General features: G+C 73.5%; 52 protein-coding genes, 1 tRNA gene, 1 pseudogene and 1 riboswitch (1 of these 55 running past the window's edge). Of the genes and pseudogenes, 32 read left to right on the top strand and 22 right to left on the bottom strand.

What is annotated here, in order from left to right; all coding sequences use genetic code 11:
• The first annotated feature begins 120 nt into the window (after positions 1 to 120).
• The 8 genes from ACTWP5_RS12355 (at position 121) to ACTWP5_RS12390 (ending at position 7,128) form a co-directional block, all read left to right on the top strand.
• The gene (locus tag ACTWP5_RS12355; RefSeq protein WP_443220919.1) at positions 121 to 1,410 is read left to right on the top strand and encodes an ROK family transcriptional regulator; all 1,290 of its coding nucleotides are present in this window, start codon (positions 121 to 123) and stop codon (positions 1,408 to 1,410) included.
• 64 nt (positions 1,411 to 1,474) lie between these two features.
• A riboswitch (FMN riboswitch) is annotated at positions 1,475 to 1,605 on the top strand.
• 452 nt (positions 1,606 to 2,057) lie between these two features.
• Positions 2,058 to 2,690: a riboflavin synthase gene (locus ACTWP5_RS12360; RefSeq protein ID WP_443220920.1), complete on the top strand. Its 633-nt coding sequence runs from the start codon at positions 2,058 to 2,060 to the stop codon at positions 2,688 to 2,690.
• Positions 2,687 to 3,367, top strand: coding sequence for a nicotinamide mononucleotide transporter family protein (locus ACTWP5_RS12365; protein WP_443220921.1), 681 nt, complete (start codon positions 2,687 to 2,689; stop codon positions 3,365 to 3,367). Before ACTWP5_RS12360 ends, ACTWP5_RS12365 begins: the two co-directional genes overlap by 4 nt.
• Positions 3,364 to 4,743, top strand: coding sequence for a bifunctional 3,4-dihydroxy-2-butanone-4-phosphate synthase/GTP cyclohydrolase II (locus ACTWP5_RS12370; RefSeq protein ID WP_443220922.1), 1,380 nt, complete (start codon positions 3,364 to 3,366; stop codon positions 4,741 to 4,743). Before ACTWP5_RS12365 ends, ACTWP5_RS12370 begins: the two co-directional genes overlap by 4 nt.
• 143 nt (positions 4,744 to 4,886) lie before the next feature.
• The gene (gene ribH, locus ACTWP5_RS12375) at positions 4,887 to 5,408 is read left to right on the top strand and encodes a 6,7-dimethyl-8-ribityllumazine synthase (RefSeq protein WP_443220923.1); all 522 of its coding nucleotides are present in this window, start codon (positions 4,887 to 4,889) and stop codon (positions 5,406 to 5,408) included.
• A gap of 8 nt (positions 5,409 to 5,416) precedes the next feature.
• Positions 5,417 to 5,689, top strand: a complete 273-nt coding sequence (locus ACTWP5_RS12380) for a phosphoribosyl-ATP diphosphatase (RefSeq protein ID WP_443220924.1) — start codon at positions 5,417 to 5,419, stop codon at positions 5,687 to 5,689.
• Positions 5,690 to 5,789: 100 nt separating this feature from the next.
• Positions 5,790 to 6,638, top strand: a complete 849-nt coding sequence (gene hisG, locus ACTWP5_RS12385; protein WP_443220925.1) for an ATP phosphoribosyltransferase — start codon at positions 5,790 to 5,792, stop codon at positions 6,636 to 6,638.
• On the top strand, positions 6,592 to 7,128 hold the full coding sequence (locus ACTWP5_RS12390) for a PH domain-containing protein (protein ID WP_443220926.1): 537 nt from the start codon (positions 6,592 to 6,594) through the stop codon (positions 7,126 to 7,128). The genes hisG and ACTWP5_RS12390 overlap by 47 nt, the downstream gene beginning before the upstream one ends.
• Before the next feature lie 51 nt (positions 7,129 to 7,179).
• Here ACTWP5_RS12390 and ACTWP5_RS12395 read toward each other — a convergent pair whose 3' ends face one another.
• Positions 7,180 to 9,150 carry an AAA family ATPase gene (locus ACTWP5_RS12395; RefSeq protein ID WP_443220927.1) on the bottom strand — a complete coding sequence of 657 codons (1,971 nt, stop codon included), beginning with the start codon at positions 9,148 to 9,150 and terminating at the stop codon, positions 7,180 to 7,182.
• Between the two features lie 51 nt (positions 9,151 to 9,201).
• On the bottom strand, positions 9,202 to 9,852 hold the full coding sequence (locus ACTWP5_RS12400; protein ID WP_443220928.1) for a uridine kinase family protein: 651 nt from the start codon (positions 9,850 to 9,852) through the stop codon (positions 9,202 to 9,204).
• Positions 9,853 to 9,976: 124 nt separating this feature from the next.
• Here ACTWP5_RS12400 and ACTWP5_RS12405 point away from each other — a divergent pair, with 124 nt between their 5' ends.
• From ACTWP5_RS12405 to ACTWP5_RS12415, 3 genes are all read left to right on the top strand, one after another.
• Complete coding sequence (locus ACTWP5_RS12405; RefSeq protein WP_443221058.1) at positions 9,977 to 11,380, top strand: peptidase C39 family protein; 1,404 nt, start codon at positions 9,977 to 9,979, stop codon at positions 11,378 to 11,380.
• 404 nt (positions 11,381 to 11,784) lie between these two features.
• Complete coding sequence (locus ACTWP5_RS12410) at positions 11,785 to 12,636, top strand: hypothetical protein (protein WP_443220929.1); 852 nt, start codon at positions 11,785 to 11,787, stop codon at positions 12,634 to 12,636.
• 176 nt (positions 12,637 to 12,812) lie between these two features.
• Positions 12,813 to 14,222 carry a CHAT domain-containing protein gene (locus tag ACTWP5_RS12415; protein ID WP_443220930.1) on the top strand — a complete coding sequence of 470 codons (1,410 nt, stop codon included), beginning with the start codon at positions 12,813 to 12,815 and terminating at the stop codon, positions 14,220 to 14,222.
• Between the two features lie 172 nt (positions 14,223 to 14,394).
• Here the strand turns inward: ACTWP5_RS12415 and ACTWP5_RS12420 are convergent, their stop codons facing one another.
• On the bottom strand, positions 14,395 to 15,033 hold the full coding sequence (locus ACTWP5_RS12420) for a TetR/AcrR family transcriptional regulator (protein WP_443220931.1): 639 nt from the start codon (positions 15,031 to 15,033) through the stop codon (positions 14,395 to 14,397).
• Positions 15,034 to 15,147: 114 nt separating this feature from the next.
• Here ACTWP5_RS12420 and ACTWP5_RS12425 point away from each other — a divergent pair, with 114 nt between their 5' ends.
• Positions 15,148 to 15,936 (top strand): SDR family NAD(P)-dependent oxidoreductase, encoded by a 789-nt coding sequence (locus tag ACTWP5_RS12425; RefSeq protein ID WP_443220932.1) that lies wholly within the window; start codon positions 15,148 to 15,150, stop codon positions 15,934 to 15,936.
• A gap of 271 nt (positions 15,937 to 16,207) precedes the next feature.
• Here the strand turns inward: ACTWP5_RS12425 and ACTWP5_RS12430 are convergent, their stop codons facing one another.
• Both ACTWP5_RS12430 and ACTWP5_RS12435 read right to left on the bottom strand, forming a co-directional pair.
• On the bottom strand, positions 16,208 to 16,975 hold the full coding sequence (locus tag ACTWP5_RS12430) for an SDR family NAD(P)-dependent oxidoreductase (RefSeq protein ID WP_443220933.1): 768 nt from the start codon (positions 16,973 to 16,975) through the stop codon (positions 16,208 to 16,210).
• A gap of 71 nt (positions 16,976 to 17,046) precedes the next feature.
• Positions 17,047 to 17,244: a hypothetical protein gene (locus ACTWP5_RS12435; protein WP_443220934.1), complete on the bottom strand. Its 198-nt coding sequence runs from the start codon at positions 17,242 to 17,244 to the stop codon at positions 17,047 to 17,049.
• Positions 17,245 to 17,403: 159 nt separating this feature from the next.
• On the opposite strand from ACTWP5_RS12435, the gene ACTWP5_RS12440 reads away from it, so the two are divergent.
• From ACTWP5_RS12440 to ACTWP5_RS12495, 12 genes and pseudogenes are all read left to right on the top strand, one after another.
• Positions 17,404 to 17,802 carry a nuclear transport factor 2 family protein gene (locus ACTWP5_RS12440; protein ID WP_443220935.1) on the top strand — a complete coding sequence of 133 codons (399 nt, stop codon included), beginning with the start codon at positions 17,404 to 17,406 and terminating at the stop codon, positions 17,800 to 17,802.
• A 4-nt stretch (positions 17,803 to 17,806) separates the two neighbouring features.
• The gene (locus ACTWP5_RS12445) at positions 17,807 to 18,802 is read left to right on the top strand and encodes an alpha/beta fold hydrolase (RefSeq protein WP_443220936.1); all 996 of its coding nucleotides are present in this window, start codon (positions 17,807 to 17,809) and stop codon (positions 18,800 to 18,802) included.
• 258 nt (positions 18,803 to 19,060) lie between these two features.
• A complete protein-coding gene (locus ACTWP5_RS12450; RefSeq protein ID WP_443220937.1) occupies positions 19,061 to 20,101 on the top strand; it encodes an LLM class flavin-dependent oxidoreductase in 1,041 nt (346 codons plus the stop codon).
• A gap of 232 nt (positions 20,102 to 20,333) precedes the next feature.
• The gene (locus ACTWP5_RS12455) at positions 20,334 to 20,828 is read left to right on the top strand and encodes a GNAT family N-acetyltransferase (RefSeq protein ID WP_443220938.1); all 495 of its coding nucleotides are present in this window, start codon (positions 20,334 to 20,336) and stop codon (positions 20,826 to 20,828) included.
• A 258-nt stretch (positions 20,829 to 21,086) separates the two neighbouring features.
• Positions 21,087 to 21,668: a helix-turn-helix domain-containing protein gene (locus ACTWP5_RS12460; protein ID WP_443220939.1), complete on the top strand. Its 582-nt coding sequence runs from the start codon at positions 21,087 to 21,089 to the stop codon at positions 21,666 to 21,668.
• Between the two features lie 525 nt (positions 21,669 to 22,193).
• A pseudogene (locus ACTWP5_RS12465) lies at positions 22,194 to 22,669 on the top strand (DUF1684 domain-containing protein).
• Between the two features lie 82 nt (positions 22,670 to 22,751).
• Complete coding sequence (locus ACTWP5_RS12470; RefSeq protein WP_443220940.1) at positions 22,752 to 23,294, top strand: dihydrofolate reductase family protein; 543 nt, start codon at positions 22,752 to 22,754, stop codon at positions 23,292 to 23,294.
• Between the two features lie 160 nt (positions 23,295 to 23,454).
• Complete coding sequence (locus tag ACTWP5_RS12475) at positions 23,455 to 24,507, top strand: Clp protease N-terminal domain-containing protein (RefSeq protein WP_443220941.1); 1,053 nt, start codon at positions 23,455 to 23,457, stop codon at positions 24,505 to 24,507.
• A 352-nt stretch (positions 24,508 to 24,859) separates the two neighbouring features.
• Positions 24,860 to 26,125, top strand: a complete 1,266-nt coding sequence (locus ACTWP5_RS12480; protein WP_443220942.1) for an FAD-dependent oxidoreductase — start codon at positions 24,860 to 24,862, stop codon at positions 26,123 to 26,125.
• 93 nt (positions 26,126 to 26,218) lie between these two features.
• On the top strand, positions 26,219 to 27,355 hold the full coding sequence (locus tag ACTWP5_RS12485) for a cupin domain-containing protein (protein ID WP_443220943.1): 1,137 nt from the start codon (positions 26,219 to 26,221) through the stop codon (positions 27,353 to 27,355).
• Positions 27,356 to 27,430: 75 nt separating this feature from the next.
• On the top strand, positions 27,431 to 28,315 hold the full coding sequence (locus ACTWP5_RS12490) for a fumarylacetoacetate hydrolase family protein (protein ID WP_443220944.1): 885 nt from the start codon (positions 27,431 to 27,433) through the stop codon (positions 28,313 to 28,315).
• An 82-nt stretch (positions 28,316 to 28,397) separates the two neighbouring features.
• A complete protein-coding gene (locus tag ACTWP5_RS12495) occupies positions 28,398 to 29,216 on the top strand; it encodes an IclR family transcriptional regulator (RefSeq protein WP_443220945.1) in 819 nt (272 codons plus the stop codon).
• 309 nt (positions 29,217 to 29,525) lie between these two features.
• On the opposite strand, the gene ACTWP5_RS12500 is transcribed toward ACTWP5_RS12495, so the two are convergent.
• The 8 genes from ACTWP5_RS12500 to ACTWP5_RS12535 form a co-directional block, all read right to left on the bottom strand.
• The gene (locus ACTWP5_RS12500; RefSeq protein ID WP_443220946.1) at positions 29,526 to 30,518 is read right to left on the bottom strand and encodes an ABC transporter substrate-binding protein; all 993 of its coding nucleotides are present in this window, start codon (positions 30,516 to 30,518) and stop codon (positions 29,526 to 29,528) included.
• Complete coding sequence (locus ACTWP5_RS12505) at positions 30,515 to 31,282, bottom strand: ABC transporter ATP-binding protein (protein ID WP_443220947.1); 768 nt, start codon at positions 31,280 to 31,282, stop codon at positions 30,515 to 30,517. The genes ACTWP5_RS12500 and ACTWP5_RS12505 overlap by 4 nt, the downstream gene beginning before the upstream one ends.
• Entirely contained in the window at positions 31,282 to 32,127 is an 846-nt protein-coding gene (locus ACTWP5_RS12510; protein WP_443220948.1) for an ABC transporter permease, read from the bottom strand. Before ACTWP5_RS12510 ends, ACTWP5_RS12505 begins: the two co-directional genes overlap by 1 nt.
• A complete protein-coding gene (locus tag ACTWP5_RS12515; protein ID WP_443220949.1) occupies positions 32,128 to 32,919 on the bottom strand; it encodes an ABC transporter permease in 792 nt (263 codons plus the stop codon). It abuts the gene before it with no gap.
• Positions 32,920 to 33,415: 496 nt separating this feature from the next.
• Positions 33,416 to 34,522 (bottom strand): sensor histidine kinase, encoded by a 1,107-nt coding sequence (locus ACTWP5_RS12520; RefSeq protein ID WP_443221059.1) that lies wholly within the window; start codon positions 34,520 to 34,522, stop codon positions 33,416 to 33,418.
• Between the two features lie 28 nt (positions 34,523 to 34,550).
• Positions 34,551 to 35,246 (bottom strand): response regulator transcription factor, encoded by a 696-nt coding sequence (locus ACTWP5_RS12525; protein WP_443220950.1) that lies wholly within the window; start codon positions 35,244 to 35,246, stop codon positions 34,551 to 34,553.
• A gap of 321 nt (positions 35,247 to 35,567) precedes the next feature.
• Positions 35,568 to 35,641, bottom strand: a tRNA-Met gene (locus ACTWP5_RS12530).
• A gap of 107 nt (positions 35,642 to 35,748) precedes the next feature.
• Positions 35,749 to 36,342: a TetR/AcrR family transcriptional regulator gene (locus tag ACTWP5_RS12535; protein WP_443220951.1), complete on the bottom strand. Its 594-nt coding sequence runs from the start codon at positions 36,340 to 36,342 to the stop codon at positions 35,749 to 35,751.
• A 132-nt stretch (positions 36,343 to 36,474) separates the two neighbouring features.
• On the opposite strand from ACTWP5_RS12535, the gene ACTWP5_RS12540 reads away from it, so the two are divergent.
• The gene (locus ACTWP5_RS12540; RefSeq protein WP_443220952.1) at positions 36,475 to 36,648 is read left to right on the top strand and encodes a hypothetical protein; all 174 of its coding nucleotides are present in this window, start codon (positions 36,475 to 36,477) and stop codon (positions 36,646 to 36,648) included.
• Positions 36,649 to 36,762: 114 nt separating this feature from the next.
• Complete coding sequence (locus tag ACTWP5_RS12545) at positions 36,763 to 38,607, top strand: ABC-F family ATP-binding cassette domain-containing protein (protein ID WP_443221060.1); 1,845 nt, start codon at positions 36,763 to 36,765, stop codon at positions 38,605 to 38,607.
• Here ACTWP5_RS12545 and ACTWP5_RS12550 read toward each other — a convergent pair.
• Positions 38,557 to 39,870, bottom strand: coding sequence for a hypothetical protein (locus ACTWP5_RS12550; protein WP_443220953.1), 1,314 nt, complete (start codon positions 39,868 to 39,870; stop codon positions 38,557 to 38,559). The genes ACTWP5_RS12545 and ACTWP5_RS12550 overlap by 51 nt on opposite strands.
• 159 nt (positions 39,871 to 40,029) lie before the next feature.
• The gene (locus ACTWP5_RS12555) at positions 40,030 to 40,833 is read right to left on the bottom strand and encodes a hypothetical protein (RefSeq protein ID WP_443220954.1); all 804 of its coding nucleotides are present in this window, start codon (positions 40,831 to 40,833) and stop codon (positions 40,030 to 40,032) included.
• Between the two features lie 394 nt (positions 40,834 to 41,227).
• Here ACTWP5_RS12555 and ACTWP5_RS12560 point away from each other — a divergent pair, with 394 nt between their 5' ends.
• A complete protein-coding gene (locus tag ACTWP5_RS12560; protein WP_443220955.1) occupies positions 41,228 to 41,446 on the top strand; it encodes a hypothetical protein in 219 nt (72 codons plus the stop codon).
• On the opposite strand, the gene ACTWP5_RS12565 is transcribed toward ACTWP5_RS12560, so the two are convergent.
• Positions 41,434 to 42,414 (bottom strand): threonine ammonia-lyase, encoded by a 981-nt coding sequence (locus tag ACTWP5_RS12565; RefSeq protein ID WP_443220956.1) that lies wholly within the window; start codon positions 42,412 to 42,414, stop codon positions 41,434 to 41,436. The two genes, ACTWP5_RS12560 and ACTWP5_RS12565, sit on opposite strands and share 13 nt — an antisense overlap.
• A 395-nt stretch (positions 42,415 to 42,809) precedes the next feature.
• On the opposite strand from ACTWP5_RS12565, the gene ACTWP5_RS12570 reads away from it, so the two are divergent.
• Positions 42,810 to 44,816: an amino acid transporter gene (locus ACTWP5_RS12570; RefSeq protein ID WP_443220957.1), complete on the top strand. Its 2,007-nt coding sequence runs from the start codon at positions 42,810 to 42,812 to the stop codon at positions 44,814 to 44,816.
• A 76-nt stretch (positions 44,817 to 44,892) separates the two neighbouring features.
• Here ACTWP5_RS12570 and ACTWP5_RS12575 read toward each other — a convergent pair whose 3' ends face one another.
• The 3 genes from ACTWP5_RS12575 to ACTWP5_RS12585 all read right to left on the bottom strand — a co-directional run bounded on the left by ACTWP5_RS12575 (position 44,893) and on the right by ACTWP5_RS12585 (position 49,192).
• A complete protein-coding gene (locus ACTWP5_RS12575) occupies positions 44,893 to 46,335 on the bottom strand; it encodes an amino acid permease (protein ID WP_443220958.1) in 1,443 nt (480 codons plus the stop codon).
• 112 nt (positions 46,336 to 46,447) lie between these two features.
• Positions 46,448 to 47,695, bottom strand: a complete 1,248-nt coding sequence (locus ACTWP5_RS12580) for an outer membrane protein assembly factor BamB family protein (RefSeq protein WP_443220959.1) — start codon at positions 47,693 to 47,695, stop codon at positions 46,448 to 46,450.
• 201 nt (positions 47,696 to 47,896) lie between these two features.
• Positions 47,897 to 49,192: a glycoside hydrolase family 18 protein gene (locus tag ACTWP5_RS12585; protein ID WP_443220960.1), complete on the bottom strand. Its 1,296-nt coding sequence runs from the start codon at positions 49,190 to 49,192 to the stop codon at positions 47,897 to 47,899.
• A gap of 292 nt (positions 49,193 to 49,484) precedes the next feature.
• Here ACTWP5_RS12585 and ACTWP5_RS12590 point away from each other — a divergent pair, with 292 nt between their 5' ends.
• Positions 49,485 to 49,976: a hypothetical protein gene (locus ACTWP5_RS12590; RefSeq protein WP_443220961.1), complete on the top strand. Its 492-nt coding sequence runs from the start codon at positions 49,485 to 49,487 to the stop codon at positions 49,974 to 49,976.
• A gap of 471 nt (positions 49,977 to 50,447) precedes the next feature.
• On the opposite strand, the gene ACTWP5_RS12595 is transcribed toward ACTWP5_RS12590, so the two are convergent.
• The 3 genes from ACTWP5_RS12595 to ACTWP5_RS12605 all read right to left on the bottom strand — a co-directional run bounded on the left by ACTWP5_RS12595 (position 50,448) and on the right by ACTWP5_RS12605 (position 52,120).
• Positions 50,448 to 51,185: an SAM-dependent methyltransferase gene (locus tag ACTWP5_RS12595; protein WP_443220962.1), complete on the bottom strand. Its 738-nt coding sequence runs from the start codon at positions 51,183 to 51,185 to the stop codon at positions 50,448 to 50,450.
• Between the two features lie 157 nt (positions 51,186 to 51,342).
• Positions 51,343 to 51,573, bottom strand: coding sequence for a hypothetical protein (locus tag ACTWP5_RS12600; RefSeq protein WP_443220963.1), 231 nt, complete (start codon positions 51,571 to 51,573; stop codon positions 51,343 to 51,345).
• A 172-nt stretch (positions 51,574 to 51,745) separates the two neighbouring features.
• Positions 51,746 to 52,120, bottom strand: a complete 375-nt coding sequence (locus ACTWP5_RS12605; RefSeq protein ID WP_443220964.1) for a hypothetical protein — start codon at positions 52,118 to 52,120, stop codon at positions 51,746 to 51,748.
• A gap of 214 nt (positions 52,121 to 52,334) precedes the next feature.
• On the opposite strand from ACTWP5_RS12605, the gene ACTWP5_RS12610 reads away from it, so the two are divergent.
• The 3 genes from ACTWP5_RS12610 to lnt form a co-directional block, all read left to right on the top strand.
• A complete protein-coding gene (locus ACTWP5_RS12610) occupies positions 52,335 to 52,775 on the top strand; it encodes an Lrp/AsnC family transcriptional regulator (protein ID WP_443220965.1) in 441 nt (146 codons plus the stop codon).
• A gap of 29 nt (positions 52,776 to 52,804) precedes the next feature.
• Positions 52,805 to 54,547, top strand: coding sequence for an amidohydrolase (locus ACTWP5_RS12615; protein ID WP_443220966.1), 1,743 nt, complete (start codon positions 52,805 to 52,807; stop codon positions 54,545 to 54,547).
• 544 nt (positions 54,548 to 55,091) lie between these two features.
• On the top strand, positions 55,092 to 56,216 hold the 5' portion of the coding sequence (gene lnt, locus ACTWP5_RS12620; protein ID WP_443220967.1) for an apolipoprotein N-acyltransferase. Its footprint extends 540 nt past the window's final position; only the first 1,125 of its 1,665 coding nucleotides appear in the window; it begins with the start codon at positions 55,092 to 55,094; the stop codon falls past the right edge of the window.

Here is a 56,216-nt window from a genome sequence, read left to right on the forward strand (position 1 = left end):
GAGGTGGGCATGGCGGGCATCCCTCGGAGAGGTCTGGCAGGGTGGCCTGATATTATCAGGAAGGCTTCCTAATAGAAAGCTGTTTTGGTACTGCCCGACCTCCCCGGCGAGGATGCGCCCATGCCCACCACGCGCACCGCGTCCCCCCGCACCGCCCGCGCCATCAACGACCGCATCGCCCTCGGCCTCCTCGCGGAACGCGGCCCGTTGACCGCCGGTCAGCTGCGGGAGCTGACCGGCCTGTCCCGGCCGAGCGTGGCCGACCTGCTGGAACGCCTGGGGCGCGACGGTCTGGTCGCCGTCGTCGGCGAGACCGGCGCCCAACGTCGCGGCCCCAACGCGCGGCTGTTCGGCCTCGTCGCCGACCGCGCCCACGTCGCCGCCCTCGACGTGCGCACCGGCGGCGTCTCGTTCACCCTCGCCGACCTGGCGGGGGAGACGGTGGCGGAGGCGACGCTCACGGCGGGAGCCGACGGGCGGCTCGGCGAGGACGAGATCGTCGACGCCGCCATGACCGCCCTCCACGAGGCCCTGCGCCGCGCCGGGGTGCGCTCCCTGCACACCGCCGTCGTCGGCGCCCCCGGCCTCGCCGACCCCACGACCGGCGCGCTGCGCGCCACCGGCGACCTCCCGGGCTGGCACGCCGAGCTGCTCACCGCGCTGCGGCAGCGGCTCGGCGCCCCCGTGGTGCTGGAGAACGAGGTCAACCTCGCCGCCATCGCCGAGCACCGGCTCGGCGCCGGCCGCGACCACGACACCTTCGTCCTCATGTGGCTGGGGGAGGGCATCGGAGCCGGCGTGGTGCTCGACGGGCGGCTGCGGCGTGGCGCCTCGGGCGGCGCGGGCGAGATCGGCTTCATGCCGGTGCCGGGGACCGGCGGCCTGCCCTCCCGCTCGGACTGCCAGGACGGGCTCCACGTCCTGGTCTCCGCCGTCGCCGTCGCCGCACTGGCCCGTCGGCACGGGCTGACGCCGGCCGGCCCGGACGCGGAGGCCGTCGCCGCGCTGCTGCGCGAGGTGGCCGACGCGGCTCAGCCGCTCCCCGAACCGCGGCCGGAGCCGACGTCGGGGCCGGTGGCCGGGCCGGAGCCGGCGGCGGAGGGCGCCGGAGCCGGCGCCGAGGGCTTCCTCGACACGCTCGCGGAACGGCTCGCCGTCGCCGCCGCGGCCGTGACGGCCGTCCTCGACCCCGGCTGTGTCGTGCTCGGCGGCGAGATCGGCCGCGCCGGGGGAGACGCCCTGTCCTCCCGGGTCCACCGGCGCCTCGCCACGCTCTCCCCCCTGACCACCGTCGTGCGCCCGGCGGCCGTCGCCGGCAACCCCGTGCTCCACGGCGCGCTGCTCACCGCCCTCGACGCCGCCCGGCGGGACCTGTTCGACCCGGCCGGCACCGCCCGCCAGGGCCTGTGACGCCCCCCACAGGCCGACACGCCTTCCGGCCGACCGTGGCACACTGAAAGGCGTACCAGCGACGTAGCGCACTCCGGGGTCGGTGAAAGTCCGAACCGGCGGTAACAGTCCGCGACCCGGCCGCAGCCAGCGGCCGGTTGACCAGGTGGAATTCCTGGACCGACGGTGAAAGTCCGGATGGGAGGCAGTGCGCGGCGGAGCGGTTCCGGCCATGCCGCGGTCGTCGGATCCCGTCCCAGGGCGGTCCGTCGCGTCGATCACGCGCCCCCGTGCCGGCCACCGCCCCGTCCTGTCCTCGAAGCGCCCCGGAGCCGTGCCTGACAGGCAGGAGACAGGTTCCGGTGGCGGATCACCCCGCGGCGACGAGCGCGACGGCCCTCACGGCCCCGCCGCTCCCGCAGTCCCCACACGCCGCGCCATTCCGTTCCCCCGTGACGCCGGGTCGTCCCCGCCGACGCACCGCGCCGGCCCCGGTCCCGGCCCTCGCCGAACCCGCCGGGCCCACGGGGCCCGCGGGCGCTCCCGCCTCCGCACCGGCAGCGCGCCGCCGCGCCCCCGCCGCCGTGCCCCTCCCCCCGCCGTCGGTCCCCCCGCCGTCGGGGCGGCCGCGAGGGTCCCGGCGTTTCCACCACCCCAAGGAGTCGTGAGTGTTCACGGGAATCATCGAAGAACTGGGCGAGGTCGCCGCTCTGACCCGCCACGGTGACTCGGCGCGGCTGCGGCTGCGCGCCCCCCTCGTCACCGAGGGCGCCGTCCACGGAGACTCGATCGCGGTCAACGGGGTCTGCTTGACCGTCGTCGAGACCGACGACGACGGCTTCACCGCCGACGTCATGGCCGAGACGCTGAACCGCTCCAACCTCGGCCACCTCGCCCCCGGCGACCGCGTCAACCTCGAACGCCCCACGAGGCTCGGCGGCCGGCTCGGCGGACACCTGGTGCAGGGGCACGTCGACGGCACCGGCACCCTCCTGAGCCGCACCCCCGGCGAGCACTGGGACACCGTCGCGTTCTCGCTGCCCGCCAACCTGGCCCGGTACGTGGTGGAGAAGGGCTCCATCACGGTCGACGGCGTGAGCCTCACCGTCGTCAGCGCCGCGGGGGACCACTTCACCGTCGGGCTCATCCCGACCACGCTCCAGCTGACCACCCTCGGACGGCACCGGCTGGGCTCGGTCGTCAACCTGGAGACCGACATCGTCGGCAAGTACGTCGAGAGCCTGCTGGCCCACCGCGAGGCCGACCGCCAGCCCTCGCCCGACGAGGTGACCTCCCGATGAGCGTGGTGGACGCCCTCGACCACACCCTCAACGGCACCGCGTTCTCGGCGTTCGGACAGCACGTCATCTGGTCCGACATCGTCGGCAACCTCGCGGGCCTGGCAGCCCTCGCCCTGGGCTGGCGCCGCTCGGTGGCCACCTGGCCCGTGCAGCTGCTCTCCGGCGCCATCCTCGTCGCCGCCTACGCCTCCGCCCAGCTCGGTGGGGGAGTGGGCAAGCAGTTGCTGGTCATCACCGTCGCCGTGTGGGGCTGGCGGCAGTGGCACCGGGGCCGTCAGGACTCCGGCGACGGGCAGATCGCCGTCCGTTTCGCCACCTGGCCCGAGCGGGCCGCCCTCGCGACGGGCGCCGCGGTCGGCACCCTGGCCGTCGGCGGCCTGTTCACCGCCTTCCCCTCGCTGTCCTGGAACCCCTGGCCCGACGCGTACATCTTCGTCGGCACCCTGGTGGCCATGGTCGCCCAGGCCCGCGGCCTGGTGGAGTTCTGGTTCGCCTGGCTGCTGGTCGACGTCGTCGGCGTCCCCCTGGCCTTCGACAGCGGCCTGCCCTTCTCCGGTCTGGTCTACCTGGTCTACCTCGGCCTCGTGCTGTGGGGGATGCGCGCCTGGTGGCTGCAGTCCCGCCGGTTCACGCCGACCGCCCTCACCACCCCCGCCCCGGACGGAGCCACCGCATGACCACCACCTCGCACCCCGACGCGCTCACCGACACCGCCCGCACCGACGCGGCGCTCGCCACCCCCGACCCCGAGGCCCTGACCGCCGACCCCGAGGCCCTGAGCGGGAGCGAGTCCGTGTACGACACGGTCGAGCGCGCCGTGGCCGACATCGCGCGCGGTCGCCCCGTCGTGGTGGTCGACAGCGCCAGCCGGGAGAACGAGGGCGACCTCGTCATCGCCGCCGAGCTGATCACCCCCGAGATCGTGGCGTTCATGATGAGCCAGTGCCGCGGGCTGATCTGCGCCCCCATGGCGCCCGAGGACCTCGACCGGCTGGAGCTGCCGCAGATGGTCCAGCAGAACACCGAGGCGATGGCCACCGCGTTCACCGTCTCCGTGGACGCCGCCCCGTCCCACGGCGTCACCACCGGCATCTCCGCCGCCGACCGGGCGGCCACCCTCCGGCTGCTGGCCGACCCCGACGCCACGCCGGGCGACTTCAGCCGTCCGGGCCACGTCTTCCCGCTGCGCGCCCAGCCCGGCGGCGTGCTCACCCGCCCCGGGCACACCGAGGCCGCCGTGGACCTGACCCGCATGGCTGGGCTGCGCCCCGCCGGCGTCGTCGTGGAGATCGCCGCCGAGGACGGCACCATGCTCCGGCTTCCGGAGCTCACGACGTTCGCCCGCCGCCACGGCCTCGCGCTGATCTCCATCGAGCAGCTGATCGCCCACCGGCGGGAGAACGGCGAGGCGCCCGTGGACAGCCCCGCGGTCCGCCGCGAGGCGTCCACCGTGCTGCCCACCAGCCACGGCGAGTTCGTCGCCCACGGCTACCGTGTCGCGACCGACGGCGTGGAGCACGTCGCCCTGGTCGCCGGCGACCTCGGCGACGGCGAGGACGTGCTGGTCCGCGTCCACTCCGAGTGCCTGACCGGCGACGTCTTCGGCTCGCGGCGCTGCGACTGCGGCCCCCAGCTCGCCGCCTCGCTGGAGCGCGTCCGCGACGAGGGCCGCGGCGTCGTGCTCTACCTGCGCGGACACGAGGGCCGCGGCATCGGCCTGCTGTCCAAGCTGCGCGCCTACGAGCTCCAGGAACGCGGCCGGGACACCCTCGACGCCAACCTGGAGCTCGGCCTGCCCGCCGACGCCCGCGACTACGCGGCCGGCGCGCGCATACTCATCGACCTCGGCGTCCGCTCCGTGCGGCTGATGACGAACAACCCCGCCAAGACCGCGGCACTGCTCCGCCACGGCCTGCGCGTCACCGACCGGGAGCCGATGCCCGCCCCCGCCGGCGAGCACAACCTGCGCTACCTGCGGACCAAGCGGGACCGCATGGGCCACGACCTGCCGTGGCTCGATCCGGCCCCCGTCCCGGCCTGCGGCAACCAGTAGCGAGGGCGGCGGCCCGGCCGTCGCGGCCCCGAGCCCGACGCGGTCGGCCGACCGCCCCCCCACGCGCCGCCGAAGCAGCCGAACCAACGCGAAGAACCAACGCGAACCGACACCGCACCACACCCCCGAGGAGAGAAACGACCGTGAGTGGCAAGGGCGCTCCAGAACTGACCGTGCGCGGTGGCGAGGCGCTGCGTGTCGCCGTCGTGGCCGCGCAGTGGCACACGACCGTGATGGACGGCCTGCTCGCCGGGGCCCTCCGCGCGCTCGAGGACCTCGGCGTCCCCGAGCCGACCCTCGTCCGCGTGCCCGGCAGCTTCGAGCTGCCGGTCGCCGCCCGCGCCCTCGCGGCGGAGGGGCACGACGCCGTCGTCGCCCTGGGCGTCGTCATCCGCGGCGGGACCCCGCACTTCGACTACGTGTGCCAGGGCGTCACCCAGGGACTGACCCAGGTCAGCGTCACCACCGGGGTTCCCGTTGGCTTCGGCGTGCTGACCTGCGACACCGAGGAACAGGCCCTGGACCGGGCCGGCCTGCCCGGCTCCGTCGAGGACAAGGGACACGAGGCCGTCACCGCCGCCGTCGCCACAGCCGTCACACTGCGTGCGCTCCGTCCCACCGCGGGGCCCCGGACCCGGTCGGAGGCCGCGCACCCCGTAGGGTAAGAGCCACCATGGCTCACAAGACATTCGACGCCCTCTTCGCCGAGCTTCAGCAGAAGGCGGCCACCGGTGACCCCGCGACCTCCCGCACCGCAGAGCTGGTCGCGGCCGGTGTGCACTCCATCGGCAAGAAGATCGTCGAGGAGGCCGCCGAGGTGTGGATGGCCGCCGAGCACGAGGGCGCCGACCGGGCCGCCGAGGAGATCTCCCAACTCCTGTACCACGTGCAGGTGATGATGGTCGCACGCGGCATCTCCCTGGACGACGTATACGCTCGTCTCTGATCCTTCGACACCGACGACCGACGACCGACGAGCACGGCCACCGGGCACGGCCGCCGACCGCCGAAGACACCCGCACCAGCACCGCAAAGGAACGCCGTCCATGCTGCGCATCGCCGTCCCGAACAAGGGAACCCTCTCCGAGCCCGCCTCGGCGATGCTCCACGAGGCCGGCTACCGGCAGCGCAAGGACCGCCGCGAGCTGGCGCTGATCGACGCGGACAACCAGGTCGAGTTCTTCTACCTCCGGCCCCGCGACATCGCCACCTACGTCGGTTCCGGCACCCTCGACATCGGCATCACGGGGCGGGACCTGCTGCTGGACTCCGGCGCCGCCGCCGAGGAGATCATGGAGCTCGGCTTCGGCGCCTCCACGCTGCGCTACGCCGCCCGGCCCGGCACCGTCCGCGACGTGCGCGAGTTCGGCGGCCTGTCGATCGCCACCTCCTTCGCCGGGCTCGTCACCCGCCACCTCGCCGAGCACGGCGTGCAGGCCTCCGTCGTCCCCCTCGACGGCGCCGTCGAGACGGCGATCCAGCTCGGGGTCGCCGAGGTCATCGCCGACGTCGTCGAGACCGGCACGACGCTGCGCAACGCCGGGCTGGAGGTCATCGGCGAGCCGGTCCTCCAGTCCGAGGCGGTGGTCATCCACCGGGCGGGCGTGGAGGTGCACAACGGCAGGGCCCAGCAGTTCCTCAGACGCCTCCAGGGCGTCCTGGTCGCCCGCCGGTACGTGATGATGGACTACGACATCCGGGCCGAACTGGTCGACCGGGCCGTCGCCCTCACCCCGGGGCTGGAGTCGCCCACCGTCTCCCCCCTGCACGACAAGGGCTGGGTCGCGGTCCGCTCCATGGTTCCGGTGCGGGACGCCCAGCGGGTCATGGACGAGCTCTACGACCTCGGTGCCCGCGCCATCCTCACCACGGGCATCCACGCAGCGCGGCTGTGACGCGCCCGTGACGTCGCCAGGGCCCGTGCGGCCTCCCGAGTTGCCGGTCACGTTCCGTCCGGTCGTGACCCGGCTCGTGCTGATGACCGTCGGCGTCGTCACCTTCCTCGTCCTCACCCTCGTGGCCGTGCTGCTGCCGGCGAAGGGCGCCGTGAGCTGGTCCTTCGGTGACCGCGTCGCCGTCAGCGCCAGCGGCCTGCTGGCCTGCGGCGTGCTGACGTTGCTCAGCCGTCCCAAGGCCGTCGCCGACAGGGACGGCGTCACCGTCATCAACCTCACCACCCGCCGCTGCCTCGCCTGGCCCGAGATCCTGCGCGTCACGCTCCGCCGCGGCGACCCCTGGGTGACGCTGGACCTGGCCGACGGCACCACCCTCGCCGTGATGGCCATCCAGCCCGGCCTGGCACGCAGCCGCGCCGTGGCCGACGCGCGCACGCTGCGGGCCCTCGTCGAGATCTACGGCTCGGCGCCGCCGGACGCCGACACCTGACCCCACCGCTCCACCGCGCCGTCCGTCCGCCATCCACCGTCCACCGCGATGTCAGGGCAGGTCCGGCGCGTGGAGCCCGCCCGCCTCCGGCGGGCCGCCGTCCTCGGCCTGTCCCCGCGGCCGCCCGGCCAGCACCTCGCCGTAGGCCTGCATCAGGTCGGGCAGCCGCAGCGTGGCGAGCTCCTCCCGTGTCGGCGGGGTGGCCCAGTCCGCCAGGCGCACGTCGCGGAAGGCGCAGCTGGACTCGTACAGCGTCCGCAGGAAGCGCCCGTTGCCCAGCTCGTCGATCCACCCCTCGGCGACGACGTGCTCGCTGATGCTGTGCAGCTCCTCCAGCGCCTCCGCGTCCCACACGTCGCCCTGCTCCTCCGCCACCAGCTCGCCGATCGCGGTCAGCTCCCGCGGCCGGAAGCTCGGGAACTCGACGCGCGTGGCGAACCGTGAGCCGAGGCCCGGGTTGGCCGCGAGCAGCCGGTCCATGCCCTCCGGGTACCCGGCGAGGATGACCACCAGGTGCTCGCGGCTGTCCTCCGCCCGCTTCAGCAGCACCTGGAGCGCCTCGTCGCCGTAGGCGTCACCCTTGCTGTACCCGGAGTGGACCAGGCTGTAGGCCTCGTCGACGAAGAGCACCCCGCCCAGCGCCGAGTCGATCAGCCGGTTGGCCTTCACCGCCGTCTGCCCGAGGAACTCCCCGACCAGGTCGGCGCGTTGGGCCTCCACCAGCCGGTCGTGGGCGAGCACCCCCAACGCGTGGAATATGCGTCCGAGGATCCGGGCCACGGTCGTCTTCCCCGTCCCCGAGGGACCGGAGAACACGAAGTGCCGCTTCGGCGGCTGCACCGGAAGCCCCTGCCCGGACCGCAGCCGCGCCATCCGCAGCTGCGCGGACATGGCCCGCACCTGCTCCTTGACGGGCTCGAGACCGACCATGCGCTCCAGCTCCCGCAGGGAGCTCTCCAACAGCGCGGCGTCACCGGCGGGCGGCCCGCCGGCCGCGCCGCCGCCCCCGGCCGGCCCGTGGACGCCCGACCCGGCGGCGGTCGTGGGGGAGACGACGCGCCGCCCCGGGGCCGGCTCCGGCGTCACCGGCGGGCTCACGCCGACGGGGTCGTAGGGCGGCGAGCCCGGGGCCTGGGGCGTGCCGGCGGCCGGCACGTCGCCCCCGAAGGTCAGCGGCGCGTCCAGCAGCCCGGCCGGCACCGACGGGTCCGCCGTCGCGTCGGCGAGGAGCTGGGCGGCGTCGGGATCCTCCTCGGTGAGCGCGGCGATCCGCTCCACGAGATCCATGAACTCCGGGTCGACCTGGTGCACGGCGCGGTACAGGGCCAGCGCCGAGGCGCTGCGCCCGCTGCCCTCCCGGGCCCGCGCCAGCCAGTACCGCAGCTCCTTGCGCTGCGGCTGCTCCGTGCGACACCGCATGAGGGCGGCGGCCAGCAGCGGCTCCGCCTGGTCGTACATCTCCAGCCTCACCCGCGCCATGCCGGCGAAGAGGCCGGCCTCCACACCCAGCTGCGGGTCGTCGACGAGCGTGGAGGTGAAGCGGAACAGCGCTTCCCAGTCCTTGGCGAGGTAGCTGCGGCAGGCGTACAGGAAACGGGTGTAGGGGTCGTTCTGCGGCGGCGGGCAGGCCGCGAGCGCCAGGTCGAGCTCCGGCATCCGCCGGCCGTCCAGCAGCTGCGAGGCGTGGGCCAGCAGCAGGTCACGCCCGGTCTCCAGCACGGGCTGCACCCACCAGCCCAGCCAGTACCAGGAGCTCAGCGGACGGCCGTAGCGGGCGCGCTGCTCGCCGAAGCGCTCGCGGTTGCGGTACATCTGCTGGAGGGCCGTGGGCACGTCGGCGCGCAGGGCGTGCAGCCCGAGCCAGGCGTCGGCCATGCCGGGATCCTGGCGGACCGCCGAGCGGAAGCCCTCCTCGGCCTCCGCGTAGGCCGCGGCCGTGTACGCGTCCATGCCACGCAGCCAGGCCAGGTCGGCCGCCGACGCGTGCGGGTCGGGGACCCCGTGTGGCCCGGGACTCGTCATGACTCCCCCTCACGGGATCCTGCGCCGCATGCCGTCAGCGCCGGAAGGGAATCACACGCAGGCATCGTCGCTTTCGCTGTGGTCGTCGATCGGGCCGGCCTCGTCCATGTCGTAGCGGTCGCCCCTCGGCCTCATCAGGATATCCGCAAAGGGCCTTGACGGATCATCAGCCAGGTGCCGCCGCTCGGCGCGCTCCCAGACCTGCCAGAACGCCGCCTGCCGCGGCCCGTCGCGCAGCCTGCCCCGCTCCCACGCCTCGGCGGCGGGCACGTCGACCCAGATCAGACGCGACAGGTGCGGACGCAGCGCCCGGCGCCCGGCGCCGACGCCCTCCAGCAGCACGACGGGGGCGGGCGGGCAGCAGGCGGTGTGGGCGACGGCGCGCCGTTCCCAGTCGTACACCGGGTACCGCGCGACCTCGCCGCGGGCGAGCGGCGCCAGGACGTGCGTGGTGAGGCGGTCGGTCCACGCGAAGAGCTCCCCGTGACGCGCGAGGTCGTCCAGCCGTATCACGGGGGCCCCGCCGAGCGCGGCCGCCAGCGCCGTGGCGAGGGTGCTCTTGCCCGAGCCCGCGTGCCCGTCGACCGCGACCAGCCGCACCGGCCCGAGGGACGGCGACGTGGCCCGCAGGCGGGCCGCCAGCCCGGCCAGCCGCGCCGCGAGCACCACGGGATCGGGGGCCGTCGGGGCGCGGTGCGTCACACCGCCAGCGTAACGGCGCCAGAGGTTGCACCAATATCGCCGCGGCGCGTTCCCGTGCCAATGACTTCTCGTCACCGCGTCCAGCGGCGATAGTGGTGCCCCGCAGGGAATCGATCAGGAGGCCATCACCGTGACCACGACGCCCCGCCGCACCGTGCTCGCCGCCGCCGTCGCCGCGGCGGTCGGCGGCTCCGCCGCCTCGTTCGCGGCCCCCGCCCACGCCACCGACGCCCTCGACGCCGGCACCACCGGCGCGGGCTCGGCACCGCGCCGCCGCCGACCCAGGAGCGACTCGACGATCGAGTACCACGGCTGGAGCACCGCCGGGGACTGGCGCGGCGGCACCGCACGGGGCGTGACCGTCGTCGACGGAACCCGGCCCGGCGTGGTGTTCGCCTCGCCCGAGGGCACCGTGGACTACACCGACCCGCACACCGGCACGACCGCCTCGTGGGAGTACGCGAGCTGGCTCTCGCCCACCCACCAGGCCGCGACCCCTGCCACCGAACTGATCGCCTCGTGGAACGCCGACACCCCGGCCGGCAGCTTCCTGCGCGTGGAGATGCTCGGCCGCTACAGCGACGGCACCGACACCCCCTGGTACACCCTCGGGGTCTGGGCCGCGGGAGACGCCGACATCCGCCGCACCTCCGTGGACGGGCAGGAGGACGGCAAGTCCACGGTGTGGACCGACACCTTCGCCATCGACGACGCCGACAGCGGCCTGCGTCTGGTGAGCTACCGGCTGCGGCTCACGCTCTACCGCACGCCCGGCGGCGGGGCCACCCCGAAGGTGTGGCGACTCGGCGCCATGACCTCCGACGTGCCCGCCCGCTTCGAGGTGCCCGCCACCACACCCGGCGTCGCCTCCGGCATCGAACTCGAGGTGCCGCGGTACTCCCAGAACATCCACGTCGGCCGGTACCCGGAGTACGACAACGGCGGCGAGGCGTGGTGCAGCCCCACCTCCTCGCAGATGATCATCGAGTACTGGGGGCGGCGCCCCTCGCAGGAGGACCTCGCCTGGGTCAACCCCGACTACGACGACCCCCAGGTCTGCCACGCGGCACGCTTCACCTTCGACTACCAGTACGAGGGCTGCGGCAACTGGCCGTTCAACGTGGCCTACGCCTCGACGTACCGGGACATGCGCGGCGTGGTGACGCGCATCGCCTCCCTCGCCGACGCCGAACGCCTCATCGCGGCGGGCATCCCCCTGATCACCTCGCAGTCCTTCTACGAGGCCGAACTCGACGGCGCCGGCTACGGCACCTCGGGCCACCTGATGACGGTGATCGGCTTCACCGACGACGGCGACGTGATCGCCAACGACCCGGCCAGCTCCAGCAACGACGCCGTCCGCCGGGTGTACCCGCGACGCCAGTTCGAGAATATCTGGCTTCGCACCCAGCGCTACGACCAGAACGGCGCGGTCAGGAGCGGTACGGGCGGCGTCTGCTACATCTATTTCCCCGCCACGCCGGCACGAGCTCAGCGCCGCGTCCTGCGGGACCTCGGGATCTGCTAGGCGCAGGTTGTGACGGGGAACGGCGCAGGGCGGCGTCCATCACCTCACGGCAGTGCTCGTCGCCGTCCTGCGTCAGATGTCCGTAAATGGTTGACCGTGACCGTGATCGAGCGGTGTGTGCCGCAAGCTACGCGAATCCTCCCGCGCCACTCCCGGACGAAGGTCCCGAGCGGTTCCCGTCCGGCATCCGGGTTGGCGTAACGGTGGGCACGCTTGTCGCGCTCGATCCTGGTGGCGACGTCAACGGCGTCCTTCCTGCGTGCGCATCACGTCGCCGCCGAACCCGCGGTGCTCTCCTGGGCTGTGAGCTGATCCGGGTGGCGCTGGCGGTGCTGCCTGCGACCCCTGCCTTCGGCGCGGTAGCCGCGGCGACGGGAAGGGGCCGGGAAGGGATACTGGGCCGCATGAGCGAAGGGGAGGGCGCCCAGGGCCCGTCGCGGGACGTGTCGGGGCGGGAAGGGACATCGCAGGGGAGGCGTCGGCACCTCATCGGGATGTGCGTGTCGGGGGCAGCGGTCGCCCTGGCGGTGGCCCACATGGTCTGGCCGGACCTCGCCATCGACACCATCACGGTGATGCTGTTGGTGGTGGCTGTGGCGCCGTGGCTGGGCGGGATCTTCGACACCATCGAGTTGCCAGGTGGCCTGGTCATGGCGTATCGGCAGCTGGCCAGGCGCGTCGAGGCCAACGAGGAACGCACCGCGCGACTGGACCAGGAGGTGGACGGCGCCAGCGCCAACGCCCGCGTCGCCCTGGCGGCGGCGGGCAGCGGCGACTGGGAACAGGGCCGGTCGGAGCCGGAGCACGCTCCGGCGGCACGAAGGACGATGGACCGTCTCGCCACCCACTACACGGAGCTTCGGCAGTCCGTGCCCGGCGGCCCTGCTCGGACCGCCGAGCAGGAGCGAGTCTTCGCCGAGATGTTGAGGGTCACGCCGCGTGTCGCCGTACTGGACGTCGAGGCCATGCTGAGCTCGGACGACCCCGGGCAGCGCCTGGCCTCCGTGGCTCGCCTGCACGCCGTCCCCGACCCGACACACTTCGCCTCCCTCGTCGACGCCGCGGTCCGTGAACCGTTGCCCTTCGTGAAGTACTGGGCGTTCAACGCGCTGGGACGTGCGATCGACGAGATCGGGGCGGACCAGGTTTCCGTCGGTACGGTGCGGAAACTGCGTGCCCACCTCGCCGACGTGCCACCGGGCAGTGACCGTTCCCGCGCACTCCAACGCGTCCTGGCCAGGCTCGCCACGGACTGAAGGAGAGGGGCACACTCGGCACCGCGCCTCGCCCCGCCTCGACGCCTCTGGTCGGTGCCGGCACCGACCCAGCGGGCCGACCTTCGACGAGATGTCAACGCTACGTTCTGATGAGTGGACAGAGAGTTCCCGTCATGGTACGCAGAAGTACCGAAGGTCTGCGGAGGGGGACGAGGGTGGACCAGCAGGACGGGCGGTTGGTGGGGTTCGACGCGCGGAAGTGGCGGTCCCTGCGGCCGATCGTCGCCCGGCAGGCGGAGGCGTTAGCCGGAGAGGCGGTCTGGATCCGGCTGATCGCCGCCGGGGTCGGTCCGACGGGTTCCCGTGAGCTGACGGTGATCACTGATCGGGACATCCTGGTCTACGGCCCGTCTCTGCGCACCGCACTGGAGCTGGGCACTGCCCTGCCGCAGCCGCAGGCGTCGTGGCCGGTACGGGAGATCCTCCGTGTGCATCCCTACGGCCGCCTGTGGACTGTGAAGGTGGAGGACCATCACCGCAGTTCGCTGCGCCTCACCTGCCCTTCGGAGGAACTGGCACGGACCGTGCAGGCGGTTGCCTGGCCGGTCACCTACCGCGTGCTGCCGTCGGCCGGCTATCCGTTCCGGGACGGCGACGTGGTGCGGTTCTGGCAGACGCGCGAGTCGCTGGTCTTCGCCTCCCCCGGGACCGGGGCCACGACGGAGATCCCGTTCGCGCGGATGGTCTCCCTCGGCACGGGCGGGGCCAGCTCGGCCTTCGTTTGGGTCCAGGGGATGATGGCCCAGGCGGCGCAGCTCGCCGGCGCGTCGCCGACCGGGCACACCGACCTGAGAGTCGAGACCCTGGACGGCGAGCTGAACCTCCGGACGACGATGACGAGTGCGCAGGGTCTGGAGGAGGAACTGGCCGGCGCCCAGCTGGCTGTGCGGCGCCTCGACGCCGAACGGGCCGCCGCGGAGCGGGCTGCCGCCGAGGAAGCCGCTGCGCGGGACGCTGAGAAGTTGGACATCCTGTTCCTGTCGGCCAATCCCGTCGTCAACGACCGCTTGGCCCTGGACGAGGAGATCCGTTCGGTCAGGCAGAAGATCCGGCTCGCGGACGGCCGGGACAAGGTGCGTCTCGTCTCGCACTGGGCCGTCCGGCCCGACGACCTGCTTCAGCACCTGAACGAGCACCGTCCGCACGTGGTGCACTTCAGCGGCCACGGCAGCTCCACGGGGGAGCTGATGTTCGTGGACGACAGGGGGCAGCCCAAGCCCGTGCCGCCCGCCGCGCTCGGGGCGCTCTTCCACACGCTGCGGGACAACGTGCGACTGGTGCTGCTCAACGCCTGCTACTCCCGTCCCCAGAGCCAGGCCATCGTGCAGTCGGTGGACTACGTGGTCGGCATGAAGGCGGCCATCGCCGACGAGGCGGCCGTGATCTTCTCCTCCTCCTTCTACCGGGCGCTGGCCTTCGGTCGCACCGTCGAGGAGGCGTTCAGGCAGGCGAAGGTGGCCCTGATGTTGGAGGGCGTGGGTCAGGAGGACACTCCCGAGTTGCTGGTCAGGCCCGGGGCGTCCGGACAGGAGCGGCTGCTGAGCCCTCGCGGTCCGGCTGCCTGACACGCGCGCCCTCGCCGCCGCTCCAGTGGCAGCTCGCGCGAGCCGCAGGACGGCAGGCCATCAGAAAGTGTTCCGGCACTCTGTGTGAGCGAATGTGTACCCGACGGGGTCGGCGGCCTGCCGGTGCGGGAGGTGTCGGGTGGTTGCGCGGAGCGGTGGGCCACCTGGTGGCTCAGGGGCCGTGGGGCCCCGGTGCGCCGTATCGGGCGAGCATGGTCAGCACCGCTTGGTCGACCGCGTTGGTGACGGCGGAGTCGTCGGGCTCCCAGTGTGCGAGCAGCATCCGCGGCCAGAACACGTAGTTGGAGATCATCCCGAGGAACTGGGTCGCCGCCGTCTCCGCGTCGTCAAGCCGGGCTGTGCCGGCGGCGTTCTCCGCTGCCAGGTAGCGGCGGACCGACTCGAAGTAGGGCATCTTGCCGAGCTTGAACTGGGTTTCGCCGAGCTCGGGGAAGCGCGGTACCTCGGCGATGACGATGCGGAAGAGGGCGGCCATGCCGGGTTGGGTGAGAAGGGCGACGTAGCGGCGTCCGATGGCCTCAAGTCCCGCGCGGAGGTTCCCTGGCTCGGGGAGGGGGGTCTCCTCGTCGTCGACCTTCCAGTATTCGGTGACGATCGCCTCGAACAGGGTCGCCTTGGTGGCGAACTGCTTGAACAGAGTCGCCCTCGACACGCCGGCCGCCTCGGCGATGCGGGCCAGCGAGGTGCCGTCGTAACCGGAGTCGAGGAACAGCTTCGTCGCTGCCTCGATGATGGACGTCCGCTTCTGCGCTGCCACGCGCCGGTGGTACTCCGAGGGCTGTGCCGTCATGCCCTCCAGTATGCCTCTCGCTGCGAGGTGAGTCACTTGACTCACCTCTAGTGCCGCCCTTACCTTGGGAAAGGTGGTGAGTCGGACGACTCACCATTACGGGAAGGATGCACCATGAAGCGCTTTGAGGGCCAGACCGTCATCGTCACGGGCGGCAGCGGGGGCATGGGCAGCAGTCATGTGCGGGGCTACCACGCCGAGGGGGCGAACGTCGTCGTCGCCGGCCGCGACGACGACGCCGGCCGCGACCTCGTCGCCCAGCTCGGTCATCGGGCTCTGTCCGTGCGCCTGGACGTCGCCAGCGAGGATGACTGGGCGGCGGTGGTGCGAGAAGTCGAAGGCCACTTCGGGCCGATCGCCATCCTGGTGAACAACGCGGGAGTCCAGAACCCGGCGGCCCCGATCGAGCACACCGAACTCCGCGCCTGGGAGCACACCTTCGGCGTCAACGTCACCGGCCAGTTCCTCGGCATCAGGGCCGTGGCTCCGTCGATGCGCAGGGGCGGTGGCGGAACCATCGTCAACATCGCCTCGACCATGGCCCACGTCGGCACGGCCTTCTACGCCCCCTACACCGCCAGCAAGTGGGCCGTGCGCGGGCTGACCAAGACGGCCGCGCTGGAGCTGGGGCGGGACAACATCCGGGTCAACTCCATCCACCCCGGAGTCGTCTCCACGCCGCTGATCAACGAACCCACCGTCGCCGGCCAGCCGGCCATCGCCGACTTCTACTCGCCCGATCCCTTCGCCATCCCCCGCCTCGCCGAACCCTCCGACATCACCCGCCTGTTGCTCTTCATCACCTCCCAGGACGCAACGTTCGCCACCGGCTCGGAATTCGTCCTGGACGGGGGCCTGCTGCTCGGCCCCGCGCTCCAACCCGAAGCCGACATCGCAGCCTGAGCCGGGCATTGCCTTAGGGAGCGTGCAGTCGCGGGCGCCCATCTTCCTCAGGGCAAAGCGGTCTCGCCTTGCGATGAGTGAATTCGCGGCTCGGGCATGCAGTGTCCAGCACCGATCCAGCGCCATGGCATGAACGGGCCGGGCGCGGAGAGACGCGAGCTGCGGGACCCGGGGGTCTGCCAGGCGCGGCCTGAGGGGGCCGGTGTGGCGTAGGGCGGCGTCGCCGCCCTCGCCGGCCCGGTCTCCGCGCCGGCGGGCGCGCTCACCGTGGTCAGCTGTGGCCGGCCAGTTGGCCGCCGTCGATCGGCAGGGTCGCTCCCGTGACGAACCCGGACTGGTCCGAGCAGAGCCACACGGCGGCCGCGGCCACCTCCTCCGGGAGGCCGACGCGCCGCATGGGCACGGCCTCCGCGGCCGCCCGCTGGTACTCCCGCGGCGCTTCGGCCAGGGCCTCGGTGAGGATCGGCCCGGGCGCGACGGCGTTGACCCGCACGCCCTGGGCTGCGTACTCCAGGGCGGCGGCCTTGGTCAGTCCCTGTAGTCCGTGCTTGGCCGCGACGTACGGGGTCAGCCCGTGCCCCGTGCCCGCCAGCCCCGAGCCGGAGGAGGTGTTGACGACCGAGCCGCCGCCGGAGGCCAGCATGGCCGGGATCTCGTGGCGCAGACACAGGAACGCTCCACGCAGGTTGAGGCTCGTGACCGCGTCGAAGCGCTCAACGGAGGTGTCGGCCAGCGGCGCCTGCGGCCGGGGGGACTCGCCCAGCCCGCCGGCGTTGTTGAAGGCGCAGTGCAACGCCCCGAACCGTTCGGTCACGGTCCGCACCGCCGCCGCGACGGCGTGTTCGTCCGTCACGTCCGCCGGCACGGCGACGGCCTCGCCCCCGGCGTCCCTCACCTCGCTGGCGAGCCGCTCCAGGGCGTCGGCGTCGCGTGCCGTGAGCGCCACCGCGGCGCCCGCCGAGGCGAACGCGCGGGCCGCCGCCGCCCCGATGCCCCGGCTCGCGCCCGTGATCAAGGCCGTCTTCCCGCTCAACAGCATGTGGCACCCCATCCGGTCGGACCGGTGACCGGGTATCCGCACCCGGCCCGCGGAAACCGGTGGGGCGCACGTCACGCCGGGTGCGGAGCGCCCGTGGCGGCGGTGAGGAGCGGGTCGTGGCGGACGAGGGACCTCCGCCACCTCGTCGCCACCGCGCCGGGCCCGACCGCCCAGTCGTTCGACACGGTCCTCGCGTGGTGGGGCTGGGCGGCCGTCCGCGGCGTGGCGCTGACCTGCCCCGTCAGGTCCTGGCGACGTGCGTGGGACACGTCGTGGGCCCGTCTGCGCCTCTCGCGGGTCGGCGCCCGACTCGACCAACGGTCGCCACCCCCGCGACATGAGGTCGGCTCCGGAGACAGGCCACGGCCCGCCTCGATTACCATGAGTGTCGCACAAGTAACAGCTCGTGCTGTGTGGAGTGGATTGCCATGGAATCACCGGGAAGAGCCCGGGACGAGGTCCTCGAGCTCGTGGGCCGGTGGGCGGACGCGGAGCGGCGCAACGACGCAGACGCCCTCGACGCGCTCCTCACCCCCGACTTCCTCGGCGTCGGACCGGCCGGCTTCGTTCTGGACCACGACCAGTGGCTGGAGCGCTACCGCGGCGGGGACCTGCGCAACAGCGCGTTCGAGTTGACGGAGCCCACCGTCCGCACGTTCGGCGACAGCGCCGTGGTCGTGGGCGTGCAGGAGCAGCAGACCAGCTACCGCGGGCACGAGGCCGGCGGCCGGTTCCGCACGACGCTGGTGGCCGCCCGTCCGAACGGTTCCTGGCAGGTGGCGGGCTGGCACTGCAGCCCCATCGCCGGCCCTCCGCCCGGCGGCTGACGAGGTGCCGGGCACGCGGGCCCCACGCGTCACTCACCGCACCGTCCTGGTCAACGGCCTTCCCCTCCACCTCGCCGAGGCCGGCGAGGGCCCGGTGGTGGTCCTGCTCCACGGCTTCCCCGAGCTGTGGTTCTCCTGGCGTCACCAGCTCCCGGCCCTGGCCGACGCCGGCTACCACGCCGTCGCCCCCGACGTCCGCGGATACGGCCGCAGCGCCGTGCCCCCGCACGTCGCCGCGTACCGCATGCGCACGCTGGTCCGCGACGTGACCGGTCTCCTCGACGCCCTCGGCACGCCGTCGGCGGCGCTGGTCGGCCACGACTGGGGCGCCGAGATCGCCTGGGCCTGCGCCCAGCTCAGCCCGGAACGCTTCCCCGCCCTGACCGCCCTGTCGGTGCCCTACCACCCGAGGCCGCCGCTGCCCTGGACCGCGTACCTGCGGCGTCAGGTGCGCGACCGGTTCAACTGGCTGCTGTACTTCCAACAACCCGGTGTCGCCGACCGGGAGCTGGCGGCGGACACCGCCCGCTCGCTCCGCCTCGTCATGTACGCCCTCTCGGGAGACGCACCGGACGGCCTGGCGCTGCGGCTGCTCACGCAGCTGCCCGCCGACTCGACCCTCCTGGACCCGATCCCCGAGCCCGACGGGCCGCTGAGCTGGCTCACCGGCGCCGAGTTCACCTACTACACCGAGGAGTTCGAGCGGACCGGCTTCACCGGTGGCCTGAACCGCTACCGCTGCGTGGACCACGACTGGCGGGACCTGCCCGAACTCGGCCGGACCCACGTCCTGCAACCGACGCTGATGATCACCGGCGAACGGGAGACGGCGACCCGCTTCGGAGCCCTCGACGCCATGCGGGAACACGTACCCACCATGGAGGACCCCCTCGTACTCCCCGGCTGCGGCCACTGGGTCCAGCAGGAACGACCCACCGCCGTCAACGAGGCTTTGACCGCCTTCCTGTGGGACGCCTACCCCACCCCCCGCCCCCACTGAGCACACGGCGGCGCGGTCCCCGCACGGCCGTCTCTCCGCACGGCCGTCTTCGCGCACGCGCCGCAGACCCGGTCCACCGACATGCCTCGCCGTCCCCGGGCCCGGCCACCCTCCTGCTGTCCCAGTGGACGGTGACCTTGGGACGTTGACCTCGGGTCAGGGCTGCAGCTCGCGGAACGGGTGACGGGGGAGCAGGTCGGCGCCGGGCCTGTCATGCTGAGCGGGGTTCGACGCGTTCCTCGCTGCGTGGAGGTACTGATGCGTGCCGGCGTCGTGGTCACCGCACGTCCCGGGGTGGAGGACCTCGCGCTGCGGGCGGAGGAGTTGGGGCTGCACAGCTTCTGGGTCTACGACTCCCCGATGGTGCACGGTGACCCCTTCGTCGCCCTGGGCCTGTGCGCGAAGGCCACCCGCCGCATCAGGCTGGGCATCGGCGTGACCTCGCCGGCGCTGCGCTCGGCCCCGGCCGCCGCGAGCGGGCTCGCCAGCCTCAACGCCCTCGCGCCGGGCCGGATCATCTGTGGGGTCGGGACGGGGAACACCGCCCGCCGTACCCTGGGGATGCGGCCGACCCCGGCGGCGGCGCTGGAGAACTTCACCTCCGCGCTGCAGGACCTGTGCGCCGGACGCGCGACCGCGCATCGCGAGGGTGACCGGATCCGCGACGTCCGGTTCCTGCACACCGGCGGGCACGCGAACACCACCGACCCGATCGAGTTCGTCGTGGCCGCTCTCGGACCGAGGGCCGCCGCCGTCGCCGGCCGCCGGGGCACCGGCCTGGTCTCCTTCGGCCTGCTGGACCCGAGGGCCTGGCAGGCGTTGCACGACGCTCGCCGCCGTGCCGCCCAGGGCGCCCGTGTCGAGCCCGACTCGTACCTGGTCACCGCGCTGCACGTTCTCGAGGAGGGCGAGGACCCGCACGGCGACGCCGCCCGGGACGCGACGGGCCACCTCGCCCTGTCGCTGCTGGCCTACGCGGCCGACACCCCCGCCTTCGCCGAGCGTCTCGGCCCCGAGGAGCGCGAGGCCGTCGGGCGGCTGCTCGACCGGCGGGGCACGGCGGCCACCGCGCGGGACCGGTACACCAAGCTCTACTCCAACTACCTCTGTCGCATCGCGCCGCGGGACCGGGACCTGGTCCTGCCCTCGCTGATGGACACCCTGGCCCTGGTCGGCTCCCGAGACGACCTCCTCGCCCGTGTCACCACGCTGGAGCAGGCCGGCATCGACGAACTGCTCGTCCAGCCGGTGATCGACCCGGCCGCCGAGATGGCCCAGCTCGCGAGACTCCTCACCTGAGCGGCTGCCCCCGGGGACCGCGCGCGTCTCCCCGGCGGAGTGGCGGCCGCTGCCGCGCCGACGCGGCGTGGTCGTGCGGCGACGCCGAGCCGGTCCGCCGGCTCCAGCCGTCCGCCGTCCGTGAGGTGGCCGGCACGCCGGTCGTCGGTCCCGGCGCGCGGTGAGCCCGGGGCTCGCTGCCCGCTGGAGAAAACCACGTGGCCTCGGCGTTCCGCCTCGGTATGGTCGGGTGGTGCCCGAGCTCAAGCGGCTGGACGCCGGTCACGCCCCTGCGGTCCTGGCCTTCGAACTGGCGAACCGCGCCTACTTCGCCGCCTCGGTCCCCGATCGCGGCGACGCCTTCTTCGACCGGTTCGCCGACCGGTACAGCGCCCTGCTCGCCGAACAGGAGGCCGGCGTCTGCGCCTTCCACGTCCTCCTCGCCGAGGACGGCTCGGTGCTCGGCAGGTTCAACCTCGTCGACATCGACGACCACACCGCGGAACTCGGGTACCGGGTCGCGCAGCACGTCGCCGGACGCGGCGTGGCGACCGCGACCGTCCGGGAGCTGTGCCGGCTGGCGGCGGCCCGGTACGGGCTGCGGACCCTGCGGGCCGCCACCGTCCGCAGGAACGCCGCGTCCCAGAGGGTGCTGACCAAAGCCGGCTTCGTCCCCGTCGGCCCGGCCGACCCGGCCCACCTCAGCGGCGAGCCAGGCACCTGGTACCAGCGCGAGCTCGGACTCTAGCCGCGGAGCGCGACCCCGCCGGTGGCCCGGGCCGGACGGCGAGCCGGTGCGCCTGGTCGAACGGCGCCGGCGCCCGCGACGCACGGCGGGCGACGGCTCGGCGACGCCCCTCCTCGCGGGGGCGTGCGCGCACCCGGCGGTGATCCTCCCGGGGGTGGTCGCGCCGGGCGGGCGAGAGCTGGGGAGAAGAGGTCGAGCGGGGCGGCGGTCCGGGGCGAGAGCGGACGGAACGCCTCGCGGACAGCGCAGACTTGCTCCGTGACCGACAACCTCAACGCCATCCTCCACGCGGTCGGACCACGGCTGCGGGCTCTGCGCAAGCAGCGCGGATCCACGTTGGAGCAGGTCGCGGAGCTGACGGGCATGTCCGTCAGCACGCTGTCCCGGGTCGAGTCGGGCCAACGGCGTCCGACGCTGGAGGTGCTGCTGCCCCTCGCACAGGCGTACCGCATGCCGCTCGACGAACTGGTCGGCGCGCCGGCCACGGGCGATCCGCGCGTTCATCCCCGACCGGTGAACCGTGACGGCGTGGTGTGGGTGCCCCTCTCCCGCGACCCGGGCGGACACCGCGCGTTCAAGCAGGTCCTGCCGGTGCCCGCGAAGGTCCCCGAGCGGCTCGACCAGCAGGTGCACGAGGGCCACGAGTGGCTCTACGTCCTCACCGGCACCCTGCGGCTCGCTCTCGGAGACAGGGACTTCCTCCTGAGGGCCGGCGAGGCCGCCGAGTTCGACACCCGGGTGCCGCACGCCATGGCGAACGCCGGCCGCCAGCCGCTCGAACTGCTCATCATCTTCGGGCCGCAGGGCGAGCGCGTGCATCTGCGCGCCCGCACGACGTGACCCGGCGTCCGCCCCGCGGACGTCGGCCACCCGGCGTGCCCTCGCGACGCCCTCGCGTGGCAGGCGGCTTCGCCCGCTCCACCGCCACGGCGCGCGTTTTGCGGTTCTGGCACGTTCCTTTGCCCGTGGCGCGCGGTGCGGAGCACGGTGGGGCCATCGGAACCGGAGCAACGAGGCAGCGGGTGCCGCACGATGACAGACGGTCGGGACATCACCGCGGAGGACTTCGCACGGGACTGGAAGGCGTGGCGGGCCGGATGGGAGCAGTGGCTCCTCGCTCCGCACGGCTGGCTGTCGGCGCGGTCGCTGCACTGGCTGGACGACACTCCCCGCCGCTACCCGGGGCTGCCGGGCCTGTGGTCCCAGGACCGCGGCGAGGTCGTCATCGACCCGGAGGGGGCGACGATGTCGTTCGGTGGCGAGAGCTTCGACGCCGTGAGGCGGCTCCCGCTGGCCGGCGCTCCCGACGACCAGCGGGTGGCGACGGGTGAGCTGGAGATCGGCATCACCCACCGCGGGGCCTCCATGATCGTGGTCTACGACCCCGAGACCCCGGCGCGACGGAACTTCCGTGGCGTCCCCGTCTTCGAGCCGAACCCCGACTGGGTGCTCACCGGCCGCTACGAACCGTACGAGTCGTCCGGCCTGGTCAGACTCGGCTCCGTCGACGCGGGGCTGGGCGAGCACCCCTACGACTCTCCCGGGCTCGTCCACGTCCGGTACGGCCGTCACACCCACACCCACACCCTGCGGGTGCTGCGCTCTGGCGGGACGCTGACCACCGTGTTCGCCGACGGCACGAGTGACGTCACCACCTACGGCGCCGGCCGCTCGCTGGCGATCCCCGAGGTGGGCGAGGACGGCGGGTGCGCCTGGACTTCAACCGGGCGGTGAACCTGCCGTGCGCGTTCAGCGACAACTTCCCGATGTGTCCCGTCCCACTGCCGGGCAACCGGCTGCCCTTCGCCGTCGAGGCGGGAGAGCGGACGCCACGGCGGTGACGCGCGCGGTCACGGAGCCCGCCACTCCCACCGGCCGAACTATGATGCGACCTCTGGCCTCCGGAGTCCTTGGAGAAGACACATGAGTGATGTCGGCACCGGCTCCGGCAGGGTGGTCGTGAACAGGGCGATGTCGCTGGACGGGTTCATCGCGGGTCCTGACCACGCGATGGACTGGATCTTCGAGTACATGACCGCGGACACGGTCCCGGAGGTCATGGCGGCCACCGGCGCCATGCTCATCGGCCGGGGCACGTACGAGGTCGGCAGGCGGATGGCCGACCAGGACACCGCCTACGACGGGGGAGCGCGGTTCGTCCTCACCCACGAGCCTCCCGACGAGCCGGACCCGACCGTCACGTTCCTCACCTGTGACGTCGAGGAGGCGGTTGCCACCGCCCGCGGCGCCGCGGGCGGCAGGAACCTGGAGATCCTCGGTGCCGACGTCGCCGCCCAGTGCCTGCGGCGCGGGCTCGTCGACGAGATCCTGGTCTACGTCCTCCCCGTGCTGCTCGGCGACGGCGTCCGCTTCTCGCCCCCCGGCCTGGGCAGGATCGACCTGGAGCCCGTCAGCAACACCCAGTCAGGCGCCGTCACGATGCTCCGCTTCCGCGTGCGGGGGTAGGCACCCCCTGGTGACCCGGAGGATCACGGTCGGGCTCCTGTCGCCGGGTCCGGGCCAACGCCCCCCAGGGGGGTAGGAGGAGAGCCCCCCTCAGGGTGACGCGGTCCCCCGCCCTCGTCGGGGAGGCTGCACGCTGGACCAGCACGAAGGGGGAGGGCCCATGGAAGCGATCAGGGAGCCCGACTGGAACACCGTGGGAATCCTGGGGGCCGCCCGCGGCGCCCGAGGGGCGTCCAACGGGGAGGCCATCGGGACCGAGCACCTCCTGGCCGGCATCACCACGGCCAGGGGGGCGGCGCGCGAAGCGCTCGCCGACGAAGGGGCGACGAAGGTCGCGCTGGCGGCGGTGCTACGGGCGAGGAAGGACCGGGACGGAGCCTGGAGCGGCACCGACGACGCCGAGGCGGGCGTCGCCGCGAAGGACGTGCTGGGCGACGACGGCGACCGGGGCGTCCGCTTCACGGGCGCCGCGGCCAGGGCGCTGACGACGGCGATGCGGCAGGCCCAGCACGAGGGCGCGGCGAAGTTCGGCGCGGTCCATCTGCTGCGGGGGCTGCTGGCGGAGGACAACCGCGCGGTGGAGCTGCTGGCCGCGTGCGGCGTCTCCCCGCAGGCCCTCCGCGCCCGCCTCGACGGCGGCGCCGGGGGCCGGGAGGACGGCCTCGACCCCCTGCTGCACGCCACCCGCGACGTTCTCCTCGGCCGGAGCCACTATCGCCGGATGTCCTTCTGGAAGCGGCTGGTGGTCAGGCACGGCGGGATCAACTGGGCGTCGATGCCGGTCGAGTGGGTCAGATGGGAGACCTACGAACAGGCCCGTCGGCTCGGCGACCGGGTGGCGGGCACCGAGCACGTTCTGCTGGCGGTGCTGGCCACCCACGAGGTCGTGCTCCGGTACCCACACCTGGCGGGGGAGAGCGCCCCCAGCCCCGACACCCGGTACGCGGGCGGTGAGCGGCTGGCCCGCATGGGCATCGACTACGCCTCGGCCCACGGAGCCCTGACCGGTGATCGCGTCCCTCTGGCGGCCGACGCCCGGCCCGTCGAGCACTACCTCGACGAGTCCGCGGGCCGGGGGGCGGTGGGCTCGGCCGACGCGGGCAGCGGATCGACGGCCGGTCCGGGCACGGGAGTGCTGGTCGAGATCCTCCTGACGGAGGGGACGCGCGCCCGGCAGCTGATCGACGCACTGCCCACCGCCGCCGCGGACTGACCGGGGTCGACGGGCCGGGGGTGTGGGCTCGGGCCTCGTCCACACGGCTGCCGCCAGGCGGGCCGCGCCGGCGCCTGCCCTGGCGGGACGCCGCCTGGCGCGCCGGTCCCCGGGCGAACAGTGTCCTCGACGTCGCCCACCCACTGTGGCTCACCCCGGCACGCCGGCCACCGGACCGACGGCGGCGGCGCCGCCCGTGGGGAGAGGCGCCCGCTCGCCGTCACGGACCAGGATGTCGTGCCGATCCCGCCCCGCCCTGCTCGACGGGCGGGGAGTCGGCACCCTTTTTCTCTATAGAGGAAGTTTCTCAAGCTCTATTTCTCATGGATGGAACTCGTGAGAGATTGAGCCCATGGCAGCACAACAGCGTGGACTCAACGACGGGCCGGTCCTGGTGGTCGGTGGCGGCCCCGTGGGGATGGTGGCCGCAGCCTGGCTGGCCCGTCTCGACGTGCCGGTCGTCCTGATCGAGGCCGAGGACGAGCCGAAGACCGACTGGCGGGCCTCCACCTTTCACGCGGCGACCCTGGAACTCCTCGACGAGCTGGGCGTCGCCGAGCAGATGCACGCCGAGGGTCTGCGGGTGCCGATCTACCACTTCCGGGACCGCGTGGCGGGGCTGATAGCCGAGTTCGACTTCCGGCTGCTGGCGGACGAGACGCCGTTCCCCTACCGCCTCCAGCTCAACCAGCAGCACCTGGTCCGGATGCTGCACGAGCGGCTGCGCGCCACCCCGGGGGTGGAGCTGCGTTTCGGCAGCCGGGTCACCGGGGTGCGGCAGCGGCCCGGCGGCGGGGTGACGGTCTCGCTCCGGACCGCGACCGGGTCCGAGGAGCTGACCGGCTCCTACGCGATCGGCGCCGACGGAGCCGGCAGCACGGTGCGCGGCGCGCTGGGCGTGGCGTTCACCGGCTTCACCTACCCGGAGCGCTTCCTGATCGCCAGCACCTCCGTCGACCTCGCCCAGGTGCTGCCGGGCATCGCCGAGGTGAACTACGTGGCCGATCCCCGCGAGTGGCTCTTCCTGCTGCGGACCCCGGAGTCCTGGCGCGCCGTCTGGCCGGTGCCCGCCGAGCAGAGCGAGGCGGAGGCGCTGCACGAGGACACCCTGCGCCGGCAGTTCCAGGGAGTGGCCCCCCGGGCGGAGGGCTACCCGATCATCGACCGGCAGCTCTACCGGGTCCACCAGCGCGTCGCCGAGACCTTCCGGGTCGGCGACGTGCTGCTGGTCGGGGACGCCGCGCACATCAACAGCCCGATGGGCGGGGTGGGCCTCAACAGCGGCATCCACGACGCGGTCGACCTTGCCCGACGCATCGGGCGGATCGCGGCGGGCGGCGCCGACGCGGACGCCGAGCTGGACACCTTCGCCGAACGCCGCCACCGGGTCGCCGTGGAATACGTCCAGGCCGACACCCAGCGCAACACCGAGCGGCTGATGGAGACCGACGAGACCCGTCGCCGCGCCGCGCACGACGAGATGCGGGCCATCGCGGCCGACCCGGAGCGCGCCCGCGCCTACATGCGCCGGGTGTCGCTGCTGGAGAGCGTCCGCCGCTTCGGGATCGGTCGTGTGCCCGGGAGCTCGCCGGAGCCCGCCGGGGCCCGCGCACGCTGACCCCCACCCCACCCGGGACCACACCCCCACCCGGTCCTGACCCGCCCTCGTCCGCCGACGCCCGCACCCATCCGCCGACGATCTGGAGGCCCCATGTCCATCGCCGAGCAGACCCCGAAGGCCCCGGAGACCCGGGAGCCCCGGGAGTCCCAGGAGACCGACCCGGAGCTGCGCGCCCTCTACCAGGACATCGAAGCCGCCGAGCTGCGCCCGCTGTGGACCATCACCGAGCAACTGCTCACCCCGACCCCCCGACCCCGCGCGGTGCCCTGGCTCTGGCGCGCCTCGGAGCTGCGCCCGCTGGCCGAACGCGCCATCCGGCTGGTCCCGGTGGAGCGCGGCGGGGAGCGTCGGGTCCTGTCGTTGACCAACCCCGGGCTGGGCGGCCGACCCTACGCGGCCGGCACCCTGTGGGGCGCGCTCCAGTGCCTCGGCCCCCGGGAGACCGCCCCCGCCCACCGGCACACCCCGGGCGCCATCCGGTTCGTCACCGAGGGGGAGGGCGTGTGGACCACGGTGGACGGTGACGCCTGCGACATGCACCCCGGCGACCTGGTGCTCACCCCAGGCGGCGCCTGGCACGACCACGCCAACGGCGGGGACGGCCACATGTACTGGTTCGACGGCCTGGACCTGCCGATGATCGAGGCCCTGGACGCCGTCTTCTTCGAGCAGCACCCCGAGCTGCGGCAGCCGGTGATGGGCGAGCACAACCGCTCCGAGCGGGAGTTCGCGGAGGCCGGCGGCGCGCTGGCCGACACCATGGTGGCCGGCGCGGTGCGCGGCCCGCTCGACGCGGAGCCGTCGAGGCTGCTGGTCTACCGCTGGGAGGAGACCGACCGGCGGCTCACCGAGCTGGCCGCCGGAAGCCGGGAGCCGCTGGTCAGCCTGGAGTTCACCAACCCGCGCTCCGGCGCCAGCGTGCTGCCCACCCTCTCCTGCGGCATGCACCGGGTGCGGCCCGGCGGCGGGTCGACCCCGGTGCGCCGCAGCGGCAACCGGATCTACGTGGTCTTCCGGGGGTCCGGCCACAGCGTGCTCGGCGGGCGCCGCTTCGACTGGAGGGCGGGCGACATGTTCGTCGTCCCGTCCTGGGTGGCCGAGGAGCACCACAGCGAGGAGGGCGCCGACCTGTTCTCGCTCGGCGACGACCCGGTGCTCCGCGCGCTGGGCGTCTTCCGCGAGGAGAGCCTGCCGGCGGCCCAGGAGATCACCGATGTCTTCGGCTGAGCCCGCCGGGAGCACCCGGACCGACCCAGCCGCCCGGCCGACCCCGGCCGCCGAACCGAAGGAAAGCAGGACGACATGAAGCTGGCGCTCTTCGACGACCATCGCCTGGGCGTGGTGGACGGAACGGGGGAGCGGGCGCGGGTGGTCGACGTCACCGAGGCGTTGGGCTGGCCGCACGACCCGGACCCGCTGACCTCCGGCTGGTGGCGCCGGCTGTGCCGGGACTTCCCCGAGGCGCGGTCGCGCCTGGCCGCGGCCGCCGCGGCCGGCGAGGGGCGGCCGCTCGCCGAGGTGCGCCTGCGGGCGCCCGCCGTCAACCCCAGCAAGATCGTGGCCTGCGCGTGCAACTACGCCGACCACGTGGCCGAGATGCACGGGGTCCAGGAGCGCACCCTGGGCGGCGTCGAGTCCTGGATGATGAACTTCGACGTCTTCCTGAAGTCGCCGTCCTCGCTCTCCGGCCCCGCCGACGACATCGTGCTCCCGGAGGAGATCGTCGCCGCCGGTCAGGAGATCCACCACGAGTCGGAGCTGGTGATCGTGGTGGGTCGAGGCGGCCGCGACATCCCGCGGGAGCAGGCGTTGGACCACGTCCTGGGCTACACGCTCGGGCTGGACATCACGGTGCGCTCGGCGGCCGACCGCTCCCGCCGCAAGAGCTACGACACCTTCAGCCCGCTCGGCCCGGTGCTGGTCACCGCCGACGAGATCGGCGACCCCGGCGCCCTGGAGATCTGGCTGGACGTCAACGGCGGCAAGCGGCAACACGTCACCACCCGGGACCTGTTGACGCCCGTGCCGGCGATCGTCTCCTACGCCTCCCACATGATGACGCTGCTCCCCGGTGACCTGATCTTCACCGGCGCGCCGCCCGGAGTGGGGGCCATCGAGCCGGGCGACACCGTGCACGCCTCGATCACCGGAGTGGGCGCGATGACCCTCGCCGTCCGGCAGGGCTGACCGCGCCGGGGTCCCGGGCGGTCGAACGCTCCCTTACCGCCTGGGACCCCTTAACAGAAAAGAACTGGGCTAGAATTCTTTTATGTCGAACGATGTTCCTGGAGCGCGCCCGGCCACCGCCCCGTCGAACGGTGCCGGTTCGGGCATCAGCTCGGTGGACAACGCCCTGCGGCTTCTCGAACTCATCGGGGAGCGGCAGGCGTTGCGCGTCTCGGAGGCCGCCGTCGAGCTGGGGGTCGCCCCCTCCACCGCGCACCGGCTGCTCAACGCGCTGCGCCGGCGCGGTTTCGTGCTCCAGGAGAAGCCCAACACCGCCTATCGGCCGGGGCCCGTGCTCAACGAGATCGGGCTGGCCGCCATCGGCCGGGTCGACATCCGGCAGGTCGCCAGGCCGGTGCTGGAGGAGGTCAGGGACCGCACCGAGGAGACGGTCAGCCTCTCGTTGCTGGAGGGGCGCAACGTCCGGTTCATCGACTGTGTGGAGAGCCCTCGCGCGGTCCGGGTCGGCAACCGCACCGGGGTGGTGCTGCCGGCGCACTGCACCGCCGCCGGCAAGGCGATCCTGGCCGCCATGCCCGAGTCCGAGCTCACCCGGCGGTTCGCGGACGGCGAGCTGGCCACCCGCACCGAGTTCTCGGTCGCCGCGTGGGACACGCTGGCCGCCGAGTTGGCCGAGGTCCGGCGGCTGGGCTACGCGGTCAACATCGAGGAGGGCGAGCTGGGCATCTCGGCCGTGGCCGCCGTCCTCAGGGACCGGGCCGGCACCCCGCTGGCCTCGGTGGCGGCCGTGGTCCCGGCGCACCGCCTCGCCACCAGGGAGCAGGCGGGACAGCTGGCCGAGCGGCTGCTGGTCGCCAGGGACCAGCTCCAGGAGACCCTGCGCGGGCAGCTCACCACCTGATCCCGCTGATCCCGCTGATCACGCAACCCGGTCACGGGCCGACGCCTGCCGTGGCCGACCGCGGGCCGCGACGATCGCCGGCCCGCGCGGGACGGCCCGGCCTCGGCCCCACACCCTGCTCCCCTCTCCTCGTTCTCCTGGTCCTCGGCCGCACCGCGACGACGGTCGGCACCCTCCACCCCCACCACCACCCGGCGTCGAGCAGGGCCGGGACGGCGGGGCGCGGCCGCGCCCAGGGCCCGGCACCCCGCCACGCGAAGGGCCCCGCCCTCGGGATCCGAGGACGGGGCCGGGGGAGCGCGGTGGGTGTCAGTCCACCACCGCGCTGTCGTAGTCCAACTCGGCGTCGGTGAGTCCGATCTCCACCATCACCGCGTGGATGGTCTCGATCGACTCCCGGTCGTTGCGGCCGTGCCAGACCGGCAGGTTCATCTGGCCGGCCAGCTCAGGGGACAGGTCGCTGATCTCGGGCAGCGCCTCGCGGAAGGACTCCGGGTCCTCCGCCACCGAACGCGCCGTCCGCTCCACGCCGGCCCGGAACGCCGCCACCAGCTCGGGATCGTCGGCCACCCGCTCCGAGGTCATCAGGTAGGTGCCGATCTGCAGGCCGGGCCGCGTGTTGACGTAGGGGCTGGCGAGCACCCGCAGGCCCTGCGAGCGGCCGATGGAGGCGAACGGCTCGATCAGCACGCCGGCGTCGACGTCCCCGCGCTGGATCGCCGCCGGGATGTCCGGCAGCGGCATCTCCACGAACCGGATGTCGTCGTTGGACAGCCCTGCCTCTGACAGCACCGAGTTGACCACCACGTCGTTGATGTTCTGGAGGGAGTTGACCGCGATCCTGGTCCCGTCCAGGTCCTCCGGCGAGGTGATGGGGCTGTCCTCCGGCACCACCAGCGAGGCGAAGTCGTCCGCCGGGTCCTCGGCGGTGGAGGTGCCGGCCGCCACCATCTGGATCGGCATCCGCCGCCCCATCGCGATCATCGCCGAGACGACGTTGGAGCCGGCGATGTCGATGTCACCGCTCAGCAGCGCGGGGATGACGCTCGCGCCACCGCTGGACGGGCTCACCCGGAGGTCCACGCCCTCGTCGGAGAAGAAGCCCCGGGACACCCCGTAGGCCAGGAACGAGGACGGCACGCCCGCGGTCTCCGAGACCACCAGGGTGTCGCCGTCCCCGCCGCCGGAGACGTTGGCCCCCGACAGGTCGCCCCCGTAGTCGCTACAGGCCGCCGTGCCGAGCAGCAGCAGCCCGGCGAGCGCGCCGGCCAGCGCGCTCCTGCGGCCCCGCCGCCGCCTCACGCCGCCACCGCCCCGCCGTCGATGGCGGCGAACAGCTCGCCGCGCAGCCGGGCGAACTCCGGGTTCTCCTTGGTGCGCACCTGGTCCCTGGGGCGCGGCAGGTTCACCGTCACCTCGTGGCCCACGTTGGCCGGCGGGCGCAGCACCAGCACCCGGTCGGCGAGGTAGACCGCCTCGTCGATGTCGTGGGTGACGAAGAGCACGGTCACCCCGTAGCGCTCCCAGACCTGGAGCAGCAGGTCCTCAAGGCCCGACCTGGTCTGGGCGTCCACGGAGGCGAACGGCTCGTCCATCAGCAGGATCCTGGGCCGGTAGGCCAGCGCCCTGGCGATGGCCACCCGCTGCTGCATGCCCCCGGAGAGCTGCCAGGGGAAGCGGTCGCCGCGGCCGGCCAGGCCGACCGCCTCCAGCGCCTCGTCGGTCAGCGCCGCCGCCTCCCGCCGGTCCACTCCCTTGTAGCGCAGCGGGAAGGCGACGTTGCGGCGGACCGTCATCCAGGGCAGCAGCGAGCGGCTGTAGTCCTGGAAGACGAAGGCCATGTCCTTGGGCGGACCGGTCACCGGCTCGCCGCGCAGCGTGATCTCGCCCGAGGTGGAGGGGATCAGGCCGGACAGGCAGCGCAGCATGGTGGTCTTGCCGCACCCGGAGGAACCCAGGATGCAGACGAACTCCTTGTCCTCCACGGTGAAGTTGAGGTCCGCCACGGCCGGCGCCGCGTTCGGGTCGGGGCCGTAGACCTTCCGCAGGTGGGAAACGTTGAGCATCAGACTTCTCCGTCGGACGAGGGGGCGGCGGAACGCGCCGACCGCTTGGCGGCTCTGGTGTGGGTGGCGGCGGCCGGCGAGGCCAGGCCCTTGAGACCGAAGTGCCAGGCCAGCACCCACCGTTCCAGGCGCTGGAAGAGCCAGTTGAGGACGTAGCCCAGCACCCCGAGCAGGATGATCCCGGTCCACATCTCCGGGATGGCGAAGGAGCGCTGCTGCTCCAGCACGAAGTAACCGAGGCCGTTGCTGCTGGCCACCATCTCGGAGACCACCATCAGGATGATCGCGATGGCCAGCGAGGTGCGCATGCCGGCGAAGATCCTCGGGGCCGCGCCCGGCAGGATGATCCGCAGCACCCGGGCGCCCAGCGGGACGTGGTAGGCGCGGGCCATGTCCAGCTGCTGGCCGTCGACCGCCCGCACCCCGTCGATGGTGTTCAGCAGGATCGGCCAGACCGCGCCCAGCACGATCACGAAGATCTTGGAGCTGTCGCCGGAGCCGAAGAGCAGCAGGGAGAACGGGATCAGCGCCGGCGCCGGCAGCGCCCGCAGGAACTCCACGACCGGCTCGGCGGCGGTGCGCAGCATCCGGGACATCCCCAGCACCAGGCCGAGCGTCACGCCGACGGCGACCGAGGCCAGGTAGCCGGCCGACATCCGCAGCAGCGAGGGCACCAGGTCGCTGCCCACCCGCTCGAAGAGCCACAGCTCGCGGAAGTACTGGACGATCTCGTCCACCGGGGGGAAGTAGAAGCTCTGCGCCTGGGCCGCCCACAGGCCGTAGCCGACCAGCAGGGCCGCGGGCAGGGCGAGCTCCAGCAGGAGCCCGAGGACACGGCGGTTCACTTAGGCCACCTCCTGGCGTTGCGACGGGTGCCACCGCAGCAGCCGGCGCTCGATGGACTGGAAGGCGATGTTGAGCAGCCACCCGACCAGTCCCGTGACGATGATCAGGGCGTACATCCGCGGCAGGTTGGCGTTGGACTGGGCCACCACGATCGACTGCCCGAGCCCCGGCGCGCCCACCACCAGCTCCGCGGTCACCGCCAGCACCAGCGCGATGGCGGAGGAGATCCGCAGACCGGTGGCGATGTAGGGGGCGGCGCTCGGCAGGGTGACCCGGAGGAACCGGGCGGTCGGCGGCAGCCCGTAGGACCGGGCGGTGTCTCGCACCACCGGGTCGACGTCCTGCACCCCGTAGATCACCTGGAGCAGGATCGGCCAGAAGGTGACGAAGACGATCAGGAAGACCTTCATCTCCAGGCCGACGCCGTAGACCAGGACCGCCAGCGGGATCAGCGCCACCGAGGGCACGGGGCGGCAGAACTCGATGACCACCCGGGCCATCCGGTAGGCGGTCGGATGGGAACCCAGCAGGATGCCGCAGGGCACGGCCAGCAGGGTGGCCAGGGCCAGTCCCAGGGCCCAGCCGTTGAGCGTGCGACCTATCTCCGTCCAGAGCGGGTGTCCACCGGCGAGCTTGAACAGCTCCGCGTAGGTCTCCGTGATCGGCGGGAACCAGTCGCGGGAGAGCAGCCCGGTGCGCGAACACAACTCCAACGCCAGCAGCACCACCAGCACGCCGGCGATCTTCAGCCCGAGGTCCCGCGCCCAGCGTTGGCCGAGGACGCGCGCCATGCGACCGGAGCTCTCCGTCAGACGCACCCGAGCTGCCCCCTGCGGAGCGTTTGTGACCGTTGTGGTCCCTTCGAGGCTCATGATGTGACAGAGGTGGTTTCGGACCAGCTCATGGCGACTCCTTTGTGCTTGAACGTGGGTGCCCTGCAAGTTACGACCTAATTCCGCCTACAGCAATACATTCGATCGAACTTCCCTCTATAAGAAAAACAGCCGGCTGGAGGCCCTGCCGCGCCGTTCCGGGCCGGTCTCGACCGAGCTCGTCAAGTCCCCCTGGAGCGAGTCGGGTTGGGGCCCACAGCGTGGAGATCCCGCGCTGGGTGTGCCGGAGCCTGCTGGTCGCTCGGGGTCCGGCCCACGGCGGCACCTCGGCCGGCCCGCAGGCCCGGGTGATCGGGGGGTCGTCCCGCCGACGGTGGCGGCGGCCTCGTCACGGTGAGTGGCCGCGTTCGCGTCGCGGACCGACCGCGACGGCGGCGCGCGGGTTCCCGACGCGTCAGCCGTCGGCGTGCGGGGTCGCCGAGGGCAGTTCCACCGTGATGCGCATCCCGCCGGCGGGGCGCGGGGTCAGGGTGAGTGTTCCGTCGTGTGCGTGGGTGATGGTCCTGACGATGGCCAGGCCGAGGCCGACGCCCACGTGGTCGGTGTGAATGCGCTCGGTGCCGCGCTGGAACGGTTCGGTGAGTGTCGAGACCAGCTGGGGGGTGAGCTGCTCGCCGGTGTTCTCGACCGTGAGCACCACCGCCCCGGGGCGGGCGCTGGTGTTCACCCACACGGTGCCCTGGTCGGGCAGGTTGTGGACGATCGCGTTGTGGACGAGGTTCGTGGTCAGCTGCAGCAGCAGGGCCCTCGATCCGACCGTGGGCGTCGTGGGAGTGATGTCGCCGGAGGTCTCGATCGTGACGCCCCGCTTCTCCGCGAGCGGGAGGAGCGTTTCGGTGGCCTCCTCGGCCGCGAGGGACAGGTCGACGTGTTCACGGGTGAAGGACCGCTGGTCGGCGCGGCTGAGCACGAGCAGCGCCTCCGTCAGGTCGATCGCCCGGGCGTTGACGGCGTGGAGGCGGTCGATGACCTCCCTCGTGTCGCGGTTCGGATCGGTCCGCGCCACGTCGAGAAGCGTCTTGGAGATCGCGAGGGGGGTGCGCAGCTCGTGGGAGGCGTTGGCCGCGAATCTCCGCTGCTCGGCGACGTGTGCCTCCAGCCGCGCGAGCATCGTGTCGAAGGCGTCGGCCAGCTCGCGCAGCTCGTCTCTGCGGCCCGGGAGCAGGACGCGGTGGGAGAGCGATCCGTTCGTGGCCCTGCGCGTGGCGTCCGTGATGCGGGTCAGGGGGGCGAGCATGCGGCCGGCGAGGAGCCACCCTCCCAGGAGGCCGAAGACCAGCAGGAACGCCAGGGCGGCGGCCGCCGCCGGGGAGAAGGCGCGCAGGGCGAAGGCGCCCTGAGGCGATATCTCCAGGTTTCCCTGCGCGTCGATCCCCAGCTGTCGGTAGCGCAGGAGCACCAGTGACGCGGCGGCGAGCAGGATGACGCCCGCGAGCATGAGGAACCCGGCGTAGCTGAGGGTGAGCTTGAGGCGAACGCTCATCCCGGGCGCTCGGTCCACGGGCCTGTCCACGGCCTCGGCCACGGCGCTACTCACGGCCTCCTCCCCGGCCTCCGCCGTCGGGCCCGGTGTCGATGCGGTAGCCGACGCCGGCCAGGGTCGTGATGATCCAGGGTTCGCCGAGGCGTTTGCGCAGGGCCGAGACGGTGATGCGCACGGCGTTGGTGAACGGGTCGGCGTTCTCGTCCCACGCCCGCTCCAGCAGTTCCTCGGCGCTGACGACGCCCCCCTCGGCGGCGACGAGGACCTCGAGCACGGCGAACTGCTTCCTGGTCAGCGCGACGTAGCGACCGTCCCGGTAGACCTCGCGGCGGAACGGGTCCACGCGCAGACCGGCAATCTCCCGCACGGGCGGTCTGTTGTGCGCGCGCCTGCGGTCCAGTGCCCTGAGCCGGAGCACGAGCTCCCGGAGCTCGAAGGGCTTGGTGAGATAGTCGTCGGCGCCGAGACCGAACCCGGAGACCTTGTCGTCGAGGCGGTCGGCGGCGGTGAGCATCAGGATCGGCATGCCGCTGCCGGAGGCGACGATGTGTCGGGCGACCTCGTCACCGGACGGTCCGGGAATGTCGCGGTCGAGGACGGCGATGTCGTAGGCGTTGACGCTCAGCAGCTCCAGGGCGGTGCCGCCGTCACCGGCGATGTCCGCGGCGATCGCCTCCAGGCGAAGGCCGTCGCGGATGGCTTCCGCCAGATACGGTTCGTCCTCGACGATCAACACGCGCATGCTCTCGATGCTATGAGCCGGCGCGTATCGTCGCCCTATCGAAAAACACCCGCGTGCCGGCGACACCGCTGCCCCACCCGGCGACATGACGCGCGCCTCGTCCTCCGCGCCACGAAGGGTTCGTGTCACGGCCACCAGACGTCGCCCTCGTCCTTCACGGTCACACCGTCCTCGCGGGGGTACCGTGGCGGGCTCGCTCTGGCTGACGGTGTCGCCCCCGACGACATGACCGTCTGTCGGCTCCGCCGCCTCCGCGTCCGCGTCGGGCAGGGCGCGAACACGACGAAGCCCCGAGTCCGTTGGGACTCGGGGCCTCTCTCGTAGCGAGGACAGGATTTGAACCTGCGACCTCTGGGTTATGAGCCCAGCGAGCTACCGAGCTGCTCCACCTCGCGTCGTGTGGACCAGTCTACGCCACCGTGGCGGCCCTCCGCACACCCCCACCTCCCGGCGCCCGGGGCCGGGACGTCACCGCGGGGCCACGCGCGCTCCCCGACGCCGCTCAGGGTGCGAACGCGCGGAGGGTGACGTCGACGAGGGCGTCGGCGTACTCGGGGGTGAGAGGCCCGGAGCGGTGCAGCCAGCGCTGGAAGAGCGGGGCGTACAGCACCTCGAGCACCAGGTCGAGGTCGGCGTCCGCTTTCAGCTGACCCGCCCGCTGCGCGCTGCGCAGCCGTTCCTTCTTGGCCTCGTCGACGGGCCCGGCCAGCTTCTCGCGGTACAGGGCGGCGAGGGCGGGGTCGTCGACGATCTCCGTGGTCAGCGCCCGGAGGGGCGCCTCGAACGCCGGGTCGGCGAACTCGGCGACGGTCGCCCGCATGACGGACCTGAGGTCGGTGTCGAGGTCCCCGGTGTCGGGCAGGCGGATGCCCTCCTCGCCCTCGCTGAGCGCGAGGACCGAGTCGAGGACCACCGCGCCCTTGGACGGCCACCAGCGGTAGATGGTCTGCTTTCCGACTCCCGCCCGCGCGGCGATGGCTTCGATCGTCACCCTCGCGTAGCCGAGTTCGAGGACCAGCTCGCGCGCCGCGGCGAGGATGGCCTGACGGGACCGCTCGCTGCGCCGTCCGGGGTTCGGTGATCTGGTGGTGGGCACGAGCGGGAGCCTACACCGAGCGAGACGAGACGGTCCGTCTTGACATGAGGGGTGCCGTGCCCTCATGCTCGTCCAAAGCGAGACGGACCGTCTCGTCTCGAGCGGGAGCCTACGAGCGAGGAGTGAGGGAGCATGACGAGGAACCGCGTGTGGTTCCTCACCGGCGCGTCGAGGGGTCTGGACAGGGCCTGCGCCGAGGCGGCGCTCGCCGCCGGCGACCGCGTCGTCGCGGCGGCGCGTGACCTCGGCCCGCTGACGGACCTGGCCGCCACCCACCCCGACCGCCTCCTGCGGCTGGCGCGCTGAGCCAGGCGCTGGCCATGGAGGTGGCGCCGTTCCCACCGGAAGGCCGTGAGGCCGACCGGCGAGCCCGTCACGACCCCGCCGTCACGTCCCCGCCGACACGAGGAGGTGGGTGCTCTGCGCACCCCTGCCCAACTGGCACTCCACCAGATCACCAAGCGCTACGGCACCCGCGTCGTCCTGGACCGGGTGTCGCACACCGTCAGACCCGGCGAGCGGATCGGGGTCATCGGCGACAACGGGTCGGGCAAGTCCACGCTGCTCAGGCTCATGGCGGGCGCCGAGCGCCCGGACAACGGCGAGCTGGTGGTCGTCGCGCCCGGCGGCGTCGGCCACCTGCCGCAGTCACTCGCGCTGCCCTCGCACGCCACCGTCGCCGACGCCGTCGACCTCGCCCTGGCCGATCTGCGCGAGCTCGAGGCCCGGATGCGGGCGGCCGAACGCTCGCTCGGCGCGGCGGGCCGGCAGCCGCCCGCGAGCCTGGAGGACTACGCGGAGCTGACGGCGCGGTTCGAGGCCCGGGGCGGCTACGAGGCCGACCTCCGCGTGGAGGTCGCGCTGCACGGGCTCGGGCTGCCCGGACTCGACCGGAGCCGCCCGCTTGGCACCCTGTCCGGCGGCGAACGCTCCCGACTCGCCCTCGCCGCCACGCTGGCGTCAGCTCCCGAGCTGCTGCTGCTCGACGAGCCGACCAACGACCTGGACGACCAGGCCACCGCCTGGCTCGAACAGCGCCTGCTCAGCCACCGGGGCACGGTCGTGGTGATCACCCACGACCGGTTGTTCCTGGAGCGGGTGACCACCGCCATCCTCGAGGTGGCCGACGGGCGGGTGCGCCGCTACGGCGACGGCTACGCCGGCTACCTCGCCGCCAGGGCCGCCGAACGCGCCGCACAGGCACGGGCCCACGAGGAGTGGCGGGCGGAGCGGGACCGGCACGCCACGCTGGTGGCGGCCAACGCGGGCCGACTGGCCGCCATCCCGCGCGGGACGGCCAAGGCGGGCATGGGCACCGGCGCCTGGCGGGCGCGCTCGCGCACCCACGGAGCCGCCGGCCGCGTGCGGCAGTCCCAGCAGCGGCTGCGGTGGCTCGCCGACCACCCCGCGCCGCCGCCACCCGAGCCGCTGCGCTTTGCCACCGTCCCCGCCACCGCGGGCGCCGCCGCCGGGGAGGTGGTGGCCGCGCTCGACGGCGTGGTGGTGGCGGGACGGCTCGGTGTCGAGTCGCTGACCGTGCGCGCCGGTGACAGGCTGCTCGTCACCGGCCCGAACGGAGCGGGCAAGACCACGCTGATGCGGGTGCTCGCCGGAGAGCTGCTGCCGGACGCGGGCGCGGTGCGGCGGTCCGGCCGGGTCGGCTACTTCCGACAGGACGAGCCCGGCGAACCGGATGACCCCTCCGGCACCGCCCCAGGCACCACCGCCGGCACCGACGTCACCGAGGCCCCGCCGGGAGCCGTCCGCAGCGGGGCCCGCCGGCAGGACGGGCGGGCCGGCGCGGCACACCGAACCGTGTTGCAGGCCTACGCGCACGGGCGCCCGGGGCCTCCGGACGAGCACGCGGACGCCCTGCTCGCCCTCGGCCTGTTCGGCCCCAGCGACCTGGGGCTGCGCCTCGGGGAGCTGTCCCACGGGCAGCGGCGCCGGATCGCGCTGGCACGGCTGGTGAGCGAACCCGTGGACCTGCTCCTGCTCGACGAGCCGACCAACCACCTGTCGCCGATGCTCGCGGAGCAACTGGAGGAGGCGCTGGCCTCCTACCAGGGCGCCCTGGTCGTGGTCACACACGACCGTCGCCTGCGCGCCACGTTCACCGGCACCCGCCTGGAACTGGCCCACGGCAGGGTCACGGTGACACCGCCGGCCGCGTCGGCGGGCTCGCGGCCGGGAGGGCGCGCGGCGGGGCACCCGTCAGAGGTGGTGGACCGTCGTCGTGTGCGTCCAGTGCCAGTTGACGGGTGACCACCGTGACTTCAGAGCGGTGCGCTGCCTGGCGTAGGTGCGCAGCGCCTGCTCGACGGCGGGTGCGAGGTCGGCGAGGTCGTCGGGGGTCGGCACGCGCAGGACGAGGTGCTGTGTGGTGTGGACCAGCAGCAGTTCACCGGCGGGTGAGCAGGTGGCCAGCGTGAAGCGGCTGAGCGGCTTGAACGTCTTGGTATCGGTGCCCAGCCGGGCGCGCAACGTCCCGGAGCTGTCCCAGGCGTACAGCCCGTAGCGGTTCAGGTGGAAGGCACGGCCTCGGTGCGGGTCCGAGGCCACGTTGAAGCAGAAGCCGGTGAACGGGCTGTCGTCCCAGGCGTCCATACCGCCGAGGCGTCCTGTCATGGCTCCCTGGTCGTCGACGAGGGCGAAGACGAACGGACGGCCGCGGCTCCCACCGCGGAAGGTGCGGCCGTAGACGGGGAGAACGAACAGGTCGTCGGCCAGCGGCACGGGCCGGCCCAGCCGCGAGTCCCGCCACCCCGCGAGGCGGTCCTCGCCGGCCAGCCGCTCGGTCAGGGCCGGCCGGGGCCGGTGGTCGAAGCCGACCGGATCGCCCTGGTACCGGACGTGGTCGCGCCGGTCGTCCTCGCCGTAGCGGGTCGGCGCCGGGTCGAGCGAGGCTATCGCCTCGATCACCGGCTTGGAGGCGGGGGTCAGGGGGCCGTCGGCCACTCCGACGACGTTGGCCAGCGTGTTGCCGTACTTCCAGACCCCGTACTCGGTCGTCACGCACAGCAGACGGCCCGAGGGAGTGACGCTGATCGAGCTGGCGAAGGCGTCGCCCGGGGTGAACTTCTCGAAAGGACGCCGATCGTTGGAGTCGTAGGCGGCAAGGACCTGGCCGAGGTCCGGCGCGACCAGGGTGGTGCAGTCCGGGCGGGCACTGATGGCCAGGGTGCCGTCCGGCAACACGCACAGCGTCATCTCGCCGCCGTTGACCACGGCCGAGTCGTCCCCGTCACCGTCGGACGGGCAGCACACCGCGCTGGCCAGCACCTCGCCGTCCGCGGCGTACCGCGTGATGATCCGGTACCCGAGGTTGGCCGTCGCCGGGTCGGCCTCGTCGTCGGCCACGCCGTGGGTGTACCGGTGGACCCCGTACAGGGCGTACACCTCGCCGTTCGGCGCGACGGCGACGTCGTGGGCCTCGACGCCCCAGCCCGTGGAGTAGAGCGCGGACAGGTCGATGCGGTGGGTGTCCACCAGTGCGCCCGGCAGGGCCAGCGGAAGCGTCTGGATCATGACCGTATTCTGCGCGCAGGCACTGACAGTCCGTGTCCGCGCCGGGCCGGGACCCGGCCTCCGGGCGCGCGGTGCGGCACGCGAAACGGCGACGGCCCGGCTGTCGAGCGGTCTCGATCAGCCGGGCCCGGTTCCGACCCCGTGGAGTCGGACGCGCCGTCAGGGCTCGATGTTGCCGGTGCGGAAGTCGGCGATGTTCAGAACCTGCTCGGCCGGCGGCTCCTCGATCGCGACCGGCTCGTTGAACTGGCTCAGCTCGATCTCGCTCTCGGTGCCGTCCGTCATGGTGCGGACCAGCAGGGGGTAGGGCTCCCCCTCCGTGGCCACGAGCATCGTCACCTCGTTGCCCTCGGCGTCGGGACCGGAGATGGTGATGGCGGGGACGCCGTTGTACTCGGTCTCGGGGCCGACCTCGTCCGGACCGCCGGAGCCGTCGTCGGACTCGATGCTCGACTGCATCGCCGTCAGCGAGCACGTCCCGGCCATCTGCGACAGCTCGGGGTCACTGGTGTGGCCGTACAGGTAGCTGCCGTCGAGCAGGCTGATCACGCCCGTGTCCGCGACTCCGAGCTGCGACTGCCAGAACTCGGTGTCCGGCTTCATCCAGACCTCGTCGTCCTCACGCACGAGCAGCTCGATCGAGCCCGCGCCCGGCTGGGTGACGGAGCCCGCGCAGGAGCCGCCCTGGTCCATGTGGAGGTCGAGGCCTATGCCGAGCGCCCCGGGGTCTCCCAGCGTCGTCACGCGCATCGAGGTGGCGGACTGCAGCGCCCGCTGGGCGCGGTCCGCGATCTCCTCCGGGGACAGACTCGCGAGCGACTCGCCGTCGGCCTCCTCACCGCCGCCGTTCTCCCCGCTGGCGCCCTCGGTGCTCTCCTGGCCGCCCGTGCCCTCCGAGGAGGGTTCCTCCTCGCTGCCGCAGGCGGTCAGCGCCAGCAGGCCGGCCGCCGCCACCCCTGCCATCCGCAGACGTCGCGTCCTTACTCTCATCGTGCTTCCCCTCGCGTTACCTCGTTACGGCCGGTTGATCATCGCACGCGTGAACGGGTTCTCCGCACCGGGGCTGGAAACGTGACGAAACCAGGACACTGGCGACGCCCGCACCGTCGGAGACGAAGGGCGGGGCACCGGCGGCGCGCGTGGACCGGAACGCTCGGAGGCTTCGCCACAGGGGGCGTGGCAGGCTGCGGGCATGTCAGAAGTGCGCGCTCACGCAGGCCGTCACTACGCCGTCCAGTTCCACTACTCCCTGCCAACCGACGCGTGGTGCGTGGAACTGAGCGAGGCCGTACCCGCGCCGGCCGCCTGGGCCGAGACACCGGACGCGGCGAGGCACCTTCCCGGGGACCCTTTCCTGGTGGCGGTGGTACCCGACGAGGACCCCGCGCTGGAGCCGACGATCCGCCTCCACAGCCCCGTCGAGCACGTCATCCCCTACGAGATCATGCGGTGGTTCATGGAGCACGTGGCCGAGGAGGTCCAACGCTGCCGCGCCGCGTCGCGGGAGGGAGAGCCCGAGGCGGCGGGGGAGGGGACGGATCGGTCCCGGCGCGTGGAGCGCGGTCACGCGCTGTGACGGCCGGCCGCGCCGACCCAGCGGTGATAGGCGGCCACGTCCACGTTGCTGCCGCAGACGATGGTGACGACGTGTCGGCCGGCGAACCGGTCGCGGTCCTCCAGGACCGCCGCGACGCCGAGCGCGGCCGACGGCTCGACGACGAGGCCGGCGTGGTCGAGGAGCAGTCGCATGCCGGCGGTGATCGACTCCTCCCGGACCAGCACGGCGTCGTCGGCGACGAGGAGGAGGTCGTCCAGGACGGCCGGGATGGGCCGTCGGCCGGCGACGCCGTCCGCGATGGTGTCGGTCGAGTCGGTGGTGACGACGCGCCGACGGCGCCAGGAGTGTGTCATCGCCGGCGCGCCGAGCGGCTGGACGCAGATCACCTCGACGTCGGGCGCTCGGGCCTTCACCACGTGCCCCACGCCCGTGGCCAGCGCCCCGCCGCCGAGCGCGACCAGGACGGCGTCGAACGGCGGCGTGGTCTCCACCAGTTCCAGGCCGATGGTCGCCGCGCCCTCGCAGGTCTCGATGTCCAGGCTGTCCTCGACCAGCCGGATGCCGTCCCGCCGCGCCACGGCCGCGGCCCGCTCGCGCGCCACGTCGAAGTCGCCGTCCACCAGCTCCAGGCGGGCGCCGAGCGCGCGGATGCGGTCGAGCTTGGCCGACGGCGCGGAGCGGGACGCCACGACGGTGACGTCCAGGCCCCGGCGCCGACCCGACCAGGCCAGGGCTTGGCCGAGGTTGCCGGCGCTGGCGCAGACCACGGCTCGCGCACCGCGGTCGGCGAGCCGGCTCGCGACCACCTCGGTGCCGCGTGCCTTGAAGCTGCGGACCGGGTTCGCCGTTTCGAGCTTGACGCTCACCGCGCACCCGAGGAGGGGCTCCAGCGCCTCGCAGCGGTAGAGCGGGGTGTCGAGGAAGACCGGGTCGATCACCCGGCGAGCCGCCCGGATCCGGGCGGTGTCGAGGCGCGTTCCCTGCACGACACGGCAGCGTAGCGCCACCCGCGCCGTCCCGTCGGCTGACCGCCCGTCGGCTGACCGTCCGTCGGTCGGCGTTCGTGACGGCGGCTCCGGCGGGGCGCCCGCGCGCTGCTCGTTCCGCGTGGTGCGTCACCTATGCTTGTCTGATATGTACCCTCATGTTGTCCTTTCGTAGTTTTGCTGAGTGGATGTGAGGAGTCGGCACCGAGCGTTCACGCCCACTCCCGGCGCCGTCCGGTTGCCACGTGGCCCTCGGGGATACCCGCGCTCCGGTACCTGTCGAGGCTTCCGACGGCGGAGAGGCGGGCGATGACCGTTGTGACGCGGCAGGGGAACGGGGCGTGACGGGCCCGCGACCTGAACGCCCCCGTCTCTCCCCGGAAGGGCGAGCGGCCGTGGAAGGGGCGGTGAACGACGCGGGCGAGCCGGTGGTGCCCGCGGTGCCCGCGGTGGTGGACAGCCCCGCCCTGCGGCCCCAGCCCACCGGCCGGCTGGCGCGGTGGCTGCTGCGCCACCGGGTGCAACCGGTCGGGCCGGCCGCCGGCGCGGAGCACGTGGAGCGGCCCCAGGCCTGGTGGAAGGTGGTGTGCCTGACCGGGGTGGACTACTTCTCCAGCCTGGCCTACGTCCCGGCGATCGCCGTGCTGGCGGCGGGCGCCGTCTCGCCGCTGGCGACGCTGCTGATCGTGGTGCTGACCCTGGCGGGGATGCTGCCGATGTACCGCAGGGTGGCGCGGGAGAGCCCGCACGGCGCCGGGTCGGTGGCGATCCTGGAGGATCTGCTGCCGTTCTGGCGCGGCAAGCTGTTCGTGCTGGTCCTGCTCGGATTCGTGGCCACGTCGTGGATCGTCACGATCACCCTGTCCGCCGCCGACGCGTCCGTCCACATCGTGGAGAACCCCTACCTGCCCCACGGCCTGCGCGGCCACGAGGTCGCCCTCACGGTGGTGCTGTTGCTGGTGCTGGGCGGGGTCTTCCTCCTCGGGTTCAGCGAGGCGGTCACCGTGGCCATCCCGCTGGTCGCGGTCTTCCTGACGCTCAACGCGGTGGTCGTCGCCGTGGGCGTGGAGGAGGTGATCGCGACGCCCGGGGCGTGGTCGGAGTGGACGGACCGCCTCACCGAGGGCGGGAGCGGCCCGGGAGACCTGCTGGGTCCGGCCCTGCTGGCCTTCCCGCTGCTGGTCCTCGGGATGTCGGGGTTCGAGACCGGGGTGAGCATGATGCCGCTGGTGGCGGCCGACGGCGCCGACGCCGAGCGGCGGATGCGCTCCCGCGTCCGCAACACCCACCACATGCTGACCACGGCGGCGGTCATCATGAGCGTCTACCTGCTGAGCGCGAGCTTCGTCACCACGGTGCTCATCCCGGAGGACCTGTTCGAGCCGGGGGGCAGCGCCAACGGCCGGGCCCTGGCCTGGCTGGCCCACGAGCACCTCGGGGAGGCGTTCGGCACCGCCTACGACATCAGCACCATCCTGATCCTGTGGTTCGCCGGCGCCTCGGCGATGGCGGGACTGATCAACATCGTCCCGCGCTACCTCCCCACCTACGGCATGGCCCCGGAGTGGGGACGCGCCGTCCGCCCCGTCGTGATGGTCTACACCCTGCTGTGCGTGGTCACGACCATCGCGTTCGACGCGGACGTCGACGCGCAGGCGGGCGCCTACGCCACCGGCATCCTGGCCATGATGGTCGCCGCGGCCTTCGCCGTGACCGTCTCCGGGGTCCGCCAGCGCCAGCGCCCGCAGGCCGCGGGCTTCGGACTGCTCACCGCGGTCCTGTTCTACGCCCTGGCGGCCAACGTCGTGGACAAGCCCGACGGCATCGCCATCTCCGGCATGTTCATCTCCGGCATCATCGCGGTGTCCCTGATCTCCCGCGTGTCGCGCACCACCGAGCTGCGCGCCGACCGCATCGAGTTCGACGAGGCCGCCCGCCGGTTCGTCACCGACTCGATCGCCTACGACAACGCCCTCGACATCATCGCCAACCGCCGCCAGGCGGGCGACGACGCCGAGTACACCGACAAGGAACGCGAGCAGCGCGGCGCGAACCCCGTGCCCGGCGCCGCCGACGTGCTGTTCCTGGAGATCGACGTGGTCGACCCCTCCGACTTCAGCGACACGCTCGTCGTGCGCGGTGTCGAGGTCGGCCGGCACCGGATCCTGCGCGCCAACGCCCCGGCCGCCCCGAACGCCATCGCCGCGATCCTGCTGGCCCTCCGGGACGCCACCGGCATCCGCCCGCACTGCTACTTCGCCTGGGCCGAGGGCGGCCCCGTGCGGCACATGTTCCGCTACTTCCTCCTCGGCCGGGGGGACACCGCCCCGGTCACCCGCGAGATCATCCGCCGACACGAGCGCGACCCGGACCGCCGCCCCGGCATCCACGTCGGCAGCTGACCCCTCCTCAGCGCGTGCCGAGGCGTCACCCGACGGTGCCCCCGGCCACGTCACCGGCCACGTCACCCGGCCCACGTCACCCGGTGTACTCGGGCTTCGCCTCCCCGACGCCGGCCGGCGGCCGGACCACTCCCTGGCGGGCCCCCCGCCAGCCGGCCACGAGCAGGACCGCCCACAGCCCGCCCACGTACAGCGAGACCCGGGCGTCGGGGTCGACCAGCATCACCCCGACGACGAACAGGAGGAACGCCAGCGCGACGCCGCTGCCCAGGGCACCGGCCGGCGCCGGGAAGGGGGAGGGGGCCAGACGCCCGGCCACCACCGCCCGCCGGTAGCACATGTGGCTGACGAGGATCATGGCCCAGGTCCAGATGCCGCAGGCGGTGGCGACGGAGGTGACGTAGCCGAACGCCTTCTCGGGGACGAGGTAGTTCAGGACCACGCCGATACCCATCATCGCGACGGAGAGCGTGATCCCGGTGGCCGGCGACCGGCGGGCGTTGAGGCGTCCCAGCCGCCGGGGCGCCTCGCCGTTCCCCGCCAGGTCCCGCAGCATGCGGCCGGTGGAGTACATGCCGGAGTTGCAGGAGGACAGGGCGGCCGTGAGGACGACGAAGTTGACGATCGCGGCCCCGAAGGGCAGGCCGATCCTCGCGAACGCCGCGACGAACGGGCTGACGTCGGCGTCGAACTCGGTCCACCGCACCACGGAGAGGATGACCGTCAGGGCGCCGACGTAGAACAGGGCGATGCGCCAGGGCAACGTGTTGATCGCCCGGGGCAGCGACCTCTCCGGGTCGGCGCTCTCCCCGGCGGTGACCCCCACCAGCTCGACGGCGAGGTAGGCGAACATGACGCCCTGGAGCGTCATCAGGCTGGAGCCGATGCCGGTGGGAAAGAAGCCGTCGTGCGCCCAGAGGTTGGAGACCTCCGCGGTCTCGCCCGCCTCGGAGACGCCGAGCGTGAGGACGCCGAGACCGATGACGATCACCCCGATGATCGCGGTGACCTTGATCATCGAGAACCAGAACTCGATCTCGCCGAAGACCTTCACCGAGACGAGGTTCACGCCGAAGAGCACCAGCAGGAACACCAGCGCGCTCACCCACTGCGGGATGTCCGGGAACCAGTAGGTGACGTAGATCGACGCCGCCGTCAGCTCCGCCATTCCGGTGACCACCCACAGCAGCCAGTAGGTCCACCCGGTCGCGAAGCCGTGGAACGGCCCGAGGAACTCCCTCGCGTACTCCGCGAAACTGCCCGAGACCGGACGGTAGAGCAGCAGCTCTCCCAGCGCCCGCATGATGAGGAAGATGACGACGCCCGCCAGGGCGTACATCAGGATCAGGCTCGGTCCGGCCTCGGCGATGTTCGCGCCCGCTCCCATGAACAGGCCGACGCCGACGGCCCCGCCGATCGCGATCATCTGCACCTGGCGACCGCCGAGACCCCGCTCGTATCCCTCGTCCGGCTCCGCCCCGGGTCCGGGCCCCCGCTCCGGCTCCTTCACATCGGTCATGAGACCCCGTCGTACCCTCGACCCCTCGCCTGACGCGGGAGGCACACGCCTCCCGCCGCGAGGTCGCGACAGAGTCACCCGGACGACACCCCGCGGGTACCGCCGGCGCGGTTCAGCGGTCGAAGGCGCGCAGCCGCAGCTCCCGCTCGACGCTCCCGCTGAGGTAGAAACGGTCGGCGTCGAAGGCGACGACGGCGCCGACGGTGCTGTCCTGGAGCGTGAACGGCACGGACCCCGCGGCACGGTCGGCGCCGTTCGCCGGGTCGAGCCAGGTCAGGTGCATCCGCTCCTCGTCGTGGTCGTACCGGTACCGGCCGAGCAGCACCGCCGTCCCGGCGCCGTCCCGGCCGTCGTCGACGCCGAGCACGGTGGTGTCCTCGGGGAGCCGGGTGCGCCACAGCCTCTCGCCGCCGCGGAGGTCGTGGCCCGTGAAGACGGCCCGGGGCGCGCCGTCGGCCGTCAGGGCCTCGGTCACGAGCACCCCGCCCACCACGGCCCGGATCCTCAGCAGCGGCAGCCCGGTGGCCTCGTCGTGCGCCCGGATCCGCCACTGTCGCTCGCCGCTGTCGGAGAACGCCACCAGCTCTTCCCCCGTCGCGACGACCAGCGGGTTCGCGGAGACGAGGTGGGCGCTGGCGTCCATGCCGCCGAGGGGGTGGGGGAGGAGGGGTTCGGAGGTGTCGGCGTCGTACACGCTCAGGGTGTGGTGCTCGTAGCCGTCGTCCCCCACGCAGGCCGTGACCACGGCGAAGCGGGAGCCGGCGTGGCTGGTGGCCATCGTGAGCGGTTCGTCGGGGCAGCGCGGGGCCTGGAGCGGCGGCGCCGGACGTTCCTCGCCGGTCGCCAGGTCGAGGCGGTGGACGTTTCCGGGGTCGGCCACGGACCCGAGGCTGACGAGGACGGTGCGCTCGCTCACCGTCGCGACGACCTCCTCGCCGCGGACGACCATCGACGTGTCGAGCCGCCGTGACCACAGCAGCGTTCCGTCGCCGGTGTCGACGAGGGCGAGCAGCACGCAGTCGCCGTCGCCCTCGGCGTCGGGGATGGTGAAGAGCACGGCGCCGACGCCGTCGGCGTTGGTGTGCTCGCTGGCAGCGCAGGCGCGGCCCGCGTCGGCCGGCGGCTCCGCCTCCCACAGGGTGCGGCCGTCGGCCGCGTCGTGCCCGGTGACACGGGACGGCCCGACCCGGGTGACGACCGCGCCGTGCGCCCAGACCGCGGCGTCGACGTCGCCCACGGCGTGGGTGCCGTCGTCCGCGACGCGCCACGCCTCCGTCGGTCCCTCGTCCCCGCCGCCCGCCCACACCACCAGCGCGGCGGTCAGCAGCGCGAGCAGCGCCGCGCCGGAGACGAGCGGCACGACGAGCCGGCGTCCTCGTGTCGCCCCGTCCACGGCATCCCCCTGGTCTGTCCCCCGGCCTCACGGTCGTGGTGCCTCACGGTGTGGCGGCCTCACGGTCCCGTGGCCGCGGTCCTGCCGATCATGACGCCACGCGCCCCGGACCGGTTGCGGGTCCGGGGCGCGAACCGCCCCCGCCCGCGGGCGGGGGCGGGACCGTGCTCAGGTCAGTCCGGCACGGATGGCGCTGATCAGCTGACCATCGGGTGTGTCTCCGGAGAACTCCCAGAAGAACGCGCCGCCCAGGCCCTGCTGGGTGGCGTACGCCATCTTCCCGGCGATGGTCTCCGGCGTGTCGTAGCTCCACCACTCCTGCCCGCAGTGGGCGTAGGCGGTCCCGGCCACGGTGCCGGTGGCCGGGCAACGCTGGGCCAGCACCTCGTAGTCGTCGATGCCGGCCTCGTACCGGCCGGGCGCCGCCCCGGTGGCGGTGCCGCCGGGCGCGCTCTGCGTGACGCCGGTCCAGCCGCGGCCGTAGAAGCCGATGCCGAGCAGCAGCTTGTCGGCCGGGACGCCCTGCTCGGTGAGCCGGGTGATGGCCGCCTCGCTGGTGAAGCCCTGCTGCGGTAGGCCCTCGTAGGAGGTCAGCGGCGAGTGCGGGGCGGTCGGCCCGTCCGCGTCGAACGCGCCGAAGAAGTCGTACGTCATCACCGCCAGGTAGTCGGCGTGCTCGGCGCCCGCCGCGTAGTCGGCGGCGTCGATCTTGCCGCCCTCGGAGGCGTCGGCCGTGATGGCGGCGGTGACCAGCTGGTCGCCGAAGACGTCACGGAAGGCGCTCATCATCTCGCCGAAGACGGCCGGTCCGCTGCTGTCGCAGGACAGGCCGCAGGCGTTGGGGTACTCCCAGTCCAGGTCGATGCCGTCGAAGACGCCCTCCCAGCGGGGGTCGTTGACCAGCTCGTAGCAGGACCGCGCGAACGCCTGGGGGTCCTGCATGGCCTCGCCGAAGCCGCCGGACCAGCTCCAGCCGCCGAAGGACCAGAGCACCTGGATGTCGGGGTGGAGCTCCTTGAGCTGGCGGAGCTGGTTGAAGTTGCCGCGCAGCGCGCCGGTGTCCCAGGAGTCGGCCTCGCCGCTGACGCTCTCCTCGGCGCTGTAGAACCGGTCGTAGGCGGCGTAGGAGTCGCCGATGGTGCACTCGCCGTTCTGCACGTTGCCGAAGGCGTAGTTGATGTGGGTGAGGTCCTCGGCGGAGCCGGAGTCCACGATGTCCTTGACGTGGTAACCCCGGTCGTAGACGCCCCACTCGGCGAAGTACCCGAGCGTCACGGGTCCGGCCTGGGAGGGGGAGACGACGGCCGCCGGGCGGGCGGTGTCCGGTTCGTCCTCGGCCGGGAGGGCGGAGGCCGAGGCGGCGGTGACGGCCAGCAGGCCGGCCACCGGAAGGAGGGCCAGGCAGGCGATCGCGATGATCCCGCGCCTGGCGTTGTGGAGGGCTCGTCGTGCGGGACTGCTCATGGGCACTCCTCGGCTCAGTCCGGCCCGCCGGGTGCGCGGCCGGACAGGTGGGGGTTCGAGTTCGAGTACGAGCACCCGGAGCGTAGAAAGGTCTGGACCACTGGTCAAGAGGTCTGGACCAGATGCGAGTTGTCGGACCGTCGGTCCGTCGCGCGGCACGCACCCCACGGCATCCGCGGCGGCGAACCCGTGAACGCGCGGCCTCCGTCCCGGTTCCCGTCGGCCCGGCGCGCGCTACGCTCTCGCCGAGGTGGGCGGGGGCAGCCCAGCTTCGAGGAAGGACGATCCGACCATGAGCCGCACCCCCACCCGTTCCGCGCTGCGCGCCGCCACGGTCGCTGCCGTGGCCCTCGGCACGCTCGCCGTGCCGGCGACGGCCCTCGCCGAACACCCGGACCACCTGGTCGACTTCGCCGCCGACACCGGCGACGGCTGCCTGATGGGCAGCACCGGGGGCACCCTGACCCGGCCGGCCCGGCACGAGCCCGGCCGGCTCGTCGTCGAGGTGACGGGCACGGTCACCGACGGCAGCCCGTTCTGCGAGTTCGTACGCGACGACGAGATGTACGCGGTCGCGTCGTTCGCCGCGTACACCGGCGACCGGCTCGTGGACCAGGCGGCGGCGTACGCCGACAACGGCACCGAACCCGTCGCGGCCACCCTCGTCGCCGCCGACGACGGCCCCGTCGAGCGGGTCGTCGTCCAGGTCTGCCGCTACCTGGTCGGCAGCGGCCCCGCGACCGCGCCCGGCACCTGCGGCGAGCCTCGGACGTACCGTCCCTGACGGCTGTCCCGTCCTGCCCGGCGGGCTCGCGGCGTCCTGCGTCTCCCTCCCCAGACCCCTCGGCGTCCGGGCGGTGCCCAACGCCGCGTTGTCCTCGGTCACCAGCCCGCATGGCTGGCCTCCCTCCTCCGCCGTGCCGGCGAAGTCCCAGGGACGCGGCTCCCCGAGCCACCGGGGATGACGGGACAGCCCTCAGGGGTGCTGTCCGGCGGATCACGCCAGGCCCGCGGCACCTGGCGGCGCGCCTCCCGGCGTTGGCAGGCTCGCTCACCCTGGTGCGCGGCGCGGGAGGCGCCCCCCACCGCTTCGCGGTACCTCCGGTCCCCGGAGGGGACGGGGGAGTACGGCACCCAGGCGACGCGGCCTCATCCGGCACGCGGCACGGGGTGAGGGGGAGGACCGGCCGGCGGGAGTGCGGGGCCAGCCCGCGGTCGAGCTCAGCTCCTGGGCGAACTCGGCCCGTTGGCGCGTTCAGCCCTTGGTCGGACGCAGGACGAGGCAGACGAAGCCCAGCACGTCCCGGTAGACGCGCAGCCACTCCTCCCGGTGTGTGGTGGCCGCCTGGAGCACCTGGCCGGCGTCGGGATCCTCGGGGTGGTCAAGGGCCCACGTGGCCAGCGACCCCGTCCAGGACCACTCGTAGTCGTCGAGCTCCTGACGGGTGCTGACGTGCCCCTGGACGGGGGTCCACCCCTCGGCGACGACGCGGTCCACCGTCGTGGGCAGGTCGGCGAGGTCGCCCAGCATCTCGACGGCCTCGGGGGAGGGGGTGCCGTCCCAGAAACCGTCACCCACCAGGACGCGCCCTCCGGGAGCCATGTGCTCGCGTGCCGCCGCGAGGGCGGGGAGAAGGCCGCCGAAGGCGTGCGTGGCGCCCACGCAGAGCACCAGGTCGAAGGCGTGGGAGCCGGCGAACGTGGTGGCGTCCTGGTGGTGGAGGGTCAGACGGTCCTCGACGCCGAGCCGTCGCGCGGTCCGGCGCGCGTGGGCCAGGGCGCCCTCGGAGACGTCGACGCCCTCGGCCCGCAGCCGCGGACGCGCGGTGAGGGCCCGCACGAGCCACTCGCCGCCGCCGCAGCCGAGGTCGAGCACCCGCTCGTCACCGCGGGGGAGACCGTCCGCCAGCAGCCGACGCACCGCGTCGTCGTCGAGCGGGGCCGCGATCGGGTGATCGGCATGAGCACGCTGGGAGATCTCTTCACGGTTCATCCGGCGGAGCCTGACACGCCCGTGGTCGGCGCGCATCCGAATTCCGGGCGCGAAGCTCCCGCCGCCGGGCGGGGCGGCGGTCCGGGGTTCGGCGTCCGGCACACTGCCGGGCAGGCTTTCGGGACGCTACCGCGAAGGCTGCCGGGATTCGGGACGGTCAGCGGTTCTCGGCGTCCCGCACCTCGTCGACGAAGGCGTTGGCCGACGCCCCCTCGTCCACGAGGTCGGGCACCAGGTCGAGCGAGCTGAGGAGGGCCGATCCCCGGCCCTGCGTCCGGTGCCACCGCTCGGCGACGGCCTGCTGCTTGTCGGGCGGCTGGCTTTCGAGCCACTGCCGGTTCTCCGGGCTGAGCTGCCGGAGGAAGTGGGCGAGCAGATCAGTGGCCATGGCGGTCAACCTCGCAGGGACACGGTGGGCGCGTCGGGTGATGACTCGTACCATTCTGCGCCAGTGCGCGCGAAACGCCCGAAGAGCGCCCGCTGTGCGCGCGTCTCCCGCGGGCGGACGGGCCCTCCCCCGCGGCCCGAGCCCTCCGTGCGGGCGTGGGCGCCCGTCCGCCTCAGGCGGCCTGACGCACGCGACCCACGTCGGAGAACGGCTGGAGGCGCCAGTCGAGCCCCTCCGGCAGCGTGCGCCGCGTGGTCGCCTCGCCGCCGCGCTGCGCCGTGGCCACCGAGCGGATCCCCGCGCCGTCGCCGACGACGCGACCCGAACCGGCGCAGACGGTCAGCCCGAAGGGGTCCCACCGCGTCGGGCACAGCGCGTGGATCGGCAGCGGCTCGTCGACGTCCGCGCACGCGATCGGCTGCGCGCAGTCGGGGCAGGTGATCCGGACCAACTCGGCGTCGCCGTCCGTGGCCGCCTCCGCATCCCACTCCTCGTCGACCTCGCCCCCCGCGGGCCCGGCGTGGCGTTCGTGCTTCACGGTGCGCATGAGCATTCCCCCTCTTCACGTGCGGTGGTCCTGGCCCAAGCCAAGCATTTCCCGCTGGTCATGACGCGTAATCGCGGGCCTCCGGCCGACACCGCGGTCGATCTGTGGCGTTCGTCACAGAACTGTTGTCAAAACGTTCCCCACCCGTGCGCCCCGCGCGCCGCGACGCGCACGACACGCGGCGCGGGCGCCGTCTGCCGGTAGGTTACGGACCGTGGAGGAACTGGATCGGCGCATCGTGGAGTTGCTCGTCAGGGACGGGCGTATGAGCTACACCGACCTGGGCAGGGCCACCGGCCTGTCCACCTCGGCCGTCCACCAGCGCGTGCGCCGTCTCGAACAGCGTGGCGTCATCCGGGGCTACGCCGCGATCGTCGACCCCGAGGCGGTGGGCCTGTCGATGACCGCCTTCATCTCGGTCAAACCCTTCGACCCCAGCGCCCCCGACGACATCGCCGACCGGCTCGCAGACGTCGCGGAGATCGAGGCGTGCCACTCCGTGGCCGGCGACGAGAACTACATCCTGAAGGTCCGGGTGGCGACCCCGGCCGAGCTGGAGCACCTGCTGGCCCGCATCCGCTCCCGGGCCGGCGTCTCCACCCGCACCACGGTCGTCCTCTCCACGCCCTACGAGTCCCGCCCGCCCCGCGTCTGAGACGGGGGCGCCGACGGAAGACTGACCGCATGACCACGACCGACTCCCACGCCGACCGTCCCGACCCCTCCGACCGTCCCGACTCCCCGGGCCGCGCCGGCCCTTCCGGCCGCCCCGCCGCGGGGGCCGCACCGCGTGCGCGCACCGTGCTGCTGCGACGCGGCCGGATCCACAGCCCGGTCGACCCCGCCGCCACCGCGATGGCCGTGACGGGGGACCGCGTCACCTGGGTCGGCTCCGAGGCGGCGGCCGACGCCCTGGCCGCCACGGCCGACGAGGTCGTGGACCTCGACGGAGCCTTCGTCACCCCAGCCTTCACAGACGCACACGTGCACATCACGATGACGGGCTTCGCGCTGACCGGCCTCGACCTCGCCGGGACCGCCTCGCTCGCCGAGGCGCTGACCGCCGTCCGTCGGTACGCCGCCGCCCGCCCCGGGGACAGGGTCCTCCTCGGGCGCGGCTGGGACCCCACCGACTGGCCGGAGCACCGTCCCCCCACCCGCGCCGAACTCGACGCCGCCACCGGCGGCCGCCCGCTGTGCCTGGCGCGTGTCGACGGCCACTCCGCCCTCGCGACCACGGCGCTTCTGGACCTGGTGCCGGGCGTGACCGCGCTGCCCGGGTACCACGCCGACGCCCCGCTGACGGGCGCCGCCCACGACGCCGTGCGCCGCGCCGCGGACGCCGCCGTCGGCGCCGCCCAGCGCACCGAGGCGCAGCGGGTCGCGCTCCGCCGGGCGGCGGCCCTCGGCATCGGCTCGGTGCACGAGTGCGGCGGGCCCGGCACCTCCAGCGAGGAGGACTTCGCCGGCCTGCTGGCCCTGGCCGCCCGCGAGCACCTCCCGCGCGTCGTCGGCTACTGGGGCGAACTCGTCACACGAGCGAAGGACGCCGAGCGGATCAGGGAGCTCGGCGCGGCCGGCGCCGCGGGCGACCTCTGCGCCGACGGCTCCCTCGGCTCCCGCACCGCCCACCTGCGCGCCCCCTACGCCGACGCCACGGGCCCGCACGAGGTGGGCACCGCGCGGCTGGGAGCCGACGAGATCGCCGCCCACGTCGCCGCCTGCACCGAGGCGGGCCTCCAGGCCGGCTTCCACGCCATCGGCGACGCCGCCCTCGACGCCGTCGTGGCGGGCGTGCGCGCCGCCGCCGGGCGGCTCGGCCCGGCACGGGTCCGCGCCCGGCGCCACCGGGTGGAACACGCCGAGATGCTCGACCAGGCCGGGGTGGACGCCTTCGCCGAGTTCGCCCTCACCGCCTCGGTCCAGCCCGCCTTCGACGCCGCCTGGGGTGGCGACGCCGGCATGTACGCCGAGCGCCTCGGCGCCGAGCGAGCCCGTGGCCTCAACCCGTTCGCCGCGTTGCTGCGGGCCGGCGTGCCCCTCGCGCTCGGCTCCGACGCGCCCGTCACCCCCCTCGACCCCTGGGGCGGCGTGCGCGCGGCCGCCTTCCACCACGTCCCCGAGCACCGCGTCTCGGTCCGCGCCGCCTTCGCCGCCCACACCCGCGGCGGCTGGCGCGCCGTCGGCCGCGACGACGGCGGCGTCCTGGCACCCGGCGCGCCCGCCGACTACGCGCTGTGGCAGGCCGACGAACTCGTCGTGGAGGCCCCCGACGACCGGATCGCCCGCTGGTCCACCGACCCACGGTCGGGCGTGCCCGGCCTGCCCTCGCTGCGCCCGGACGCCGAACCGCCCCGCTGCCTGCGCACGGTGGTCGCGGGACGGACGGTCTTCGACACCCTCGGGGGTGACGGGCCGACCGGCTGAACGAGTGACGTGACCGGGGGCGATACCGCCGAACGACGTGTGCTGCACCCCGTCAGGTGCCGGCCGCCCGTCGCACTGACCTGCTTCTTTGACGAGGATCTCCAGGTCAGAAGGCTGTTGACAGCCCGTGGTCGTCGGCGGGTAGGTTCTGCCGGGTCCACCACCGGAACGTTCGGCCGGCGCTTCCTCCGCGCAGTCGTCGAACGCCGCTGGGCCAGAGTGCGGCCCGCCTCGCTGCGCGTCGCCACCGTTCAGCCAGGTCCAGTGCCTGCGGCACGGGGGCGGAAGGCTTCGTCCGGCCGACTGGTGCGACCCGGGCGGGGCCCGGAGCTCAACAGACAACGGCCTTCGGCAGACCCGCAGCCAGCGGGTCCCAGGTCGGCCCGAAGAGCGCCGGGCCCCGACCGGCTGGCCGGCGGCCCGCCCGCCGTGCCCCGCGGCGGGGCCCACACGTGATCCGGTACGCGTCGCCCGAGTGCGGTCGAACGCGCACGGCGCGGTACGGTCGGTGCATCATCGCCCGCTTCGCAGGGAGGCCACCACCGTGCCATCGGGCCCCGAGACGACCACCGTGGACGCCGAGGACGGCACCGACGCCGCGCCTGAGCCCGCCGTGCCCCCGCCCGCCCCCGGCACGGCGGCGCGCCGCCCGGGTCGCGCACGGCGCCTGCTCGCCGCGGGCCGCCGGCACGGGCGCGCCACGGCCGTGGCGGTCGCCGCCGGCCTCGTGTTGACCCTGGCCTTCCCGCCCTACGGCCTGTGGCCGCTGTCGATCGTGGCCGTGGTCGTGCTGTCCCTGCTGACCCACGGCCGCACGGCCCGGCAGGGCGCCTGGCTCGGCTTCGCCATGGCTATGCCGTTCTTCGTCACGCTCCTGCGGTGGCTGCACGTCATCGGCTGGGACGCCGTCGTGGGCCTGTCCCTCATCGAGGCGCTGTTCTTCGTGCCCCTGGGTGCCGGGCTCGCCGTCACCTCGCGGCTGCCGGCCTGGCCGCTGTGGGCCGCGTGCCTGTGGGTCGCCGAGGAGTGGGCGCGCGACCGCGTGCCGCTCGGCGGCTTCCCCTGGGGGCGCCTCGCGTTCGCCAACACCAGCACCCCGTTCACGCCGCTCGCGGCGCTGGGCGGCGCGCCCCTGGTCACCTTCGCCGTGGCCCTGACCGGCGCCCTGCTGGCCTTCGTGATCCTGCGGGCCGTGGCCCTGCGGGCTCAGCCACGCACCCGCGCGGCCCTGCTGCCCGCCGCCGGCGCCGTCGCCCTGGCCGCCGCCACCACCTCGGTCGGCTTCGCCGTCCCCGTGCCCACCGACGCCGCCGACACCGTCTCCATCGCCGTCGTCCAGGGCAACGTGCAACGGCCCGGCATGGACTTCCTGGGCCGCCGGATGCAGATCCTCAACAACCACGTCGAGGCCACCCTCGACCTGGCCGAGGACGTCGCCGCCGGCCGCGCCGAGGCGCCCGACCTCGTCCTGTGGCCGGAGAACGCCTCCGACCTCGACCCGTACACCGAGCCCGAGGCGCGCGCCGTCATCGACCAGGCGGCGGACGCCGTCGGCGTCCCCATACTCGTCGGCGCCCTCGTGGACCACCCCACCCGAGAGGGCTACGTCTTCAACCAGGGCATCGTCTGGGACCCCGAGACCGGTCCCGGCGACACCTACACCAAGCAG

Source organism: Streptomyces sp. 4N509B, from assembly GCF_052245655.1.
Lineage (GTDB): Bacteria > Actinomycetota > Actinomycetes > Streptomycetales > Streptomycetaceae > Streptomyces.

What these genes read in the sequence shown, in the direction of transcription:
- ACTWP5_RS12485 (WP_443220943.1), top strand. Translation starts at nt 26,219, where the DNA reads ATGTCCATCGCCGAGCAGACCCCGAAGGCCCCGGAGACCCGGGAGCCC.
- ACTWP5_RS12525 (WP_443220950.1), bottom strand. Translation starts at nt 35,246, where the DNA reads ATGCGCGTGTTGATCGTCGAGGACGAACCGTATCTGGCGGAAGCCATC.
- ACTWP5_RS12600 (WP_443220963.1), bottom strand. Translation starts at nt 51,573, where the DNA reads ATGGCCACTGATCTGCTCGCCCACTTCCTCCGGCAGCTCAGCCCGGAG.
- ACTWP5_RS12395 (WP_443220927.1), bottom strand. Translation starts at nt 9,150, where the DNA reads ATGACGAGTCCCGGGCCACACGGGGTCCCCGACCCGCACGCGTCGGCG.
- ACTWP5_RS12450 (WP_443220937.1), top strand. Translation starts at nt 19,061, where the DNA reads ATGCGTGCCGGCGTCGTGGTCACCGCACGTCCCGGGGTGGAGGACCTC.
- ACTWP5_RS12440 (WP_443220935.1), top strand. Translation starts at nt 17,404, where the DNA reads ATGGAATCACCGGGAAGAGCCCGGGACGAGGTCCTCGAGCTCGTGGGC.
- ACTWP5_RS12515 (WP_443220949.1), bottom strand. Translation starts at nt 32,919, where the DNA reads ATGGCGCGCGTCCTCGGCCAACGCTGGGCGCGGGACCTCGGGCTGAAG.
- ACTWP5_RS12425 (WP_443220932.1), top strand. Translation starts at nt 15,148, where the DNA reads ATGAAGCGCTTTGAGGGCCAGACCGTCATCGTCACGGGCGGCAGCGGG.
- ACTWP5_RS12380 (WP_443220924.1), top strand. Translation starts at nt 5,417, where the DNA reads ATGGCTCACAAGACATTCGACGCCCTCTTCGCCGAGCTTCAGCAGAAG.
- ACTWP5_RS12370 (WP_443220922.1), top strand. Translation starts at nt 3,364, where the DNA reads ATGACCACCACCTCGCACCCCGACGCGCTCACCGACACCGCCCGCACC.
- ACTWP5_RS12410 (WP_443220929.1), top strand. Translation starts at nt 11,785, where the DNA reads ATGAGCGAAGGGGAGGGCGCCCAGGGCCCGTCGCGGGACGTGTCGGGG.
- ACTWP5_RS12365 (WP_443220921.1), top strand. Translation starts at nt 2,687, where the DNA reads ATGAGCGTGGTGGACGCCCTCGACCACACCCTCAACGGCACCGCGTTC.
- ACTWP5_RS12595 (WP_443220962.1), bottom strand. Translation starts at nt 51,185, where the DNA reads ATGAACCGTGAAGAGATCTCCCAGCGTGCTCATGCCGATCACCCGATC.
- ACTWP5_RS12480 (WP_443220942.1), top strand. Translation starts at nt 24,860, where the DNA reads ATGGCAGCACAACAGCGTGGACTCAACGACGGGCCGGTCCTGGTGGTC.
- ACTWP5_RS12505 (WP_443220947.1), bottom strand. Translation starts at nt 31,282, where the DNA reads ATGCTCAACGTTTCCCACCTGCGGAAGGTCTACGGCCCCGACCCGAAC.
- ACTWP5_RS12430 (WP_443220933.1), bottom strand. Translation starts at nt 16,975, where the DNA reads ATGCTGTTGAGCGGGAAGACGGCCTTGATCACGGGCGCGAGCCGGGGC.
- ACTWP5_RS12355 (WP_443220919.1), top strand. Translation starts at nt 121, where the DNA reads ATGCCCACCACGCGCACCGCGTCCCCCCGCACCGCCCGCGCCATCAAC.
- ACTWP5_RS12585 (WP_443220960.1), bottom strand. Translation starts at nt 49,192, where the DNA reads ATGAGCAGTCCCGCACGACGAGCCCTCCACAACGCCAGGCGCGGGATC.
- ACTWP5_RS12490 (WP_443220944.1), top strand. Translation starts at nt 27,431, where the DNA reads ATGAAGCTGGCGCTCTTCGACGACCATCGCCTGGGCGTGGTGGACGGA.
- ACTWP5_RS12475 (WP_443220941.1), top strand. Translation starts at nt 23,455, where the DNA reads ATGGAAGCGATCAGGGAGCCCGACTGGAACACCGTGGGAATCCTGGGG.
- ACTWP5_RS12550 (WP_443220953.1), bottom strand. Translation starts at nt 39,870, where the DNA reads ATGATCCAGACGCTTCCGCTGGCCCTGCCGGGCGCACTGGTGGACACC.
- hisG (WP_443220925.1), top strand. Translation starts at nt 5,790, where the DNA reads ATGCTGCGCATCGCCGTCCCGAACAAGGGAACCCTCTCCGAGCCCGCC.
- ACTWP5_RS12605 (WP_443220964.1), bottom strand. Translation starts at nt 52,120, where the DNA reads ATGCGCACCGTGAAGCACGAACGCCACGCCGGGCCCGCGGGGGGCGAG.
- ACTWP5_RS12590 (WP_443220961.1), top strand. Translation starts at nt 49,485, where the DNA reads ATGAGCCGCACCCCCACCCGTTCCGCGCTGCGCGCCGCCACGGTCGCT.
- ACTWP5_RS12495 (WP_443220945.1), top strand. Translation starts at nt 28,398, where the DNA reads ATGTCGAACGATGTTCCTGGAGCGCGCCCGGCCACCGCCCCGTCGAAC.
- ACTWP5_RS12540 (WP_443220952.1), top strand. Translation starts at nt 36,475, where the DNA reads ATGACGAGGAACCGCGTGTGGTTCCTCACCGGCGCGTCGAGGGGTCTG.
- ACTWP5_RS12420 (WP_443220931.1), bottom strand. Translation starts at nt 15,033, where the DNA reads ATGACGGCACAGCCCTCGGAGTACCACCGGCGCGTGGCAGCGCAGAAG.
- ACTWP5_RS12555 (WP_443220954.1), bottom strand. Translation starts at nt 40,833, where the DNA reads ATGGCAGGGGTGGCGGCGGCCGGCCTGCTGGCGCTGACCGCCTGCGGC.
- ACTWP5_RS12575 (WP_443220958.1), bottom strand. Translation starts at nt 46,335, where the DNA reads ATGACCGATGTGAAGGAGCCGGAGCGGGGGCCCGGACCCGGGGCGGAG.
- ACTWP5_RS12615 (WP_443220966.1), top strand. Translation starts at nt 52,805, where the DNA reads ATGACCACGACCGACTCCCACGCCGACCGTCCCGACCCCTCCGACCGT.
- ACTWP5_RS12470 (WP_443220940.1), top strand. Translation starts at nt 22,752, where the DNA reads ATGAGTGATGTCGGCACCGGCTCCGGCAGGGTGGTCGTGAACAGGGCG.